The following is a 57,671-nucleotide window of genomic DNA, read 5'->3' as shown; positions in this document are numbered from 1 at the left end:
CAGAACTATTTTACACCCACCTTTGCAACGGCAATGAAAAGATTTTTGCGGCCATCTCCTCTAAGGTAGGTAGCCAAACCATGAATACCAAAGGTGGCGGCTATATCTATCGCAGTTCGAAGGCTGCGCTAAACTCAGTGGTAAAAAGCTTGTCTAATGATTTACTGAGCGAGGGGATCCGCACAGTTGCTATCCACCCCGGCTGGGTCCAAACCGAAATGGGTGGCCCCAATGCGTTAATTACTTCAGATGAGTCTGCAAATGGGATCTATTCTGTATTATCTCACTTTGTGGATGCACAAAGCGGTGGCTTTTACGACTATCGCGGTGACGCTATTCCTTGGTAATAAACTGACAACTAATCTGCGCTTACACGAGAATTAAAAAATTTGGTTACTTAATGAGGAAGATGCGTTGAGTAGCGTCTACATAGTAGTAAAGGAATGTGCATACAGTGGTAGAAGTTCAAAATTTAGTCTTCACGCGCCGTGATGGTGAGGTGAATCGAGCTGTATTAGATAAGCTTAATCTCTGTATTGCTGCTAAAGAACAAGTCGCTATTGTTGGTGATAGTGGGTCGGGTAAAACCACATTGATCCATCTGATCGGTGGTTTGTTAAGGCCCGATAGCGGCAGTATTATTATTGATGGCCAGGATATTACTCAGTTTAATGATACCGAACAGGCACTATATCGCCGCAAATTAGGGATGATATTTCAACACTATCAATTGCTTGCACCTTTATCTGTCTACGATAATATTGTCTTTCAAGCACAGCTCAATCAATTGAACCCAAAGCGAAACGATGTCAATGCGCTGGCTGAACGTTTGGGGATTTTGCATAAGTTAACAGCCTTGCCTCAGCAATTGTCAGGTGGCGAGCAGCAGCGAGCTGGTATCGCACGTGCCATGATCAACAAGCCTAAGTTATTACTGGCCGATGAGCCGACAGGAAACTTAGACGCTGCGAAAAGTGAAGAAGTGGTATCACTTCTGCGTGAGCTGTGTGAAGAGCAAGGCGTTAACTTGCTAATGGTTACGCACAGCCAACATCTTGCTGACAGCCTCGATAGAAAAGTCACCATTCAAAATAACCGTGCTTATGGTTAAAACGATGGAACGGCTGAGCGCGTTATCAGAAATTAGGCTGGTACTTACGGTTTTTATCCAATTCTACAAAAGGCACCTTTGGTTGTTTTTGTTATTCGTTTTTGGCTTGTCTTTGGGTAGTGCTTTGCTTGGCTCAATTCGAGGACTAAATCAAGAAGCAACGGATCGCTATCAGCAAACTAGCGCACTTATTAACAATCCAATCAGTCATTTTGTTCGGCCAAGCGTAGGCCGCGAGATGTTGACTAGCGATGTATGGACGGCGCTTCGAAACGCAGGAGTTGTATCTGCTGAGCCCGTTTTGGAGGGCGTGCTGACTCTGCCGAGCGGGAATAGACTTCGCATAAAAGGGGTTAATACTTTGCAATGGCTGGCTTTGCCTAAAGCGCAACCACAGGAAGATAAATCAGGCAATCAAAATGTGCCATTGCAATTCGGATTTAATACAATTTACGTATCTAACACGATGGCTCAACAGTTGTCGCTCAGTAGGCATAAAGTGAGCGAGTTCCTAGATACGGATGTACACTTTGTGGTTTTATCGGAACTGACTGGTGATGTCGCATTAGCCGATATTGCATTAGTTGACCATTTACTGAATTCATCAGGCCGAATGAGTTATATAGAAATCTCAAATGCAGTATTGGATGAGGCAAAGGTTAGACAGGTTTTAGGTGACAAAGCACAGCTACAAAGTGCACAAGCACAGTCATTCGACTCGTTGTCGAAGGCATTTTTCTTTAACCTGCAAGCACTCGCATTCCTAGGCTACGTGGTTGGTGCTTTTTTAAGTTTTAACGCTATAAAGCTTTGTCTGCACGCAAGAAAAAAACTGCATCAGCAACTCACACTACTCGGTTGTATTCAAGAAAATGTAATCGCAGCGGTAGTCATTGAGGTGCTCGTCTTAAGCTTGATTGCTGCACTAGTGGGCGCAGGTGTGGCTTCCTTGGGGGCGAACTTATTGGTGAGCGAGATCTCTATGGCGTTAGAGAGCTTGTTCGCGTTAGATAGGCGTTTACCGGTTAATTTCAGTTGGTTAGTCGTGCTGCAAGCATTTGTGTTAAACCTTTTGGTACTTACCAGTGTGGCCTATTGCCAAGTAAAACCTCTTACTTTTTATAAATCTTGGCAGAGTAAAATAGTGAGTGGAAGTCTACTGGCTGTGGCCGCTGGGTATTTTTATCTTGGTAGCGAAGCGCCATTTCATGCGCTTGGGTTATGCGTTTGCCTTCTATTACTCTTTTTTATGATAACACCAGTGGTACTGCGAGCCGCGTTTAAAGGTATTCCAACTCGGGATCCAATGGTTAAATGGATGAAAGCAGACAGTGGCGAGCAGATCACAGTACTTACGATCAGTGTTTATGCCGTATTGCTTGCGGTTGGCACTTCCGTAGGGTTGCAAGTTATGGTGAGTAGTTTTAGTTCAGCTTTGCAGATCCATTTAGATGGTCGCCTTAGCGCAGATCTATATGTGAGGCCTGGCGAAGTATCTGATACACAATATCATTGGCTCTTAAGCCAAAAGGATATTGAAAAGGTTGGTGTATTCTGGCGTGCAGAGATAAGTTATGACCTGAGCTCACATCAAAAAAGTACTCAATCAGCGAGCTTAATTAGCTTCGGCCGATCTGGCGAACATCACTATAATCTTACGCTACTTTCGGGCGCCGCCGTTAATAACCAGGTGCTTTACTATGATGCGAATAAGAATGTGAGTGGGTGTCTTGCTAATGAGCCAAGCAAATTATTGTATGGCGTTAAGTTTGGCCAGCATATTCGGTTGCAGCAAGGCAAAAAGCATATTAACTGTGAGATAACGGGTTTTTATTATGATTATGGCGAACAGCGCGCGGTGTTCGTCGCTGTTAGTGATGCAATTGAAAACGCCGGGCTTAACTATGAAGCATATGGTTTTTCAGTTGTTCTAAAGCCAGATATTGATACCGCTTCATTTAAGCAAAAGGTCATACAGCAATTTCATTTAAACGACTCTCAAGTGGTTCAAAATCAGCGTTTTAAACAATACGCTACGCGTTTGTTTGAACATACATTTTACGCAACACACGCGTTAAATTTAATGATAGTTGCTATCGCGCTATTTGGGCTGTGGGTATCATTACTGACACTCGGCGCTAAGCAAATTCAACCTTTGGCCATCTTAAAAACATTAGGCGTTACCACTTGGCAAGCGTTTGCCATTAAATTAGCGCAGAGCGCCATTATTTTGCTGGTGAGTTTAGTGTTGGCGACGATACTCGGGGGAATGCTCGGCTGGATCTTGCTTAAATTTGTGATGCCAATTGGCTTCGGTTGGACGATCCCTTTTCTATTACCTTATCTTGATATCGCGGTCTTTATCACCCTCATTTTTGCTTTAGCTTTGCTGGTTAGTGTACTACCTCTACTCAAACTGAGTCGTTACGATACTGCGGATCTGTTGTATGAAGACTAATTATTTTATCGTTTTATTACTGCTAATTGTGGGAGTTGGCTGCACACCGGAATTATCAGAAGCCCCTAATTCAAAAAATGATTTTTTCAATCTTGAATTAGGTGAGCCGGTTTCTCCGTCATACCAATTGAGTTTTCCACTTGATCACGGCAGCCATCCTGATCAAGGCATTGAATGGTGGTATGTTACTGCAAACTTAAAAAGTGACTCAGGGCAGGAATTTGGTGTTCAATGGACGCTATTTAGAACCTCTGTTGCCAGTGTTCAATATGCCAGTCCATGGTGGGATGGTGAGTTATATTTTGCGCATTTTGCAATTCAAGACAATACTAAGCATCAAGCTTTCGAACGGTACGGCAGAGCAGGTCAAGTAAAAATTCAAGCTGACCCATTTATCACGCAATTAGATAATTGGTATTTGCGCAGCGAGATGGAAACATTTTTTCCGTTAACGCTCCATGCTGAGGAAGGAAAAAATCGTGTTAATTTAACACTGAAAAAAAGTCCGATAGTGTTTCATGGGAAGAATGGCTACAGTGAAAAAACGTCCGATGGCCATGCCTCCATTTACTATAGCTATCCTTTTTTAAGCGTCACGGGTGAGCTTACTTTTCAAGGTGCAACCCATCAAGTTAGCGGTAACGCGTGGCTCGATAGAGAATGGTCTTCCTCGTTTATCAGCAAAGCACAGCGCGGCTGGGACTGGTTTAGTATTCGGGGTCAAGACAGGTCGAATGGTGCACTAATGGTATTTTGCATTCGTGATAGCCAACAAATCTACAAAGATTGCCGGGGTACTGAAATTACAGCAGAGGGTAGAGCGACAGAAATAGCCCATAAGGATATTCAATTGAGTGTTTTGGAGCAGGTTTCGTTAGATGGAGTAAGTTATCCACTTAAATGGCAACTACGGCTAAAGCATAGACCTGTTATTCTGATAGAAAGTATAAATCGTGATGCGAGAAACCAGTTGACTATCCCGTATTGGGAAGGAAGAGTAAGGGTGTCCGGCGGCTATACAGGTGAAGGGTACGCTGAGCTAGTCGGATACGAATAGCCTGCAATGGCTACACCGAATATTTGTCCCTATAATGTCTTTACATTGCCTAATGAGACAGTACTAGCCCACAATAAACGTGAATTTATCCTGAAATCTTGTTTTGACAGCGATTTTTTCTGTCAAACTCAGTCCTAGAAAGCTAGACTTTAAGAATATCTTACTATCCGTGTTGCTATGTTAAATACGTTTTTTGTAACCGATCCCGCACCAGAGTTGCTACTCAACGGAACTTATGACGCTACGCTTGTGGCGTTGTCCGTGCTGGTGGCTGTTATTGCCTCATTTTTTACGCTTATCCAGATCGACTTTGCTGAGCAAAATCAAAATAGTCGTATAAATCGGCTCGCAAAATTTGGCGGTGCTGTGGCCATGTCTGGTGGTATTTGGAGTATGCACTTCATTGGCATGTTGGCGTTCTCACTCTGTGTTGAAGTGGATTACGATCCTTGGCTTACTGCGGCGTCTATTTTTCCTGCTTTCTTAGGCTGTTGGGTTTCGTTCGATTTGATAACTCGACCCAACGTCACACTTGCAATAAAAGGGCTCGCCGCTGTCATTTTGGGGGCCGGTATAGGTACTATGCACTATAGCGGTATGGAAGCCATGCAGCTTGGCCCTATGTTGGGTTATGACCCCGCACTTTTTGGTTTATCAATTATTGTTGCAGTGTCTCTTGCCTTCATTGCAATTCAAGCAAGAAGTAAGCTGCGCGATTATATCAGTGATAACAATACTAGTATCGTCAGATGGTTAGGCGCTTTGGCGCTTGGTGCATCGGTATCGGGAATGCATTACACAGGCATGCAGGCGGCAAAGTTTGTATCTGACTCACCAGTTATTAGCCTAGAGATACAAGAGCAACACACACAATCGCTTGCGCTGTTTATTGCCGCCGTCAGTATGATCATTAGTGCTTTATCTGCGCTTATTCACACAGCTAGCAAGTACCGTTCGGTGGCTGCAGACAAAGCCGCGAATGAATCTAGGCTTGCAGCGATTCTTGAAACGGCGGTTGATGGGATCATCACTATCAATGGTGAAGGGATAATCAAGAGCTGTAATCCATTATTTGAACGAATTTTGGGATGGTCTGAGGGAGAGACACTTGGTCGCAATGTTGCCGTGTTTTTGCCTAAACCCAAAGAAGCGCAGACAGGTGTCGCTTTTGACATCGCTTATCTTGAGCAATTTAAAGGGGTTGGCCGTGAAATCAAGGCGCTACATAAGCAAGGGCATCTAGTACCTATTCGGCTGGGAATTGGCGAGGTTGAGTTAAAAGATCAAAGCGCGTTTTATGTTGGCTTCATTACAGATTTAACAGCGCAAAAGCAAATGGAAAAAGCGCTGATTGAGCAGGAAGCGCGTTATCGAACACTGTTAAATAATATGCCTGGTGTTGCTTTTCGCTGCAATATTGATAGCGACTGGACGCTATCTTTCGTAAGCCCCATTGTGGAGCAGCTTACAGGCTATCGGGCAGAGGAATTTATGTCTGGGCAAGTCCATTTTTCCAGCTTGATTGTTGAAGACGATATCAATTTAACTCACGATGTCGTTGAACAAGCGCTGCAAAGTGGTAAAGCGAGTTATTCCTTGGAATATAGGATATTACACAAATCTGGCCATACTAGGTGGGTACTTGATAAAGGCTCGTTTGAGTATGACCAAGCGGGTAAGGTCGAAGGAATCGCTGGCGTATTACTCGATATTAGTGAGCGTAAGCAAATGGAAGATGAGCTGCGTGCGGCGAAAAGCATCGCTGAAAGCGCTGCGGCTTCCAAGCAAGCGTTTTTGGCGAACATGAGTCATGAAATCCGCACGCCGATGAATGCCATTTTAGGATTTAGTGAAGTACTTCGAGAGTCTGCGCTGAAGCCTGATCAAAGTAAGCATGTAAATACTATTCTTACCAGTGCAAAGGCACTGTTGCACTTACTTAATGATATTTTAGACTCTGCTAAGTTAGACCAAGGCAAGCTTGATCTGATTGAAAATGATTTCTGTATTTCTGAGCTACTCGACAACGTGGTATCGACGTTTTGGTATCAAGCAAAGAAAAAAGGCTTAAAACTAGAACTCACGATGAGTCATACTTTGCATCAAACTTACCATGGAGCTTCCGATCGCTTACGGCAGGTATTAGTTAATTTATTGGGTAATGCCATTAAGTTTACTGCACAGGGCAGCGTAGAGCTTAGCGTTGAGTCCTCTCATGACGATTATGTGCTGTTTAAAATTGCGGACACAGGTATAGGGATTGCCAACGATAGACTAGATTCAATTTTCAATCCCTTTGAGCAGGCTGATGAGAGCATGAGCCGCCGCTTTGGTGGTACAGGCCTTGGGACGACCATTAGTCGCCAACTAGTCGAGTTAATGGGTGGAAAAATATGGGCTCATAGTGAGCTTGGAAAAGGGTCTACTTTCTATTTTACAGTGCCTCTTAAGAAAATAGCGGCATTTGCAGTAGCACAAGACGTTCATGTCGAACTTCCCCCGTTAAGGATCTTGGTTGCTGATGACATTCAACAAAATACCGAATTGTTGAGTTTATTACTTGAAAAGCAAGGTCATAGTATAGAGGTTGCAGGAGATGGGCTTGAGGCCATCGAAAAAGCAAAAATGCAACAATACGATCTTATTCTAATGGATATCCATATGCCGGGTTGTGATGGACTTGAGGCGACGCGCGCTATCAAAGCATATGAACAAGAAAACAGGCAACAAGAGACACCGGTAATAGCACTTACCGCGAGTGTGTTAGGCGAGGATAGAGCGGCTGCAAAAGCGGCTGGTATGGCTGCATTTGCTTCAAAACCTGTGGTGATAGAAGATTTAACTCGCACTATTGCTGAGACGCTCCATATCAGTATTGCTCATACGTCGATTGGAGTAAGGCAAACCACCAACAAACAGCTTATTAATAGAGCTAGAGCGATAAATTTGTGGGGCAGTGAAGCTCGGTTTTTAAAAGAGTTAGCGCGTTTTTGGGAAGATAAAAGAGAAGAGGTGATAGCACTATTTGCTCACGAAGGCCAGTTTACGAATGTTGTACTACAGAGTATTCATACTATCAAAGGCATTGCTGGAAACTTGGCTTTGGAGACACTATTTGCTCTGCTAGAGCAAATAGAGGGTAAAAAGGAGATTGACGAGCGCTTGAGAACTAAAATGGCGCTCATTATTGAAAAATTAGACGACGTGGTTGGCTTGAGTGATGAAGAAGTTGTGACCAACGCGCTGAGTGAGGGCGACGTTTTCTTGTTTAAGCAAAACTTACTACAAGCAAAAGAGATGATAGATGAGGCACAAGTTGAGGATGATGTGCTCGACGCTTTGTTAGAAAGTGCTCCTCTTACTTACCGAAGCCAGGTAGAGGCGTTGAAACATGCATTGGATGATTTTGAATTTGAACGTGCGGAGGAAATTCTCGCACAATTAATGAGTACTGATGTGTAATGATAAATGACCACAAACCTCTTATCCTAGCCGTTGACGATGAAGCAACAAATTTGCAAATTCTAAAGCAAACGCTGGGCAATCAATATCGTATGAAGTTTGCAAAGTCAGGAAAATTAGCGCTGGAGTTAGTAGATAAGGAACTACCTAACTTAATTTTACTCGATGTTATGATGCCAGAAATGACAGGCTTTGAAGTTTGCTCTAAATTAAAAGAGGCTCCATCTACGGCGAGGATCCCGGTGATTTTTGTTACCGCCTTGAGTGAAGAGTTTGATGAAGCTCGAGGCTTTGAGCTAGGTGGTGTTGATTACATTACAAAGCCAATCAGCCCTGCGATAACTAGAGCCAGAGTAAAAACGCACTTGTCTTTAGTGAGTGCCACTGAGCTTAAAAGTGCATACGTTGAACTGATGCAGCGACTCGGTCAGGCAGCGGAATACAAAGACAATGAAACAGGCCAACACATTGCAAGAATGAGCCGCTACTGCTTTGTGCTTGCTAAAGCTTGTGGTTTACCGGAAGCGTATGCGGAAGATTTGATGCTCGCTGCACCAATGCATGATATTGGCAAGGTCGGTATTGCCGACAGCATTTTGCTGAAACCTGGACGTTTAGATGCCGAAGAATATGAAGTGATGAAACAACATGCTGAACTGGGTGCAAACATACTCGCGGACTCTGATTCAAAACTCGTCAAGCTTGCATATTTAATGGCAATGGAGCACCACGAGAAATTTGATGGAAGCGGTTATCCAAAAGGATTAAAAGGGGAAGAAATCTCACTTGAAGGACGGATCTGTGCACTTGCGGATGTGTTTGATGCACTTACTTCAAAACGCCCATACAAAGAGGCTTGGCCTATTGAAAAGGCATTGGCCTTTATCCACTCTGAAAGCGGTAAACACTTTGACCCTAAATTAGTTGAATTACTCGATGAAAACCTACCAGAAATTCTAAAAATTAAAGCGCAGTATGACTAGGGCCTATTGACCTTCGCTGTTTGGCTTTTGTTCCCCTGAGTGTGTTTTGGTCGCGACGCTCGATTTGCCGTCTGGTAATCTAAGCAAAAGTTGAGCAACAGGGGAGCTTATCTTTGCTGGCTAAAAGAGAGAGCTCGATTAATGCTTTTGAATAAAGAAAGAGGGAGGTGGTAAGGTCTTTTTAGGCTGCTTATATTGCAAAGCATTTGCTATGCGAATAATTTGTATCTATATTGGGTTCTAATCATGGAACTATCAACAAGGATATGATTGTGAAATCAGTTTCAACTATGGCAATAAATCTTACCGCCATGTTAGCTTCATTACCTAGCATCGCCAGTTCAACAAATTTTATGGAGCTTGGATTTAGTCGGATAGCGTTCGATAGCGTCAGTGAGATTGAACCTAGAGGCTTTGTCATTACAGCAAATATAGAATTTGGTGGGCTTTACCTTGAAGGCTCCTCTGCTCTTATGGCTGATGATGTCGCGGTTACCGGAATAGTTTATGGTGCAGAAGAAGACGTATTAACTACATTAGATTTCGATGTTGACTCTAGAACTTATACCCTATTGGCCGGGAAGCAGTTTGATTTGAATGATCATAGCCTTATTGATATTTATGGCGGTTATTCTAGGCATAGATTGGAGATAGCTTATTCAGGCTTAGTCAATACGACGTACTATGATGGTTACACCAATAAAGAACTTATATTATTTCTTGATCAAGGGGAAAATGAGTCAAGTGATCATTATCATTTAGAAGCTGCTTATGACTATACACATGTAGACCTTAACTTTAGGTTAGGTGTGGGCTTTGAGCGGATCCAGGATGATGTAAGTGAGAATAATTTAGTGTATTTGGCCGAGGTTGGATATCGTTTTACCAATAATATTTCTGCAAACGTGAGCTATAGAAATGCTGAGGTCTACAATACCCTCAGCCTGAATTTGAGGTATAGCTTCTGACGACAACGCCCTGTGATGCCGTTAACCTTGGTGTGAACGGCATGACATCCACTTCTAAAATGTCTATCTAATCTTCTTCCGCTTGGTATAAGTTGAACTCGAACAAGTTAACCCTTTGATTAATAGCAACAAGCTTTGTTACAAAGTCATATTGTATTTGTTTTAGGTTCTGGTTGTATTTATATGTAGTTTCAGTAGTATGCGCCACGAATTAACTACGAGAATGATGGAGTGGATCGTGAATTCAACTTTAAAGCAAGTGGCATTAGTATCAGCACTATTTGCATCAACAGCCTGTCTAGCAAACTCAACAGACTTCGTTGAACTAGGCTACGGAAAAATCACGCTTGATGGCGTTGATGAATTCAAGCCTACGGGTATCGCAATTACGGTCAACAAGGCTTTTGACGGCTTTTATCTTCAAGGTACTTATGCGGCATTAAGTGATGACTTTAATGATACTTTAATCGAAAGCGATTATTACGCAAATATAGAGGCAACGGTTAAAGTTGAGACAGATTTAAATTATCTTACCCTTTTAGTTGGTCATCAATTTGATGTAACAGATGCAGGTTTTGTTGATGTATATGGCGGTTATTCTAGATATAAATTAGAACTGGATTATTCAGGCATCACAAATATTACATCTAACGATGGTTACCGTTATCAAGAAATCTTCTCTGATAAAGAGAGTGACACGAGTGATCATTACCATATCGAAGCTGCCTACGAGCACTCGTTTGGAGATCTGAATGCGCGCGTTGGTCTCGGTGTTGAGCGCATTCAAGACGATGAAAGCGAAACTAACTTTGTATACTTAGCCAAGCTTAGTTACCAATTTACCGACAGCATCTCAGCCAATATCAGCTATAGAAATGTAGACGAATACGATAATTTTGGTATGAACTTAAGATATAGCTTTTAAACGAGCGAGATACAGTCGCTAACCGGCGGCTGTATCTATACATCTTTTATGTTACCTTTGCGCGATATTCGACAAGTGTTTTAAAGTGTTAGATGAACGAAAAACGTTATTTTCAATTTCCCACTCATAGAACGTAAACGTAAATTTTCCAACGTTAGTTAACCCATACTTCTCATAAAATAGGTTTGCTTGATTCTCTACCCAAGTATAGAGCCAAAAACAAGGGCCGAGTTTTATAGAAGCATAGTTCATTAGCTGAGAACCTACTCCTTTCCCCTGAAAATGTCTTAACACATATAGTTTTTCAATTTCATAACCATAACCTTCGTTATTATAATCTGAGTTGTGATTGGTCAGAATGAAACCTAAAAGGTGACCGTTTTGCTCAGAAACGAAAATATTAAACTCGGGCCTTTCAATGCGTTCCAAAAAGTAAGCCGATGAAAAAGTTTCTAGCGCGAATTGAGCATACTCATGACGGATCCCTTTTTGCGCATAGGTATCAAGCCAAACTTGAATAGATATCGCGGCAAGTGTCACTGCATCAGAAGCAACAGCCGGACGAATAGTAACGTTGAGCATTACGTCACCCTGTCCATTATTTGTGCATATTGGTAATACGCGAGTTGACCTACTCTTCGTAATCGTGGCATTGGAAACTTGGGTAGTGGCTTCGTATAGATGGGTAAATTAGGGACTTTACGACCCATTAACTGCTCAGCGAGACGAATACTTGCCTGTGCACTAAACGCCACACCTGAGCCGCAATACCCAAGTACGTATCCGGTGTTATTTTCACTGTAGATATGGGGAAGATCATCAAGCGCGGCGGCAATATAACCACTCCAAAAATAATCTACTCTAGCATTGAGGTTAGGAAAGCAGTCGTTAAGTGCTGAGCGCAAGTTATGTTGATATTTTGCATTGTCCTGATCATGTCCAAACACCGCACCTCGTCCACCAAACAAAATACGGTTGTCGGGAAGGCGACGATAGTAGTATTTAAGCCGTCTGGTATCCATGACGACTTGCTCTGTGATTAAGCCCTTGGCAGCGAGTTGCTCATCACTAAGAGGTTCAGTCACGATAATACTACTTAAAATAGGCAAGTAACGCCCTTGAGTTAACGGCGAAAATTGTCGCTGAGCATAAGCATTCGCTGCGATCACTACCTTATTTGCTGAAATTTTGTGGCCGTTCACTTCTAGCTGGTGGTTGCCATTTGGGTTCTTGTGGCGGGTGACCAGACTATTTTCGTAAAGTTGTACACCAGCTTGTTGAGCTAATGCCTTATAACCGAGCAACAGCTTCAAAGGGTGAATACCAAACGCGTTGTCAAATCGCAACGCACCAAACCCTTGTTGGTTATGCATATAGGTTTCGGTCAGTTGTTGCTGAGACAGTAACTGATGGTTCTTGCTACCCATAGTTGCAGTGAGAAACTCAGACTGCGTTTTTAGTAGCGAAAATGCCTGCTGATTGTGTGCAACTTTCAAATATCCGGATGCCTGCACATTGCAATTAATGTGATTGGTGTCGATATGTTCTCGCACTAAAGCAACGGCGTTATTGTATTCTTGATATATGGCTTTACTGACATCTAAACCATACTTTTTGGCCAGTTGCGCATAGCCAAGTCGGCCCGTACTGGGTAGCACAAACCCTGCATTTCTCGCGCTCGCGCCAAAGCCAACTTGATTTGCTTCAAATAGGGCAACGCTTTGATGATGAGTGGTTGCCAAGTGGTAGGCGGTAAGTAAGCCCGTAAAGCCACCACCGATCACCGCAATATCTACTTGTAATGGTTTATCTAGTGAAGGGGTGGGCGCACCTAAAGGGCAAGTTGCAGCCCAGTAACTGTTAGCAAAAGCTTGGCCTTGGCAATGTGGCTGAGTGAGAGGATCAAAGCCTGACATTTTAAAACTCCAATACCATTTCTGCTGCTTGGCAGTGGCATTCAGTACCACAAATAGTACAAACATAGCCGTGATAGATACAGTCGTCTAGCCACTTATCATCATGGACTTTGATCAGTTTGCCACCGGCTTTGGTGAAGTACTTAACGGCACCGTTACCTGGGCTTTGTTTCCAAAGGTGAGCAACGCCAGCTCTTGCGCCTTGCTGTTTTAATGCTGTTATTGCGTGTTTTAGTAATTGGGGTCCAATACCTTGGCCTTGTGCGCTCGGTGACACCGCGATACATTTAAAATATGCCATGTCATTTTGATCGACAGGCCACAAAGGCGGTGAGCTCCACTTATCTATAGGCCATTGTCCGGCACTATATGATGTCCTAAAACCGAGCAGCTCATCTTCATCGTTTAGGGCAACAAAGGAAGCATTGATCCCGTCTTTACAGCCTTTTTGGCGCATTTGTTCAATGCCCGTGTTATCAAGATAATTATCACCATGAACGAGATTACCAAGTGCGATAACACGCTCGAAATGTTCTGGTTGTAAAGGAATAATTTTCATAGGCTCTCTGTTGTTGTTATTTACGGTGATGCCCTAGCATACCACTTTAGATTATGTACCAAAAACGCGAAGATTCAGCAATTTTAACCGGCGCTTTTTACAAGAGTGGTAAGCATTAAAAGTGAACAAAATTTGACAGCGATGTCATTTTGTTAATAATTGTTGAATCGGTGGGTTCCACTATTAACAACAACATGTAAAGGAAAAGTATGAATACTCTAAAACTAGCGACTACAGTTTCGCTTGCCATAACTGCAAGTCAAGTGATGGCCATGAGTCCGCAGCCCGATCCACAAAACCCCAATGGTTATATTGTTTCTCGAATAGAATTGAAGAATGCCGAGAGCGCGAAAACCAACAACCCTATGTATGCTATTTGGTCTAAAGCACTGGAAACAAGAGATAATGCCGTTGTAGAGGCCATTGCGCCGGGGCTTGCCAGTAATCCAGATAATGTAAAAAGAGCTGAGCGAGTATTTGGTCAAACCCAGTGGCAATTTCTTACGCAAATGGCGGCGCCTGAATACACCTATACGCGCTTTTTGCGTGCTATTGGTAAGTTTCCCGCATTTTGTGGCGACTATACTGATGGCAGAGACGCCGACGCAATCTGTAAACGCTCAATCGTGACTGCATTTGCGCATTTTGCCCAAGAAACGGGGGGGCATATTGCCAAAGACAACACTTCTGATAACCCTCTCGGGTTAGAAGAGTGGCAACAAGCATTGGTTCATGTGCGTGAAATGGGTTGGTCAGAAGGACAAGTAGGCTATACCACGGGGTGCGGACAAAATGACTGGCAGAACCGCCGCTGGCCATGTGGGACAGGACAAGGGTATTTTGGCCGAGGCGCTAAGCAGCTTTCATACCACTTCAACTATGGTGCATTCAGTGAAGTCATGTTTAATGGTGATGCCACGGTGCTATTAAACAATCCAGGTCTAGTAGCCGACTCTTGGCTAAATTTAGCGTCTGCGATTTGGTTTTTCTTAACGCCGCAAGCGCCAAAACCTGCAATGTTACACGTTATTGATAGAACTTGGACGCCATCACTGCGTGAAAGTGACGCGGGGATTGGTTATGGCTTTGGTACCACGATTAATATTATCAATGGGGGGATTGAATGCGGCGCGCAAAATAAAGACAAAGGCCAGCCCGTTAACCGTATTCGTTATTGGGAAGGACTCTCGCATTATTACAACATCACCATTGAAGCCGATGAAGAAAATACCTGTTGGCAGCAAACACCATACGGAAGCTTAAATCTTGACGGCGCAACTGATGTACTCTACACCAACTGGGAAGGTGATTGGGCTTATTATGCAGATCGCCCCGGAGGATATTCATTTGAGTGTAAACTCGTGGGATATCAAACGGCTTATTCAGCACTCGTGCCGGGGGATTACGAGAAATGCGTGACAAACTTTTATCAATCACACGCAAGCTGGCCAGAAGTTCGTGTCGTTGATGACTTACCAACCAACCCGACTGAACCGCCTGTTGACGGTGTACCCGCTTGGGATGCCGACAAGGTTTACTTAAAAGGTGATAGAGCGAGCTACAATGGTGTGATCTACGAAGCCAAATGGTGGACCAAAGGAAATATCCCAACTGCCGATGGCTCAGGCCCTTGGTTAGCAGTTAACTAATATATTAATAGCTGTGGGGCTAGCTATGTTGGCCTCACAACTTTTAAGATTCTCTGGCAAAGATCATAAACTCTAATTGATGCCCTATGGTATGCGCGCTAAAATAGTGTTTTAGCAATAATCGAGACCATATCGTGTCTGTAACTCGCTCGTTAGTTCAAACTCTGTCTGAGTGCATTGAACATGTACTAGATACTTCTCTTCATGCCGATAAAGCATTAACTCAACTGCTACAGAATAACCCTCAGTGGAACCTTGATGAAAGGCAGTATGTGGTGAGCAACTATTACCATATCTTCCGCTTTAAACGGCTACTGGCTTACCTACTTGAGCATGAAGAAATGCCGCTAGATGGCTTTGGCTACTGGTTAACTTGCCAAGTTGTTACAGCGCAGCCGCTTCCAGAGTGGGTGGATACCGAGCGATATAATCTGGAAAAGCTGCAAAGCTTAATTGAGCAGGCGCCTCAAGCCGTTCGTTTATCTTTACCTGATTGGTTAAACGAGGTTGCAAACGAGCAACTGGGTGAGCAGTGGCCTGCGGTTGCATCCGCGCTAAATCAAAGTGCTCAACAATATTTGCGAGTAAATAGCCTAAAAAGCGATATTGCGACAGTGACAGAGTCCTTAGCAAAAGAAGGGATCAAGGTCTCACAGGTTGCACTTGATTCTCATGTTGCGCTAAAAGTTGAGTCCAATAGCCATCTGTTCCGCTCTCAAGCGTTTCAGGCGGGTTGGTTTGAAATGCAAGATGCAGGTTCTCAGCAAATCGTGCCTTTTTTAGAAATACAGCCCGGCCATAAAGTGGTTGATGCCTGTGCAGGCGCTGGTGGCAAGAGCTTACATATAGCGGCGCTAATGGAGAATAAAGGTCGCTTGTTGTCTATGGACATCCATGAACATAAGCTTGAAACGCTGAAACAACGAGCGAAACGTGCTGGTGTGCATGTTGCTGAAACGCGCGTTATTCAAAACAATAAAACCATTAAGCGTCAAAAAGAGAAGTTTGATCGCGTGCTACTGGATGTGCCGTGCTCAGGTCTTGGTGTATTAAAGCGTAATCCAGATGCAAAGTGGCACTTGAATTCGCAAAATTTAGACACACTTATTGCTTTGCAAAGCGATATTTTGGCGCGCTACAGTCAAATGTGTAAGGTGGGCGGCAAATTGGTGTATGCAACTTGCTCTATTCTTCCTTCTGAAAATGAGCAGCAGGTTGAACGCTTTTTGGCAAATAACCCCAATTGGCAGTTAGAAGACTCACTACGTTTACTGCCAGGAGTAAATTCAGAATTTGACGGTTTTTACGCCGCACGATTAGTAAAAAATAGTTAGGAAACAAGATGAACCCAATCATTGCATTACTTAAAGAGCACAATATTTCGGATGAACAGATCCAAGCGGTATTTACCCAACTGACTGAAAATCCAATGATGGCGATGGCGACTATTCAACAACTAGGTATTCCACCTGAAAAGCTTCAACAGTTGATGGCTTTGGTAATGCAAAATCCGGCATTAATCAAAGAAGCAGTTAACGAATTAGGCCTTGATTTTGAAAAGGTTGAGGCTGCAAAAGCACAGCTAAAACAGTAGTATTAATGGCTATGCCCTAGACAAGCTCAGCCTTGTCTAGGGCATAGCTAAATAACTCACATGCAGATCAAATCTTGTGAGTAAAACCACCGTACACCCCAAATAAAAATCCGAGAATACCAGAAAATAGGGTCGATCCTATCGCGTAGGCAAGTATTGCCTTACCCCGATTTTTCCACTTTATTAGCTCATGCTCCGCCATTTTATAGTTAAGTATTATGCTGTACAAACCAGAAAATAAGAGCGAAAAAATTGCGTAAAGCTGCTCGCTGATGATACCCAGCATTAGTGGAATTGAGAATATCAGTATGCTTAGGGTTAGAATGAGTAGGTGTCCTATAGCGTACTCCAGCATTGTGTAGGGCGCAGAACGATACACTAGCTTAGAGGCTAATCCGAGTAAAAATGCCAGAATAAAGACGCGATAAACATGAGTAGCCTCATATAGTGCGATTTCAGACTGCCATTTGAGCTGCTCTTTCGATTCCAAAAGTTGACTGCTGGATATAAAGCTGATTTCAAGTAGGTGAGAGGCAAGCACGATAACGGTGAGTAGAATAAAACTAAACTTGAAGGGATTACCAAAGCGACTTCTCTGTCCATTCAAATATCCAAGAATGGTCTTAAAAGGTCGAAGTAATAATCCAAAAAGTAATTTAAAAAAAGGGGATTCGAGTTCAAGTAGTGCGCTTTGAAGCAAAATGCGTAAGTGTTTAAAGGTCAGTCTCGACGCTTTTTTTTGTCCACAACCTGAGCAGTACTCGCCAACAAGTAGAGTGTGGCAATTTAAACAGTGCGATTGATTGTCAAAATTTGAGTGATCCATAGATGTATTTATTATTTTTTCTTATCGATGAATGCTACCTTTTTTCGTTTCTAATAATCAAACAATATAGGTGTTAAGGCCCACTTTTCCAGTACCCCATCTGAACTTATCGTCGTGAGCACATTGCTATCGGAGATATGTATATCATAAACAGTGCTGCCCAGATTTAGTTGTGCAATTGGCCAACTGACAATCTCTTTTCCCGACGTTAATTCCCACAACGAAATATATTCCTTAGAAGAAGTGGTTAGCAGAAATTTGTCGTCAGCGACAAACTGTGCACTTCGAAAAAACTTGAAGCGCTGAGGATAGGATAGAGATAATACTTGTTCACCTGTGCGAGTATCAATGAATTTTTGGTCTTGCAGGGCGTCTGAAACGAACAGCCAATTTTCATTTTGTGATAATGCCAAACTGGTAATACGATGAGGCAACTCATAATCTACGATGACTTCTTTACTCTGTAACTCAAGCCTTTTAGCGTGACCGTCTAAAGAAGCAGAGTAGAGCGAGGTCAAGTTACGATTAAAAATCAAATGCGTAATGCTGCTTTCATGAAGCTTTATTCTGGTGATGATCCGCTTGTCTAAACTCAAAAGTAGTATGCTGCCGTCATTGTAGCCAAGGACGATAAACTGCTCGTCGCTGGACCACAGGGCCTTGGTAACGCGAATAAATGAGTCAAACTTTGGTAATGAATAACTGACAACTTCGTTTGAGTGCAATTGCCAGATGTTGAGTTGGGTGTCTGAAATACTCAGAATACTGCGTTTGCTCGGCGCTATTAAAGCGTCATGAAAAGTAAGTTGGTATTTACTTCCCTCAATTTGTTTAATGAGCTGTTGGCTTTGGTTATCCCAAACTTGTACTAAGTGATCGTCAATGAGTAGTATGGTTAGCGCCGCGTCACTTGAAAGTTGGGCGAGGCTAACCGGCAACTGAGTCAATTGTATTTGCTCTGTTGGCGCTAAAGTTTGCCTTTTGCTGCACCCGGCGAAGAGAAGCAAAGCGACTATCATTGTGTAAAAAGCGAGTCTCATTTTGTACCTTAAGTCTTAGCCTTTCCCTCTTTCTTAAAGAAAGTTAATCACATTCTAATGACAGTACCAAAAATGGCTTGTGCTGTATTTATATATCGGCGTAAGGTAAAGCTCCATTAATATTAACCTTGGAGTATGGAGTGAAAGGGTTTCTTGGTTTGGTGTTACTTGCTGCAATTTGGGGTGGTTCATTTTTATTTATGAAGGTGGCTGCAGGTGTTCTTGGTCCTGCTGTACTCATTGAATTTCGAGTCTTATTTGGTGCGCTAACGCTTGCCGCGGTTGCCTTACTATTAAAGCGCAATTTACATTTTTGGCAGTACAAAAAGCACTTTTTAATCCTCGGACTGTTTAACTCAGCGTTACCTTTTATGTTATTCGCTTATGCTGTGCAAACGCTTGATGCTTCTATGCTCTCAATTTTAAATTCAACCGCACCATTTTGGGGTGTGTTAATCAGTGTGTTTTGGCTAAAAGTGCCGCCCCAAAAGTCGGTGTGGCTAGGTTGTGGATTTGGGATTACAGGTGTTATCACGCTAGTTGGATTGGATAGCACAGTATTGGATGAGGGCGCATGGCTGTCTATTATTGCAACCCTGTGTGCGACTCTGAGCTATGCAGTGGCCTCTCATTACACCAAAACGGCACCAAAAATGAGCGCATTTAATCATGCCCATGGTAACTTATGGGGCTCTGCGCTATTAGTATTGCCTTTTATTTGGTTTATGCCAATGAGAGAAATGCCTGACACTACAGAGATAAGTGCGGTAGTCGGACTTGGCGTATTATGCACAGGCGTTGCCTATATTCTCTATTTTAAGTTAGTTGAAGATCTCGGCGCTGCGTCTGCTTTATCCGTTACCTTTTTAATTCCTGTGTTTGGGATTTTATGGGGACATCTATTTTTGCAAGAGCAAATCGGTGCGAACACAATCCTTGGCAGTATTTTAGTCTTGCTCGGAGTGAGTCTAGTGACTGGACTACAAGAAAGGGTATTCCCGCCAAAAGCAATAAAGGAGCTATAGATGAGAGGTGTTGGTCTTAGCTAAGGTCAAAAAAGCATTTCCCAGAAACGATAAAAGGGCCTAAAAGGCCCTTTGGTGAAGTATCGTTCAAGTTAGTGTGGTCACTTTAACCCCTTAAAGCAACCAACCAATTGTTTTGCAACTGCGGCTTATCTCAATAAGTTTCTAAGCTAGCGAGAGGAAGAAACCTGCAATTGCTGCACTCATGAGGTTAGCCATAGACCCTGCTAACACTGCTCTGAGCCCTAGGCGAGCGATATCCTTTCTACGACTTGGGGCCATACCACCAAGTCCGCCTAGTAAGATGGCAATCGACGATAAGTTAGCAAATCCACATAAAGCAAATGTGACAATCGCTTGAGTGTGTGTGCTCAACGTATCGCGATAATTCATATAATCTAGGTAGGCAACAAACTCGTTAACTACCAGTTTTTGGCCGATAAAACTACCTGCCGTCACGGCTTCCGACCAAGGAACCCCAAGTAGCCAAGCAACAGGGGCAAAGACGTAGCCTAAAATTTCTTGTAGCGTCAGTGTTGGGTAATCAAAAATTCCACCAATACTGCCTAGTAAACCGTTTAGTAGTGCAATAAGTGCCACAAACGCAAGTAGCATTGCACCTACGTTCAGTGCTAAGTGCATACCGCTTGATGCACCAGATGCTGCCGCATCAATTACATTTACTGGTTTATCATCACCACTATCTACATCAGATAGGTTTTCGTGTGGCTTCTCGGTTTCTGGCACAATCATTTTTGCCATTAAAAAACCACCAGGAGCTGCCATAAAGCTTGCGGCAATTAGATATTTAAGCTCAACACCAATCGCCACATAGCCCGCCATAACGGAGCCTGCCACCGTCGCCAAACCGCCCACCATAACTGCAAACAACTCTGATTGCGTCATTTTTGGAATAAACGGCTTTACGATCAAAGGGGCTTCCGTTTGACCGACAAAAATATTTGCCGTAGCTGAAAGCGACTCTGGTCGCGACGTTTGCAGCAGCTTTTGTAAGCCACCACCCAAAATTTTAATGATCCAGTTCATAATACCAAGGTGATACAACACAGCAACGAGTGCTGAGAAGAACACGATCACTGGTAACACCTGAATCGCAAAGATAAACCCTAGCGAGTCTTGTTTGGCTAATGGCCCGAACAAGAAACCGATACCGTCATTAGCATAGCTAATGACCTTGGCAACTGCGCTAGACATTGAAGCTAGTACATTTTTACCTGCTTCAATAAAGAGTACAAAGCCACCAATAAGGACTTGCAGTAAAAATGCAACGCCTACGGTGCGCTTATTAATAGCACTGCGATTTGTAGAACACGCAAATGCTACGCCTAGGAGCATCATCATGCCCACTAAGCTCATAATTGTTGTCATGCCAATTTCCCGTTATTCTTGTAGCAAATATTTTATTTTACTTTTAATAATATCAATCGCAACGCGATTCATACCGCCACGGGTCACAACCAAGTCGGCATTATGCTTGGATGGCTCGATAAACTGATAAAACATCGGTCTTACCGTCGCCTGATATTGTTCTACCACAGATGACAGACTTCTTCCTCTGTGCTCTATATCTCTTTGCATGCGACGCAGCAAACAAATATCCAAAGGTGTATCAATGAACACCTTGATATCAAACTCTTCACTTAATGCAGGATCGCTCAGTAGTAATATACCCTCGACGATTAGTATCTTAGCAGGGTTTACTATTCGAGTTTTATCACTACGTGTATGCTGTCCGTAATCGTAGGTAGGAACCTCTACGGATTCACCTAGGCGAAGCTTAGTTAAATGCTCGCGTAACAACTCGTGTTCAAACGCATCAGGATGATCATAATTCGTTTGAGTACGATGCTCTATAGGTAAATGCGATTGATCTTTATAATAGGCGTCCTCTTCGATTACCGCGATAGTGCCTGAGGCAAGCTCATTCACTAATTCGTTGTAGATCGTTTGACTAAAAAGAGACTTACCAGACGCAGACGCGCCAGCTATGGCTATAATAGTTCGTGTCACTAAAGTTCACACCCAGCAGTTGTTTATGTTGGAAGATCACAATAGCAAAAAAGACACGATTAATCTCTTTTGCCTCGCTTAATGAGCAAATTTAACGGGTTTGGCGTACTCAAAACAGGACTTATGTCCGCTTGAGGGCGACAGAGCTAAATTAGCAAGATCGCAGCTTTTCGTGAATTTTGTGACTATTTTATTACAGCGGACTTATGTCCTGTACGATTTTTTTAACCAAACATAAAGTAACCAACGCTTAAGGTAACCATGTATTTAAGAATAAATAACAGCCTAAGCAGTATAGAGAGGTATCTATGGCAAGAGCAATCATTTTAATGGCAGATAGCCTAGGTATTGGCGCAGCACCAGACGCAGAAAAGTTTGGTGACGTAGGCGCGAATACTCTCGCTCATTTATTGCAGGCGTATAAAGAAGAAAAAGGACAAGCGTTAGACTTACCGAATCTTTCTAAGCTAGGCCTTATTGCAGCGTGTGAAGCTGCAGGTAAAGAAACCTGCGCCGTGGCGCAAACCATAGAACCAAGTGCTGCTTGGGGATATGCAAAAGAATTATCGAGTGGTAAAGACACGCCGTCTGGCCACTGGGAAATGGCAGGGGTGCCGGTATTGTTTGATTGGGGTTATTTCCCAAATACTAACCCATGTTTCCCACAAGAATTTATAGATGAATTGTGCAAACGTGCAGACATACCTGGTATTTTGGGTAACTGTTACGCGTCGGGCACAACGATTTTAGAACAGCTGGGTGAAGAACACATGCAAAGTGGTAAGCCGATTTGCTACACCTCAGTTGATAGCGTCTTTCAAATAGCCGCTCATGAACAATCGTTCGGACTTGACAAGCTTTATCAAGTATGTGAAATCGCACGGGCACTGCTTGATGAAATGAACATAGGACGAGTGATTGCGCGGCCATTTATAGGCACTTCAAGTGCCGACTTTATTCGTACCGGTAACCGCCGAGACTATTCGGTATTACCGCCTTCGCCGACTGTGCTAGATAAGCTAGCCAATGACGGTGGCGAAGTAATTAGTATTGGTAAAATCGCAGATATCTATGCGCATCAAGGGATCACACAAAAGCACAAAGCGCCGGGTCTTTTGAATTTGCTAGCGAAGACAAGCGACGTGATGGACACAGCGCCAGACCATAGCCTTATCTTCACCAACTTAGTCGACTTCGACGAAAAGTTTGGTCACCGCAGAAATGCAGTGGGATATGCAGAAGCACTTGCTGAGTTTGACGCATTTTTACCGGAAATTATTGCCAAACTAAAAGCTGATGATTTGCTTTTAGTGACTGCCGACCACGGTTGCGACCCAACTGCTGAAGGCACAGATCATACGCGAGAGTACGTGCCTGTATTGGCATATACACCGGGTATGAACAATACTCCGTTAGGAGAAAGACAAAGTTTTGCTGACATAGGTCAAACGCTTGCCCAGTGGTTTGATTTAGACGCAACGCAGTACGGTGAAGGCTTTAAGGCCGAGATAAAAGCCTAACTAAAGGAAACAATATGAGCACTCCACACATTAGCGCAAAGCCAGGTGATTTTGCAGAAACGGTATTAATGCCGGGCGATCCACTAAGAGCAAAATACATTGCAGAAAACTTTTTGGAAGATGCTCGTCAGGTAACTGACGTTCGCAACATGTTTGGTTTCACTGGTACTTACAATGGTAAGCCAGTTAGCATCATGGGCTCAGGCATGGGCATTCCATCTATGTCTATTTATGCTCGTGAGCTTATTGTTAGCTTTGGTGTTAAGAACCTGATCCGCATCGGTACATGCGGTGGTATTAGTCAAGACATCAAGATCCGTGATGTGATCTTTGCGCAAGGTGCAAGCACAGACTCAAATGTGAATCGTGCTCGTGTACGTGGCTATGACTTCGCTGCGATTGCTGATTTTGGTTTATTAGAAAACGGCGTAAACGCTGCTCGCCGTTTAGGTATTGAAGCAAAAGTTGGTAATGTTTTCACCACAGATACTTTCTATCAAGCCGATGGCGAATTTTATAAAGAATTAGACAAGCTAGGTGTAATGGCTGTTGATATGGAAACAGCCGGTTTATATGGTGTAGCGGCTGAGTATGGTGCAAAAGCGATGGCATTGTTCACGGTAAGTGACCATGTTATTACTGGTGAAGCAACGCCACCAGAAGAGCGTCAAAGCACGTTCAATGAAATGGTTAAAATTGCACTAGAGTCCATTTAATACAATTTGAAAAGTTCCTTGGTAACGTAATCGCAGAGTTTTGGAGACACGCCTAAAACAACGCGAATCACACCCAAAAAAGCCGCTTTAAGCGGCTTTTTTTTTGATCTTTGTCCATCCGAAATTCCCATATCTAGTTTAAACTACATAAAGGTGGTAGAGTTTTTCTAATGATAAGGTATTGGTGTTGGGTGATGACGATTCATGTTCTGGGCTTTTTCGCTTTAATGGCGAATACCGAAGTTGACTTGGGTGCGTTTGAGTCTCTGGTCAAAAATGCGCCTGATGACGCGCTTAAAGTATACCAAATTGCGATTGCTCGGGAGGATCTTCCAGTTCAAGATTTATATCAACTTCATTATCAAGCAATAAGAGCAAGTGCGAGCACATTCAATAATGTTATTTTGATTGAGGCGATAGATAGTCTTAAAACACCACCTTTTAAGGCTTTGGCGGATGAAGATAGGGCGAAGATTCTGACTAATATTGGTGTTGGGTATCGTCGTCGTAACCAGAATGAACAAGCTATTTGGCATTATCGGTGTGCAATGAATGCCACGGCCAGTTTACAGCAAAAGTCTGCACTCAAAGTAAATATTGCGATTGCGTACACACGCCTTGAACAACCCGCTATCGGTTACCGCCTTTTAAAAAGTGTGGATAGAGAAATGTTACCAAGCTTTATGCAAGCAGGACTGCTAACTGCACTTGGCAATGCAACATTTGCACTGGGTGAAGTGGATAAGGCACTTAGTTATTTCATTGAAGCGGCGACCCATTATGCACAAGATGAAAACTATAGAGCTGTGAAGCAAGTATCAATCAATAGTCTTGGCATATATGTACTCCACTCAGACTTCTCCAGCTATCATAAGGTGCTTGCTGATATAGCATCGGAACCGTCCCTAATAGAAGATAATCAGCATTACCTTGGTTGGTTGCGAGAACTGGTACAACAGCTAGAGCAAAACAAACAAGGCTTAACCGAGTCGACAACAATGAAAGCCTATTCGCTCGGCGCTGCTAATAAAGGATATGCAGCTATGGTGAATGCGCATATCGACAAGTTTAATCTGTCGCTACCGAAGGTCACTTCACAGCTTACTGTCAGAGATCCGCTTCCTGTTGAATTGGGGAAAGCCTGGTGTCCGAGCCATTGACAAAGCCAATTTTTTTGCCATGGTTATGTTATCGTTAAATAAATACGGTTTGTGAGTTTTGGAGAAATAATGTCGCAATGGGTAAAAGGAGAAATCGTCGAAATCACGCATTGGACGCCAACGTTATTTAGTATCAAGTTTACAGCAGACATTGCACCGTTTAAAGCGGGTCAATATACTAAATTGAGTTTGCAACAAGGGGATAAGCGTATTGCACGAGCATATTCCTTTGTAAACTCGCCATCAGAGTCAATTCACGAAGTTTTGTTAGTCGAAGTGCCAAACGGCAATCTTTCTGTGCCTTTACATCAGCTACAAATTGGTGATGAGCTCGATGTAACTTACCAAGCAAACGGCTTTTTTATACTAGATGAACTACCACCTTGCGATACGCTTTGGATGATAAGTACAGGCACGGCGGTCGGCCCATTTTTGTCGATGCTTAGAGAAGGTGAAGTGTGGCAGAAGGTTAAGCAGGTGATCCTTATTCATGGTGTGCGCCGAAATGCAGACCTGTGTTATCGTGAACAGCTCGAGCAGTTGCAACAACAAAGAAACGGCTTTACTTATGTGCCGCTCGTTACGCGGGAAAAGCCAGAGCTCGGTTGCCAAGGGCGCGTCACTGAACTGATAGAAAATAAGCAATTATTAACTTATCTAGGCTATAAGCAGTTTCCTGATAATAGCCATTTTATGCTTTGTGGTAACCCCGAAATGGTGAAACAACTAAGTGCTCTATTGCAGAGTATGGGATATGAACGCCACAGGCGGGCTAAACCCGGGCATATCACCGTTGAACAATATTGGTGATCCTATGCAGGTTCGTGTTATTCATCTCTTGTGCATATTACTGCTGGTAACCGCGAACACTGTGCCTGCAGAGCCAAAGGTAATTAGGGTTGTGGACGCAGCTGAAGAAAATGGCACACCGCAGAACCAATATTTTTTGTCAGTCTTGCGGCTAGCTTTAGATAAATCACGAGAGCAATATGGCGAGTACTGGATAGAGCCTATCGATTTACCAATTAATCAGTCACGACAATTTAAGGAGTTGCTAAAGCACAATGTCGATGTCTTCTGGACGGTATCAACAGCCGCTAGAGACACTCAGGCAAAGCCTGTGGCCATTCCCATAGCGTTTGGCAGCTTTGGTATAAGAGCACTGGTAATGAACGTGGCCGACAGCGGCAAGCTGAATGTGTATTTATCGTTATCAGAGCTACAAAAGTTCAACGTAGTTTTGGGGCGGGATTGGCCTGATGTTCACATTTTTGAAAAGGCAGGTTTTACGGTAGAAAAATATGTTGATGGGTTGGCAGTTTACAGAGTGCTTGCAAATAGTGCCGGTAAGATTTTTCCACGAGGTATCATTGAAGTAGTACCCGAGCTCAAGTCGTTCGATAACAAGCAACTGACTCATGGCGAGAAAAACCTGTTTCTCTATCCCTCAATGGTGTATTTCTATGTCCGCAAAGAAGATATTAAACTTTATAAACGCCTAGAGTATGGTCTAACACAAGCGCTTGAGGATGGCTCTTTGGCTGCGCTTTTTTACGACAGTACTATGATGGCTGAGTTGAAGAAGCACTTTAATTTACAAGGTGCCGCCATCCATCAAATTGAAAATCCGCTGATTATTTCTAAAAAGCAGCTCGACTCGATTTCTCAATTACAAATCGAGCTGCTAAAACAACTTAACTATTCACCAGCTCGTTAAAGCTTTGGTTATCTGCAAGGCTCGCAAACGCTGGCTCGTGTTGTAACTCGTTCTTTAAGTTAGGTGCATATTCCAAAGCCATACGGATGTCGGCCATCGCATCTGCGTGCTTGTAAAGCATCGAGTAAGCACATGCTCGTTGCCAATAGGCATAGCCATAATCACTGTCAATTTCTAATGCTTGATTACACAAAGCAATTGCCGTGTTGGTTTGACCAAGCTCTAACAAAGCATCAGCTTTGTAGGCAATCGCCTCGACATCTTCAGGTTTGCGATTTAGGATTTCATCGTAAATCTCAATTTTAGAGTTCATATCACTCTCAAGGTTTGCCCGCATCCACAGAGAGTGTACTTCATTCGTTATGGATATCTTCTTCTGGTTATTGAGGATTTCTTCAGAGCGTTCGCGTAATTTCTCTTCAATAACCTGAAGGCGCTTTTCATATTCATCGGTGATCGTGCCAACGCGCAGGCTAACGATATCTTCTACTTTACTCTTAATATCTCTAAAAGAAGTCCAGCCAACGACCACTAAGATGGACGCGGCTGCTGTGATCAAAAAGAGCACATTATTGATGGTATCTGTGGTATAGGTAATTGCGCGATCTGCAGTATCTAGCTGAGAGTGACTGATTTTCTTCTCAATATCAGCTCTTAAGCGCATTTGATCTTCTCTGACTGCTCTTAATTCATCAAGAATATAACGCTCAATTAGGGGTCTATACATCGGCTCTTGTAATTGTGACAAAGCCTGTTGTTGTTGGTTTTCTGTCGGCTTATTTGACGTTGTTTGTTCATTCGCCATGCTAGTAAAACTACAAGCGACGAGTAGGATAAATAGTACTATGCTTTTCATATTGGTGTTCTAGAAACTTTATATTTTTAGTATGGTGCATGAGTTAAGATAGAATTGCAAAAAGCGGAGAAGAAATATTGGCTTATGTAATGAAATTAGCGATTTATAGCCTGATTATGCTCTCTTTAACGAGTTTAAGTGCCTCTGCAAAAGAGCTACTGGTGGTGACCGAAGAGTGGAAGCCATATAACTTCACCAATGACAAAGGAGAGGTTGTCGGGAGAGCAACAAAAAAGGTAAGGGAGGTGCTTGCTGCAGCTGAGATTGACTACGAGATAAAAGTTTACCCTTGGGTACGGGCAATGAAAATTGCCAAAGAGCGCCCAAATACAATGATTTACTCGATTTATCGTACTGCTGAGCGTGAAGCTGACTACGAATGGGCATGTCCTTTGATCCGCCCAGTGGGAGTATATTTCTTTAAACTTAAAACACGTAAAGATATTCAAGTTGCTTCATTGGAAGATGCCAAGCAATACACCTCCGCAGTAGTTAAAGGCAATATTTATTATGACTTTTTGATTCAACAGGGTTTCACTCAAGGAGAGCATTTGATGGTCGCCGCCGACTCCAAAAGTTTTTATAAACTCTTTTTAAAAGGGCGGATAGACCTTGTAATGTCAACAGAATATATCATGAGTGAGGAACTTAAGGCGGCTGGGCTCAATTATGATGAGGTTGTACCTCTGATAGAAGTAACCAAAGCGACTCAGCAGCGTGGCTGTATGGCATTTAGCAAGGAGACGGATCCTATACTTATAGACCGAATAAGACGCGCACTGGCGAAGCATAATCAAGAATTTGTTGGACCATAATGGGCAATCCTTAGAAAAAGATTGCCCGTAGTGCTAGAGTACTAGTCAGTATTAGTAGCTAAGTTCAATTTGACCAATTGACACACTACCTTTGTCCCAGGTTGTTCTGCACTTGAGGTCCAAAACAGCACTGCTTTCGTAGTTGTTGTCTAACGTTGTGGTATAGCTAACAAACTGCTCTTCTGCTACGTTTGGAACTGATATATCTGTCCAATCAAAGCCTTTACCTGTTTCTCTAAACTTGAACCATTTATCTATACCACCATCGCTCACTTTACGAATTTTTGAAACCAAACAAAATGCATTAGTGCCAGTTAAGCCCTGTGTCTTGCCATGAACGGTTAAAGTAAATTGACCAATATTGGCATTTAACGGCACGCTACAATTAAAATAACGTTCTGTTCTTAGATAGGATGGATTAAAAATAAAGTAGCCACTTCCCGTGGCACCCACTTGTTCGCTGTGTTTTTGTGCTAACGCCTCTGAGTTACCAACCGCATTTGCATGTTTAGTGAAAGCAGCTGCCTCTAATTTAGTGTCCAAAGCACAGTTATTTGCACCTGAGTACAACTCTACAGTAGCGTATGCCGAGTTCGCAGCGAATAATGAAGCGATAATCGCAAGTTTGGTTTTCATACTAATTCCTTGTTTTAGGTAATAAAGTAGGTACGTTAGCAGTTAATATTATTTTGGTAAACAAATTGTTTTTGAAGTTTTTCGTAAATGATTATGTAATTTCTTTTAGTGGAGCTAGCTGTATAAAGAAAGGAGAAGATGGTTCTAACTATGTAAAAATTAATTTAGATAACGCATGGTCTAGTACTGTTCTACAGAACGGTAGTATGTAGCCCACAGCTAATTTTAGTTAGAAAAGCTCAATGCGTGGATTAACAATGCATTGAGCTTGATTTTATGCTCTAAAATTTATAACTGACTGATAACTCAACTCTTCTAGGTGTTAAATAGTTTGAAGCGTTTAAGTAATTTGGGTTTGCTTCAGGCGCTGATGCAGAGCCAATTTCACTTGTCTCCGTATATTCTGTAACTTCTTGAGAGTTAAATGCATTTTTAATATTTGCGCGTAACGTTAGGTTTTCAGCCCACTCAGGTTTATATGTAACACCTAAATCTAGAGTTTTAACCCAAGGTGTTCTTCCTTCATTACCGCGACTGCCTAGCTTGCCTTGGCAAAAGAATGAAGATGCGCTGTAACCTGCAAGACCGCTATAATCAACACCTAATTCATCTTTGTATTGTTCCAATGGTAGATATCCATAGCAGCTTACCGGTCTACCAGACTGAACCAAAATATTTGCGGACACTGCGATTTCTTCTGTGAGGTTATATCCACCAAACAGTTTCAATGTATGACGTCTATCATTCGGTAAGTAGCCATCAGCACCTTTCTGAAATAATGCATGATCCACATCTTGTGTGGCTCCTGCATCATCCTGCTCTAATGTCGAATTCACATAACCTTCCGCATTTCCCTTACTCTTCGCATAACTGTACGAGCCTTTTAAATACCAATTGTCTTCAAATGCTCGTTCCCAAAAGAACTCTACAGCGGTATAGGTACGTTTATATTTATCTAGGTCAAAGTAGCTGGCGGGAATTGAAACGGCTTGATAGTTTCCATCGTTTTCAAGATCCATAGCAATTTCAACATTATTGCCCGGGTTCATCATCATACAATTTGCCATGCTATTGTAGTCGAAGTTATTGTAGCCATTATCGGTTGCATAGTTTATAAATGCTTGGTGACCACAGTAGTCATCCATACCATCTTTTATTTCACGATAAATTGCTTTAACACCAACTGTCCAAGTATCAAACTCTTGCTGATAGCCTAAGATGAATTCATCTTGATGCATTGGTTCAAGATTAATAGCGGCAATGGAACCTGGGTGAGGAGGATTTTCATCACCGTTGTATGATGTTTCACCTAATTTAGCACCTAACTTGGTTGGTGCACCTGTCGTTGGATCTTCATCAGCACTATCTACAAGGAAGTATTCTTCTGTGGAAAATTCTATACCAGAGCCACGAATGTTAGTATTGGCCGAAATAGGAATATAATAGCGTCCAGCTGTGGCAAATAGCTTTTTATCACCTTCCCCAAAGACATCCCAAGAGAACCCCAACCGAGGCGCATATTTAGTGTCACCTTTCACAAAGGATTCACCCTTTGAGTTAAAGTTTTCGAACCCTTCAGCACGAATACCTAGTCGAAGAATTATGTCGTCTGTGACTTGCCACTCATCAGTTAGATAAAATGCGGTATTCTCCACGAGATACTTACCCGAAGCTTCTGTGAGAGTACGATGGCGAACATAGTCTTGTCCTTCGGGTACAACCACACCTCTTACTTCACTTCCTGTGCCTCTATGCCAGCGCCAGTAATCACCACCAGAGAACTCCCGTCCGAGCTTAGTTGATTCAAACTCTTCTTTGTCATAGCCAAAAGAAATACTGTGTGCGCCAATGTCGTAGCGTAATCCCAGTCGAATCGAATCACGAGTATCAGATTCTGTTTCTCCTTCAGGATCGTAGCGATAATATTGGTTTGAATCTTTACCCCAACAACCGATCCGTTGTGAAGAGGTTGGAGTCTCGCGACGATCATAAACTAATGGGCATTCAGCTCCAGGTCCTTCAAGTGGATTTCTAACACTAGAGTCAAATTCCATACGCCCAAGAAGTGCGTTTACAGTTAGGTTATCCGTGATATATCCCGTGTAGCTAAGGATATGAATATCACCACTGTCACTTATTGAATATGGATCTGCTGGCGTGCCATGCTTACCTGTGTAATATTCATCTTCAGGGTTGGTGTATGGATGAACCGTGTACTCATCGTCATTAAGAATATAGGTATATTCTAACACCTGACTATCGGTAATATTCCAGTCTAACTTAAATAAGCCTAACGGCGACTCATCGGTGTTCCGTGTACTTCTGTCGACATTAAAATCGTTCCATTCATCGTCGCGCCATTGATACATTGCAAAGAAAAATAGTTTGTCTTCAATAATTGGACCTGAACCGTAAACGTTATATTTCAAGTAATCATACGTATTGTCAGAATTATATACATGATACTTTTCGCTCGGAGAAGGGTCGGTTTGCTTGCTTAAGTTATCGGTTCGATCTTCACGCAAGCCTTTTGGTGTCCAATATGCTGAGCCTCCAAATTCCCAATCATTGGAACCGCGTTTTGTTACTATATTAACTACACCACCGAGCGAACGTCCATACTCAGCACCATAACCACCAGTTTTAACCTGTTGTTGTGATACGCCATCGTAAGGAAGATTGGCAAAAGAAGTAAATTTCCGAATGTTTGTAACATCAAAGCCATTGATATAATAACCATTTTCAGCAACAGATGCGCCACCGAATGATGCTAGATTTCCAAAGCCTGAATCACCTTTGGTTGTACCTGGAGCAAGTAATGCAACACTCGTTAAGTCCTTTGTAATTGGTAGTCGATCTATATCTTCCGCGGTAAAGACGGTTGCTGATTCCACTGAAGTTAAATCTAGGGGGGAAACTCGAGAGCCAACGACACTAAGAACTTCAACTTTTTCTGTAAAATCGATAGAGCGCGTACCACCGACAGTCACAACTATATCGAAACTTTGCTCACCATTAGAAACGGTATAATTACCGGTGGGTAATTGTCTAAAGTGAAACTTCTCATTCGTTGGTACGGAAAACGTTCTTGAAAGGCCTGTATCTTTATTTTTGATTGTTACAACAGAACCTTGGTTGGCAACGCCTGAAATTGAGCCCGTTGAGTTATCTGCGAACGCAGGAGTAGCTGAAGAGAGAGCAAGTACCACGCTTAATGTAACTAAGTTTATTTTCATTATTATTCCTTTATATTTTGCAAAGATGCACATATTTTGTAACAAAGCCTATATAGATTTACAAATGTAAATTTTAAAATTTTATTATAAGTATAATAAACAAATAGTTAGCGTGTTTTGTTCTTTGATTTGTAAAGAACTAACATGTTTTGTCTCAATTTGACTATTTCTTCCAAAAAAGTTGAGAAAAATTGAATTAATAATATAACTTTGTTGTTTTTGATGAAGAGTTTATTCATTGATGAACAAGGAGAAACTAGTTTGATGGTTGCTTAGTTGGTTTAAAGTTTTGCAGCTTGCTGCACTACGATAGCGTGACGTTTTGCCAGCCTCTGATGGTCTTTATCGTATCCGCCACCAATGACGGTCGCGACGGGGACACCATGCTTTTGGCATAACGTCAGCACCAGTGCATCTCGTTTCGCAATGCCAAGCCATGAGATATCTAATTTACCTAAGTTATCACCTTGCCAAACATCGACACCAGCATCGTACAGCACGATACCTGGATTTAGGCCAATCAATAATGACTCAAGCGTATGTGCAACAATTTCGAGGTAGTGTGTGTCACTGATCCCTATTTCTAAGCCAATATCTAAATCGCTAGCATGTTTACGGAATGGGAAGTTTTTCTCACAGTGGATTGAGCAGGTATAAACATACGGGTTGTGTTTTAGCATGGCGGCGGTGCCGTCACCTTGATGAACATCTAAATCAAAGATCAGGGCATTAGTGATCCGATGACTGTCGAGCAAACGCGAGGCTGTAAAGGCGAGATCATTCACCATACAAAAACCAGAGCCAAAGTCATAATGAGCGTGGTGCGTACCACCGGCTAAATGGCATGCAATACCGTGCTTAAGTGCAAGCTCCGCAGTTTTTAGTGTTCCTAGAGGTGCAGTAAAAGTACGTGCCATAAGCTGCTCTGACCAAGGTAGACCTATACGGCGCATCATTTTAGCGTCGAGTTGATTACGCCATAAGTCCCAAATATATTGCTCGCAGTGCACGCTTTCAAGTGGCGACGGGTTGCCGGGCTCCGGGCTATAAACATTGTTGTTAATGAGCCCTAATGCATCTACTTCTTGGTATAGGCGTGCAAATTTACTCATCACGAAGCGGTGCTTTGGGTCAAAATTGAATGAGTAATTAGCGTGATAAACTAGTGGTAAATTTGGGTTGTTCAAAAACGGCTCCAAAAATGGCGATATGGCAGTGTAGCAATATCAATCCCCGAAGCCGAGCGCTTTAGCTTTTAGCGTTGCTTGTGTTCTGTCTCGTACTTGTAGTTTTGCGAGCAAGCAAGAAACCGAGTTACGGATGGTACCTTCCGCTTTATATAAAGTATTGGCGATTTCCTTATTGGAATATCCTTTCGCGATTAGTTTTAAAATATCCTTTTCTCGTGTGGAGAGCTTATCTAAAGTGGGGTCAGGGTTTAGTAAGGTCTCAGCAAGCTCGTCTTGGATGATGAGTTCACCTCGATGGACTTGTTGAACAGCATCAATTAACTCCTCTAAGTCAACGTCCTTAAGAAGGCAGCCTTTTGCGCCAAGTTCTAGGGCTAATTTTAGCTTTGCAGTATCGTTGAAGGTAGTGAGGATAATAACTTTAAAGTTTATTGCCAAAGGCAAAAGCTTGGTGAGCACATCGACACCATCTAGCTCAGGCATTCGCATATCTAAAAGTACAATGTCAGCTGTAATCTGGTTTAATTGCACTTGTTGGATGAACTCACTGCCGCTGCCACAACTTCCGGAACAAATAATGTCATCACTTAGCGAAAGGAGTGCCTGCATACCCTGACGCACAAGCGCCTGATCATCGACTAGGTAAACTGAGATTTTAGCCATTTGTTGCCCCGAAATGGATAGTTAATGTTACGCCTTGATGCGTTGACACATCAAGACTGCCGCCGAGTTCTTGGATCCGTTCCTGCATACCAGCCAGGCCATTTCCAAATCGAATACTATTTAAGGTAATGCCGTTGTCGCTTATTTGTACACTTAGCCCTTGTTGACAATACACTCGTACTTGCATTTTATCCGCTTTAGCATGCTTCAAGGTATTGGTGATAGCCTCTTGGCAGCATTTTAAAATGCAATTGGCATAACTTAGTTTTTCGAGTAACGGGTGATGTTCATAGTCGAGTTCAATGTTAAGACGAGGGATAGATTCAGTAAGCCTCAGCAATGCATCATGGAGATCGATATGCTCGTTGCTACGTTTGTCGCTGACTAAATCGCGAATACATTTTAGCGTGTCTTTAGCTTGCAAATAGCAGCTATCTAATAGCTCGGTTAATGGTGCCGCTGCAGTTCGTCTTGCGACATCTAAATTTACAATCAGACTGGTTATTTGATGTCCAACATCGTCATGTAACTCTCGTGCTAACTGAAGTCGTTCTTGTTTAGCAATACTTTGGCTTAAAAGAGACTGCGTTGCAGATAGCTGGCTGTGGGCGAGTTGTAGCGCTTCTTTGGCTTCTTGTTCTTTTTGCATTCTTTTACACACCACATACGCAAATAACTGAAAACAGGCAAATAACACCGCATTGAGATATTCAAGGCCATGTCCCCAAAAAAAGTATTGCGACGCAACATATAAGCAGGAAGTAACTAGGATATACCCAAGCGCAAAACTTAAAGGAACATAAAAAGCAAGGATCCCAACCAGTTTTACGTTATAAATGAGATGAATTGCGGCGGGGGAGGTAAGGTTAATTGACTGGATCAAAAGCGCCAATCCAAACAGCATTGAATATCTAGCCTTGTAGCCATAGTATTTTTCGGATTCATTGATACATAAAAGTACGAGGATCAAAACACCGATATGCTGTACCCAAGGTAGCCATTGTGCTTTTTGCTGAGCATAAATCAAACTTGGTATTGCAACGGCTAACCAAGTGAAAATGGTTGTTACCAACCAAGCCGTCGGATAGCGAAAAAACGCCGACATCTACTTACTCCGCTAAAAACCTGCTCCGCAGGTATTATTCCTTTATTCTCTTGCGAACCTATCCTAGCAGATATTTGTGACTCTGTGATGATGACGAATGTCATAATTTTACATTGTAAGTCAAAGTGCAATAACGGTTTTTTACCCTTGATTCTGCATTGATTTGTGGCACCACTATTCCTGTTCTATCTTTATGTAACAATCTTTTCATAATTAGGGATACTCAGAATGAAAAGTGTTAAGGCAAAACTTATTTCTGCGGTAACAGCGGGTTTAGTGGTAATGCTTATCGGTGCGATGATCACTGTTTTGGTGATGAAACGCGTCGCGGAGCAGTATGACAGCATGATAGACAATGAATTGACTGCTCGAGAGCAAATCAACATAGTACTTGATGACTTTAAAACTCAAGTACAAGAGTGGAAAAATGTGCTTATTAGAGGGAGAGATCCTGCTCAGTTAAATAAATATTGGTCGAGATTTGAAACCAAAGAAGCTGAGGTACAAAAACAACTCAGCTCAATCGTATCAGCACACTCGCTACCATCCACCTTAGAAAACAAGTTGCGTGAATATCAAAAAGAACACCTCACCTTAGGACAAAAATATCGTGAAGCGCTGGAACTATTCAAAAGTTCAGGCTTTGATATTAACCTTGCTGATGCGTCAGTGAGTGGAATAGACCGCCAAGCAAGTGTTTACTTACTTGAAATTAATGAGCAAATTAACGCGTTAGTAGACACGAGAACGAGTGAAATTGTCGCGACAAAAAACCAACTTATCTTCTTTAGTACCCTAGGACTCATCATTGTTGCGCTTGTGACTTTAGGATTACTGACTTGGTATATGCAGCATTTAATCACTCGTCCAATCCGCCGTGCATCTGATGTGGCAAAGGCAATTGCGAGTGGTCGATTAGACAACAAAGTCGTTGTACACAGTGATGATGAAATAGGTAACTTACTGACAAATCTACGGCAAATGCAAACTAGTTTACTTGATGCGACTCAAAAGCTAGAGCTACAAGCAAAAGAAAACTTACGGGTCCGTTATGCGCTAAATAACGTGGCCGCGCCCGTGCTTTTATGTGATGACAGTAATCAAGTGATCTACGTAAATGCACAATGTGATTCTTTATTTGATCGTTACCGCGCTGCGTTAAGTGTGCCGACTGAAGCCGTTAATCATCCAATTCCCGAAGCTTTACTTCACAGCTCTAAAGCACTGCACCAGGCTGCGGGTCAATTAGTACGTCAGTTAGAGTGGGAGTGGTGCGTAGGTGACATAATTATTGCGGTAACCGCCAACCCAGTTTCCGATCAAAATGGTAGGGTGTTAGGTACGGTATTTGAATTTAAGGATTTAAGCCAGGCAAGACGTGCAGAGCGACAGGTTGAGCAGCTCATTAAGTCAGCTTCCGATGGCAAACTAAGTGAACGTATAAACCTTGAGGGATACGTTGGCTCTATGAAATTAATAGCCAGCGGACTTAACAAACTACTTGATGCTGTTGAGCAACCTATTAGTCAAACAAAACAATATCTTACTTCGCTTTCAAAAGGAGAAATTCCCGAGCAGATTAACGGTGAGTTTAAGGGCGAATTTGCGCAAATACATATGGCCTTACAGCGCGCCACCTCATCACTATCGTTACTTATTGAAGATACTTACAGCTTAGTTGCCGCCGCAGGAGAAGGGAAGCTCTCTACTCGCGCAGATGAAGCCAAGCATCAGGGGGAATTTCGGAAAATCATTCGCGGTGTTAATGAAACGCTTGATGCGGTCTCTAAACCCGTAGCCCTTACTAGCGGGTATCTAGAAAGTATCGCAAAAGGAGAGTTACCCGCCTTAACGAATGATGGTTATAAAGGAGAGTTTGATAGCATCTATCAAAGCCTCTTTGCTTGTGTTTGTGCGATAAAATTGATGTTAACCGATGCCGAAAAGCTTGCTGAAGCGGCCAGCGAAGGAGACTTGCATCATAGAGCAGACGCCAGTAAACACCATGGCGCATACGCCAGCATAATTACAGCCATGAATGAAACGCTGGACTCGATTGAAGCGCCTCTTACGGAGTGCATGAATGTGATGGACGGGTTGTCTCAGGGAAATTTAACTCGCCAAGTTGAAAAAAGTTATGCGGGCGATTTTGCGCTGTTGAAGCAATCAGTGAATACCAGTGTTGGCAACTTAGCTAATATGATGCAAAAGCTATTAGCCATGGGAGAATCTATCACGGTTTCGGTACAGCAGATCACCACAGGTATCGAAGAGTTGAGTGAACGTTCCTCCTCTCAAGCCGCATCTATTGAAGAAACACGAGTATCAGTCGGCGAAATCACCGAAACCGTGCACTCAAACGCCAGTAACGCGCAATCGGCTAATCAGTTGGCAATTGAAGTGAACCAGCAAGCACAGCAAGGTGGCAAGGTAGTTGAGTCAACGATTGAGGCAATGACCGAAATTAGTAAGAGCGCTAAAGAAATACTTACTGTCATTGAAGTTATTGATTCTATTGCGTTTCAAACTAATTTATTAGCGCTGAATGCTTCCGTCGAAGCTGCAAGAGCGGGAGAAAAAGGAAAAGGTTTTGCGGTCGTTGCCTCAGAAGTGAGAAATTTAGCACTGCGCAGTGCAAGCGCCTCAAAAGACATTTCTGAGTTGTTGGGAAGCAGTAACATCAAAGTGAAGCAAGGATCTAAGCTGGCGTCAGAATCCGGTGAGACGTTAAAAACCATCGTGGAAAGTGTGTATGGACTTGCATCGCAAGTGCAAACTATCGCTGAGGCTTGCAATACGCAATCAAGTGGTATTGAGCAAATTAATCTAGCGATTAAACAAATTGATGGTATCACACAACAAAACAATACTTTGGTTGAGATGACGAATGCATCGGGGCTGTCACTGTTGAGTAAAGCCAATGAATTGCGAGAGATGGTTGAACAGTTTGATATCGGCAAGACTAAAGCGGAGTTGATGAAAGTGGTGAGCTAAAGATCAGCAAAATCGAGTATATACGGCTGCTAACTTTATTGTTTTTAGGAACGTCACGTGACATGATTGGACTAATTCGGTGGCTTTTTAGCCGCTAACAATGTTTAGGGATAAAGCATAAACCATGGTTACACCTATCATCATTATACTGTTACTTTGCAGCCCGTTATTACTTGGTATCATCTATTCAAAGATGAAAGGCGTACAGGTAGACACAACAACGCTTGCCTGTTGGGGTCTTGGTATCGCATTTATGTTCTTTTTTATTGGCCATATCGTAAAAGCGCAGGGAATGGTAGAAATGTTACCTAGTTGGGTGCCGTATAGGCTTCCTTTGGTATACTTCACTGGTGTCATCGAACTCGTCGTAGCGATTATGTTATTTGTACCTAAATATCAATTGCCTACAGCAAAAGCGGCTATTGCCATTTTTATCCTGTTTTTCCCTGCAAATGTGTATGCCGCGCTCAACAGCGTTGGCTTGGGAGGACATCAGTGGGGACCAGTTTATTTGCTAATTAGAGCACCACTGCAAATCATATTGATTGCTTGGGCCTATTTTATGTGTGTAAAACCGCTATCAATGCCTGTGGCTGAAATTAAATGAAGCTCAGCTCAAATAGAACATATAAACAAAAAGAGGAGTGAGATTTACCCGCTCCTCTTTCAGCATTTTTCAACTATTGGCCTTTTACTTTCTCATTCTCTAGGCAAGGTTTACCAGCTAAATGACCAGCCAAAATTTGTGCTATTTTTTCTGTTAGCCAGCTCGGACCGTCGTCAGTCATGTCGTTGTGTTTTGCATTCGCTATTGTGACAACACAATCCTGATATTTTTGCTTTTCTGCACGACTTGGCAACACACCTTTGTCCGCTGGAAAGTCACTTGCTCGTATCGATAATACCTTTACATCAAGGCTTCTCGGTAATGGCACTCTGCGATGGTCTAGTGTAATGATATGATTCGCAAATTTAGCGCCGTGATTGATTAGCCATGCTGAAATGTCACCGCCGTTAGAATGGCCAATTAAAAGGATGTGCTCAAAATCAAAGGTGGTGAACTTTGGCTTAAAGTAATCGCGAATAAACACTAGCGTATCAGCGCCACGCTGCCAGTTTTCTGCGCGTGTTTCGTATAAGTTCCCCTCGACGGAGAGAGGAGGATCAGTTGCAAGCTCATGGCCTACAGTAATAACCAAATATCCTGCTTGGTTTAGCGTCTTGACCAAGAATTGATATTCAGTATGAGAGACACCATAGCCGGCGCTTAGCAGTGCAACGGGACAAAGCGCTGTAGTTGAGCAGTTATCGGTATTGGGTGGCTGATGAGTTTCTACAGGAATTACTCTATCACGAGCGGGATCCATCACGGTTTCAGCGGCCAAAGTGAATGGTAGACATAGCAATAATAAAAATGAACGTAACATATTTATCCTAGAAAATAGTGGCGCTCGGCAAAGGCCAAAAGCGCCACAACTGGTTGGAGTCTTTTAGAGGTTATTCAAAAATTGGTTTACTGAAGCTAGCTCTCTTTGCTTTTGCATAATGCATGTATTTGTCGCCAGTTCCAGCTGCTTGAGTGATTTACTTAAGCCTTCTACTTCTTTTTGCATCGGTTCAAAAAACTGCTGAGCTTGTTTTAATGCATCCGCATCACAATACGTAAATAGGTAAAAAGGTAGCTGTGGCTTTGCAAAAGGTGGGAAACGCTCCTTTAAGCTATCAAAGTGCTGATAAAACCACTTTTGATAAAGCGCTTTTCGTTCATCGCCTTTACTATTCCCACTTAATATGTAATTAAAGTCAGAGGCTGTTACATGCTCGCTTAGCGCATAATCAAGTACTTGTTGTTGCAATTCCTTTGGACCAAAATAACCCATTGCAAGTAATAGATTAGTACGTTGAGTTGGGTTATTGGTAGTTTCAAATACTCTTTTGTATGACTTCAACAGCTCGGCATCACCGTAGTAAGCAGCAATTTGTAGGAAACTTCTCGCCAAATAGGGGTCAATTTTATCAGGTGACGTTAAATATAAATTCGCCTGTTTTTTTGCATGCGTAATAATGGTTTGATGTTTTGTCTCGAAAGCCAGTGCTCTAATCAATGCTGCACGTATTTCCGATGTGGCAGCTGGTTCATTTGCATTTGCCTCAAGTCCATATCGAGAAAACGCAGGCTCAACATAAGTGGTAAAAAGTTTCTTCCAAAGTAACTTATTTGAGTCGTCTTTATACTGTTTATGTTGTGATAGTAATTGAGTAAGAGCGGCCTTTGCTACCTTGGGGTGAGTGTCGTTAATAAACTCACTGAGTGTTAACATCAACGCATTGGCATTTATTTTTCCAGATTCCATCAGCGCGTCAACATTGCTTAGTAAGTCTAATCTCTCCCGCTCGTTTAGTTTGTTTGGGGCATGTGATATTAGGCTTGCGAGTTGAGACTCAGAAAGATCCCAGCGGTAATAACCTGTCGCATTGTCGTTTGGTAAGATCCACTCAGGCTCAAAGTCTAATTTAATCCGTTGTGTTTTGGAGTCTAGAAGTATTGTCCTAGTGGCCGTTTTGTCACCTTTACCATAGCGCAGTGTAACGGGGATATGCCAAGCTTGTGCAGCCGCTTCTTGTCCTTTTATTACAAAGCGTTGTTGGGATACTGTGGCATTCTGACCATCTAATTTAATCGTCAAAAGTGGAAAAGAAGCTTGTGATACAAATGAATCTAGCACTGTTGCCACATCTTGATTAGACACTTTACCCAGCTCATTCCACAGATCTTTGGCTTCTGCATTTTTATAAGCAAATTTACGGATATAATTGCGCATGCCTTGCTTGAATACCTCTTCCCCCAGCCACTGCTCAACCATGTAAAGCACCGCGCTACCCTTGCTGTACGCAAGTCCCAGGCCGTCTGTTACATCAGACTCTGTAATAACTGGTTTGCGGATCGGGGAGGTAGTTGCTTGAGCGTCATAGGGCATTGCATTGTGTTGAGATAAGGATAAATGTGTCTCTAGTTCAGGAAACAGCTGCAGTGTGATCTTTGCAGCCATCCAAGTGGCAAATGCCTCGTTTAACCACAGATCATTCCACCATTTCATCGTAACTAAATTACCATACCATTGGTGTGCAAGTTCATGAGCAATAACGTTCACATGCGAAGTTTGGGCTTGTCTTGTCGACGTTGCAGGATCGATAAGTAATATATCTTCTCGATAAGTGACAAGGCCTGCATTCTCCATTGCTCCGAACGGAAATTCAGGGACTGCGACTTGGTCTAGTTTTTTATAGACATAGGGTAAGTCAAAATAGTCTTCAAGTGCTTTGAGTATCTTTGGCGTGTTTTCGATGGAATAAGCGGCAAGATTTGATTTCTTTTGTGGGGTAATAATGTTACCTGGAACCGACATCCCTTTAACATCAAGTACTTCGAATGGGCCAACGGACAAGGCAACTAAGTAAGAAGGAAGGGGCGGCGTCTTGTCGAAGTAGTGGGTGGTCATGCCATTTGACTTTTTGGTCTTTAAAACAGGCGTATTAGCAAATACTTTTTGATCGTCAGGGGCGGTAATAGTGAGTTGGAATGGAATTTTATACTCGGGTTCATCGAACGTTGGTATTGCCCTTCTTGCATCACTCATCTGAAACTGAGTAAATAAGTAAGGCACGCCATTGTCTATGGTTTTATAAAGACCGACGCTATTACGATTGTAAGGGGCGGTATAGTCAATAGTAAGCGTGTAGCGACCCGGTTGCAGTGTTTTTTCGCAACTCAATCTCACTTTACCGGTTTCGAGCATTTTATCTCTGAGCGCACACGATGCTTTTCCGACTAGCTCAGCAGTGTTGATTGCATAGTCTAATCCGTTGAGCTCAATAAACTGAGTGGCTTTGAGCACCTCAAGTTTTATAATCGTATGCCCTGAAAAGCGCTCTTTAGAAGGATCTAAGTTAAATGTGACTGCTTGTTCTATCGGTTTAGCCACGGTGGCTAAACGATGAAGTTCAGCATTAGGTTGAGCATAAACAGAAGCGCTAGTAGCTAGTAAAATAGCACTGCATATCAGAGATTTCGATAGCATAAAAATCCTTTATCCATATTTGTTATTGTTGTAATCAATGTGCTGTATGTTGTCACTAGGTGTGAACAACATACAATGAGCATAATGCTCCATTTACTTTAACAAAACTTGCTGTAAAAAGAGCGGAGGAAAAGGTTCACTATCCAGTAATAATTAAAAATATTTAATTATTTCAATGAGCTGTTTTGTATTAGTGGTCGACTTTTTGTGTAACAAAAATTGTAATAGACTCCACCGTACTTGCTCATGTTGCCAGATATTGACACTACTTATATTTCACTATGTGTTCTAACTTCAGATAGGCTCCGATTATGGTTAACCAGTGTAATAACCATGACTTCGGCTTTGGTTTGCAATAATTCATTGTTGTTCCTGTTGTAATAGTGAGTAACCTGAGTTTAGGTTAAGTAATTTATGACTGTATCTTGGGTCAAAATATGGCAGGATACCAACGATAGTTAATTACAATTAATATAAGTTGAGCTTATGGATAAGAGGTTAAGGCACTTAAGTGCACTACGCTGTTTTGAGAGTGCAGCTCGGCTCCAAAGTTACACTCAAGCTGCGCTCGAATTGAATATTACGCAAGCGGCAGTAAGTCAACAAATGCGGCAACTGGAAAATGCACTTGCAGTTAAGCTTTTTGTAAGAAAAGGCCGCAACATGCATTTAACTGAAGCCGGCGGAGTGTTGTTAATGTCTACTCAAAGTGCGTTTAAGCGCATTATTGGGGGATTAAATCAAATTCAAACGCAAGAATTGGCTGGTAGCTTGACCATAACGTCAACCCAGTCTTTTTGCTCTTTATGGCTAATGCCTAACCTAAGCTCGTTTTACGAAGCTCATGACGACATCCAAATTCGGGTGCTTGGCTCTAATCGCTTTGAAGATATTCGTTTAAATCATATTGATATCGCGATCCGGTTTTCTACTAAGCGAGAGTTAGCGTGTCCCGCCGGACTTGAGCAGTTATATCTGGGGGAAGATAGCAACTATCCTGTTTGTTCACCAAGCTACAAAGAAGCGCTGCAAATTAAGTCTCCGAGTGATTTAGCAAGGTGCAACCTTATTCACCACGACGATGACAAAGTAAGCTGGGAGCAGTGGTTTGAGTCTCAGGGGATATGCGGTTCAAGTATTTGTGCCAAAGGCCCACACACTCGAGTCTCTTCTAATGACATGGCATTGAGTGCGGCGCTTAAAGGCCAAGGTGTTGCAATCGTCTCCAAAGAGCTATTTTTAGACTTTCAACAAGCTGGACTTATTGTGCAGCTTTTTGATATCCCTCACCCTGTGGTATGGCAACGCTATGTGTTATTCGATCCCTATTCACCAAAAAGCGCTCGGATCCAAGTATTTGTTGATTGGCTTATTAACCACTTGCCATAAGGTCTAGTTATGACTCTTTAATTGAGCTTCTTTCGTATTATTTCATCGATGCAGAAGTAAATGTGAACTTGAAATAAATATTAAACTAAAATTTAACATTGCCGAATTAGACTCCGTTCCCGCAAGGAAAACTAGCAAGGATGCCAACATTCAAATACCGAGGAAACGATGAAAACTTACACTCTCACGCCAGCCGTGTTGATGCTCATGAGCAGCGTCGCCAATGCAGAACCTGAAGTTCACTACGAGTCTTGTAAATCCACTTTTAACTATCTAGCCGCACAGTATCAAGGGACGACGGATAAAAATAATTCAGGTTCGCAGTGGTGCTATTTAAAACAAAGCATTGAAGGCGCAACATGGGGTCATGTCAGAACAGAAACCATCCCAGAATTCAAAACAGTAACCGGAAAAGCGTGTAAAACGCCATCTGAGTATCAGGGTGAAAAATTTTATGGCTGTACAACCCGAAATCACACCGCACCTTGGTGCTATGTTGAAGAAGGCGGCTGGGAAGAATGCCAACCAGAAGCGCCGCCAGCGCTTTTAGCTCACACTCAGCCCCTACAAAGTAAGCGATTAGATAGAGTTGCGCTTGGCTCATGTTTCAAAACCAAAGGAGATATGCCCGAAGCGCTCGCTAAACTAATTGGTCAACAACCGGACCTATTTCTTTGGTTAGGGGACAATATCTACGCAGATACCACCGATATGGCAGTGATGCGCCAGAAGTACGATGATAAAAAGAACAATAGTGAATATCGCAAGTTTTTAGAGGCTAAGATCCCAGTGATGGCGACTTGGGATGACCACGATTTTGGTTGGAACAATGAAGGCAAACATTATCCACAGAGAGTAAACGCACAGAAAGAATACTTACGTCACTTTGATGTTGATAAGGCTGACCCAAGACTAAGCGGTCAGGCTGGTATTTACGAAGCCAAAATGCTGGGTGGCTCGGGCGAAACCACACATGTGATCACATTGGATGCCCGTTACTTCCGCTCTCCAACCTTCTCAAGTTACGGAACGTGTGAAGGTGAAAGTAGCACCATATTGGGAGAGGCGCAGTGGCAATGGCTTGAGCAAGAGTTACAAAAGCCATCAGAAATTAAGCTCATTGCAAGCGGCATTCAAGTACTGCCTCCGCTGCATCAAGGCAGAAGTAAAACTAACTACTGTGCTTATGGAGACGGCAAAACCTTTAATGCTGCCATCGCGTCGTTAGAAGAAACAAATATGTCTGGTACTAGTTATGAGTCTTGGGCTGAAATGCCAGCGCAAAGAGAGCGTTTGCTTAGGTTGGTACAGAAATCAGTGAACGAAGGTAAGACAAAGGCCGTTGTGTTTTTGTCTGGCGACCAACATTGGGGAGAGCTTTTGCAAAAGACTATTCCAGCAAGCAGCACATATGGTCAAGCGGTTAACGTCTACGAAGTGACGGCATCAGGATTTGGTCAAAACTGGCCTTATCATATCGAAAACCCATTAAGGTTACCGATTTACGCAGATGACAAAGGGGATGGCAATTTTGCCAAAGCATGTCAGTTACCGTTCAAATATGCAGGTGTAACCTATCAAGGTTGTATCACGCGAGACAACGATAAGCCTTGGTGTTATACCCAAGTGGATGATAACCAAAAAGGTATTGAGGGTGAATGGGGCAACTGTGCGCCAGCAGGTGCCAGTATTCCAACCGGACGAGTTGGTGCATTAAGCAAAGACATCGCAAAGTTGACAACATCTAACCGCCATTTGATTAATAAATCCGGAAGTAACTACGGCTTGATAGACATTGATTGGCAAAATCGTGAACTGAAAATGTCTATTGAAACGGCAAGCGAGGAAGCAGTTTCAACTATTATCAAGTTTTGATGTTCCGTTATCAGCTGAGTCTAGCGCTCAGTTGATAAGATAGTAACCCTTTGTAAACTATCGAAATAAAATGTATATTGCGTGCAATCTAGAAAGAAAGCAGGTAAACTGCACTTCGGATGGTACCTCAGGCAAATTAAAAGGACATTAATTTGAAATTTGTTATTTCACTTTTACCCGCACTTTTTTTGACTAAATTAGTATTTTACCTTACTGATTTTGAATATTTTTTATTCAAAGATCCCTTTGATTTCGGTAAATTGCTAATTGACATCAGTGTGTTCGGGTTTTTCTATTTTACTTCTGTTATCGTTTACGAATACTTCTTTGGTGAAAAATTAGAGCTCAAGCGTCAAGTATCGAGCAAAAGAACGAAAGGTTCAACGTAAGTCTATTGCGAACTCGAAGGCTTTTTATAAGGTTCTAGTAAGCGAAATACCAAAAACCCGACCGCGCTTAATACAATTGCGATTTCATATCGTTGATATGCGCTTGAGATCCCTATTGCCCCGGTTAACCAAATACCTGCAGCGGTTGCTGTGCCATGCGTAGAATTATCATTTTTCACAATCGAGCCGCCACCAATAAAGCCAATTCCAGTAATAACACCGTACATTACTCTTGCTTGCGCTTCGTGTGACTCATAAACATCCATACTTGTTAAGATAAATGCACAACAGGAAATAGCGACTAATGGGAATGTTCTAAGCCCCGCGCTATCAGAGCGACTTTCTCTATTAATAGCCAAAGGTAATGTAAGTAAAAACGCAAAAATAATTTGGTAAAAGTGATACCAAATGAGTGCTAAGTCAAGATTAATCCAATCTGGCATTTTTTATCTCCTATACTGTTGTTGGGTTAATGCAAAAGGCATTCCTTTGAGTTGGCATAACCCATGCAACATGAAAGCGTCTATAACTTTTAGGAGAGAACAATGGATTTATTGAGGATCATAATTGCAATATTGCTTCCACCGCTCGGTGTATTCTTACAAGTCGGTCTTGGCGGGGCTTTTTGGTTAAATATTTTGCTGACTTTGTTGGGTTATATACCAGGAATTGTGCATGCTGTGTGGGTGATCGCCCGTCGGTAAAAAACGGACAACAAGTAATAATAACACGGTAATCTTTGCAGGGAATTATCCTGCAAAGATCTCCAGCACGATGGGCATTACTGAGAGTACAAGTAATGCAGCCATCACAACATTAAACCACCTAAGGCTTTGCTCATTTTTTAACACGTACTTGAGTGATGAGCCAAACACCAACCAGATCCCAACACAAGGAAATGACACCAATAAAAAGACAGTGGTGATCATCAAGTTTTGGCTCATAAAATCTGCGCCAGTGGAGGTATAAGTTGAAATAGCACCTATTGCCACAATCCACGCTTTTGCGTTTACCCACTGAAATAGTGCGCCTTTTAAAAACGAAAAAGGTTGAGAGCTTGCGTCTGCATCAGTTGTAGGTGAAGACATCGCGACAAGGTAGGCAAGATATAGAAGATAAATGACGCCAATGCACTTTAAAATAAAGTGCAAATTAGGAAATAACTCAAAAAGCTGCGCAAAACCTAAGCCGACTAACAAAAGCATAATCGAAAATCCTACACAAATACCGCTTAGCAGTGGAATGCTTCTCCTTAAGCCAAAATTAACACCAGACGTCATTACCATAATATTGTTTGGGCCGGGCGTTACGGAAGATGCAATTGCAAATAAGGTAATGGCAACCAAATAGTCCATTAAACAGTCCTTTTTACCTACTGATAGCTTTGTCGTTGTCGAATTATTAGTTCACTATTGGGGTTGCGTGTTAAATAGTCAATAGAAGGATAGCTGGGATGTTGTTTTTATATTTGTGATAAGATAACATATTTAAAGTTATGGTATAACATAAATATAAATAGGATCTCTCTCATGGTATTAAAAGGTAAACTTTTGGCAGTTGCCATTTCCGCAATTCTTCTTTCCGCTTGTGGTGGTACTGAACATACAATCGTAAAAGTAGACCCGCCAACACAAGACAATGGTAACGATAACGATGGTCATGATGATCACGATCATGGAGATGCGATCACAGACGCAAATGGTCGCCTGATAGTCACTAGTGCAGATAGTAACGTTGTGAATGTGTACTCAACGGCGGATAAATCACTTATTGACTCAATTGGTGTTACCCACTATCCAAAATATGTATATAGCTCTGAAAATCACCGCTTTGCTGTGTTGGTACAACGAGACCAAGGTTTAGTGGAATTTATTGATGGTGGTTTATATGAGGAAGAACATGGCGACCATCACCATACTCATGAAGAAGCGCCTGCACTTACTTCGTTCCATTTAGAATCAGTGAAGCCAACACATGTTACAGTGGGTGAGTCGGGTATTGCTGTGTTCTCTGATGGCGACAAAGACAGCCAACAAAATGCCAGTGCCGCGATGTTCACTGAGGCGCATATTAGCGGCGATCAAAGCGAAGTCGCTGCGCTACATTATGACACTTACATGCACGGTGCAGCGCAAGCTCGAGGCGAATTTCTAATTAGTACGATCAGAGACCCTCAAACTGAAACTTCTCTACCCTCGCAAATTGGTTTGTATCATGCGCATGGTGACCATTTCCATCAAGAGCAAGTATTTAACGTAAGCTGTCCAGCACTTCACGGCAGCGCACAAAATGAAGAAGCAGTGGCATTTGGTTGCGGTGACGGTGTTGCGGTTATCACTCAGCAAGGCGAAAGCTTCAGTGCAGTAAAACTCGCCAATCCAGATTACTTTGCTGACGGGCAGCGAGTTCGTACCCTTAAAGGTCACCATGATGCAGAGCAATTTATCGCATTAGCAGGTAATGATGTGCTGATGGTTGACCCAGAGCATGGCCATATCGAAAAGCTTGAATGGCAAGTAAGTGATAACTATCGCATCGCGAGCTTTGGATTTAGCTTTGCGGGTGAGCATGTTGTAGTGATGGATACAGCAGGTAAGCTCAGCATTTTTGCCGGTCATGATCATGATGGTGAGCACCATTTTGAAGCAGCAGGTGAAGTACAAGTTAGCGATGCCGATTTAACTACGATGCCAGAAGGTCACGGTTTCCAAATTACATTCTCTCATTCAGAGCAAGCGGTATATGTGAGCGACCCAATTGCAAAACAAATCAAAAAGTTTGATTTAGAAGAAGCCAAATTAGTAGACACGTTTGAACTAGATTACGTACCAGAAAAACTAGTATGGCTTGGTATTGCAGCAGAGGAGTCTCACGACCATTAATACTTAGCTAACTCATGTAGTCCCTGACAATTTTTAACACTGTAGATAGTGGCTTTGCCACCTTAGTTAAGCTAAGGTGGCTTTTTTTAAGGAAAAATATGAAAATTAGAGCAGCCACCATCAACGACTTAACCACACTTCTAGACTTAGAACAGCAAGTGATTGAAGCGGAGCGTCCGTATAACGCAGCAATTAAATTACAAGACGCTAAATACTATGATCTTGAGAAATTACTCACTTGTTCGAATACGTTAGTGGTTGTTGGAGAAGTGTCAGAGCAAATAGTGGCAACAGGGTATGTGCAGATCAGAGCATCGAAACAGCAGCTACAACATACGCAGCATGGTTATCTTGGTTTTATGTATGTAACACCTGAGCATCGTGGTAAAGGTTTGAATCAAGAGATCATGGAGCACTTAATCGCTTGGTGTAAAACCCAAAACGTCAACGACTTTTACCTTGATGTATACTGTAGTAACGCCGCAGCAGTTCGCGCTTATGAAAAAGCGGGATTTACACCTTGCCTGCTGGAAATGAAGCTACACCTCTAGGTCAAAGCCAACCTTTGTGTTTAAAGAATAGATAAGGCGCAAAACCAGACAGCAGCATAATAGCAATGGCAAAAGGGTAGCCCCAGGCCCAGTTTAGCTCTGGCATATTATTAAAATTCATTCCATACACACTGGCAACCACAGTGGGTGGCAAAAATACGACAGAGGCAATGGAAAAGGTTTTAATAATTTGGTTTTGTTCGATATTGATAAATCCCTGCGTAGAGTCCATCAAAAAATTCACTTTATCGAAGAGAAAGGCGCAGTGCGACATTAGCGTTTCGATATCTCGTGTGACTTCCCGTAGCGTTTCTCGCTCCTCAGATTGCACCCCCACATGACGCATTAAAAACGAGATATTGCGCTGCGTATCCATCAAACATAAGCGCACTTTACCGTTGGCATCTTCTAGCCTTGAAATACGACTAACGGCTTCTTCAAGATCTGAGTCTTCTTCCTCAAGCACATAGGCACTGAGCTTTTCAAGCTGGTGGTGCATATCCTCAAGCATATCCGCGTGGTTTTCGACTTTTTGGTCGAACAAAGTCACTAACAGCTGTTTTGGGTTATCGCACGCCACTTGCCCTTTACGCGCACGCAGTCGCAGCAACCTAAAATCCGCAAGTTCGTCATCACGAATGGTTAATAAGCAGTTTTTTTGTAATAAGCAGGCCACGGTCACCGTATTAAAACGCCCGTCATTGGGAGACATAAACAAAGCGTGTACATGCAGACCTTCGCTGTCGATAAAACAGCGCGAAGAGGCTTCGATTTCCTCTACATCATCCGCACCAGGAAGGGTAATATTTAGCGTGTTTGCCAGGGCAACTCGCTCCTCCTCAGTGGGATTAATAGTATCTATCCAATGGGCGTTTTTGATTGCTATTTCAATCGGGGTGTCGGTGCTTGGTTCCATTTCGGAAATTACACCGTGTTCAATCGAAAAAAACCTCAGCATCTCATTACTCTACACGACGACTCTTTGGCAAAGTATAAGAGTGAATGTATTAATCAACAATGACAATCCAGGGATTATCCGCAGATTATTCAGCTTGATAGGTGTAGATATTACGTGCCGCAACCGAGTTATTCATGATTGTTGTGTAATTAGCAACCAATTTAAAACCATGGCGCTGAAATAAATGATTCACTGCTAAGGCATCTACTCGACAACGAGTGTGGATAGGTTGGCAAGTAGCGACTAAGGTGTCTTGCAGTAATTGCTTGCCAATTCCTTTGCCGCGAATATTTGCATCAACCATAAAGTTCGAAATATATAGGCCTGATGTAAGATCAAAGCGCGTCTTATCTTTAAAATGGGCGATTGGCACTAGCGACAAACTGCCTATAAGTTGCTTTGTTGAGCCATCAAAAATAACGCGTACTTCGCCTTCTTCGATTTCCTTTTCCATAAGCAAGCGAATGGCTGCTTGGTCTATTTCCTCATTGCGTGGCGGCGCTGAAAAAGTCGCGATGTATAGCTCAGTAAGCTGCTCAACAATATCAGGGGTTGGGGTAGAGATTATTTCAATCATGCAGATACGCTCCGTGTTTTTGGCTCAGCTTGATAACTTTCAAGTAAGTGCTCAATATTACGTTTAAACAACTCGCTGGCATGTTCTGTTAGTACCGTATTTTTCGCTATCGCATGGCCTAGATATAAATTGTATAGCTCGTACGCCGCGCACTGTGCATCAAGCTCAGGATGAAAAATACCGCTTTCTATCCCTTGCACGATTTTATGCTTAATATAGCTAAATAATCGGTTATGTTGCTCGGTAACTTTGGTATGAATAGGGCTGTCTGTATGGCAATTAAACTCAACCAACGCTTTGATAAACGGACAAGTTGAGTGTGGCTCATTAAATAGTTCACGAGTCCAGTCTGCCCATATAGAAAAGAGCATTTTGAGTTGCACAAGAGGATCTTGGTGTCGTGCCGGTGCGACGACATGCAGCATAAATTGATCTTCACAGTAATCGAGGATCGCCAACTGCATATCTTCTTTACTGTCAAAATGCGAGATAAGCCCGCTGCGAGACAAGCCACAAAGCTTTGCCATAGAACCAATAGTGACTTCTATCAAGCCATATTGGCTACTAAAGCGCATACCTTGCTCTAAAATGGTTTGTCTCGTTCTCTCGCCTTTATTCATCACTTATGCAGTTATTCTTTGAGTAATACGTTGAATAACGCCAGTATCGCCTAAAATGCGGCGATGTCCAAGGCCTGAGGTTTGGATTAAACGCTCAGGAGCGGCTGCGATAAGCGACTCTACGTGTTCAAATGGCGCAAATCGGTCCTCGGTATCGTGAATAAATGTCGGCTTAAACTTAAGTACACCGTCGTGGAATTTATCTCGGATCAAGTGCCAATGCGTGCCATATCTTGTGGTGATAGCGCCTAACACTTGGTGCAGCATTTTTTCAGAAATGCCCGCTCGCGCGACGCGCTCAAACATCAGCTCAAAAAACTGCACGGGAGTTGCAACATTAATAACCACGCGATTTTCTAGGCGATAATCCGGTAAGTTCATCAGCGCCACAGCGCCCATAGAATGGCCCACCAAAGCCACAATATCATGGCGATCGGCTTCTAGCTTTTCAATCAGGGTATCCAGCGCTTCAACAAAAGCCAGCAAATGGGCTTGCTTACCATGAGATTGCCCATGGCCAACATGATCAATCGCCACCACGCAAAACCCTGCCGCAACGAGTTCTGGGATCAAGGTATCAAAGCAACTGCTGTTATCGGCCCAACCATGACTTAATACAACGGTCTTCGGACCAAGGCCAAACACGTTTACATGAACGCGACCAAGCGAGGTCAGAATATTGAACTCACCATTGGGTTTTTTATTTTTAAACTGATATTGACGCTTACCATGCGGGCTCATCAGTAATACCTGACCTAACCTCGAAGTAATAGGTGGCGCAAGCGTGCACATAAGCCCTGTGACACCCCGGCTTATCTTGGTAATAAGCGACCCGTCTTTGTCGTTAAAGTAGCTGAATTTCATCCTGACCTCTAAAAAAGAACACTTGTACTTTTATTAAAATAGAACACTTGTACTTTTTTGTAAAGCATAACAATCACCTTTTAATATTGCAGCTGGTTTACTCTGCGATACACCCCCATGTAGGAGCTGGTTCACCCAGCGATCTTTATAAGGCACCAACCGCTGCCAAAGCACCTTATACTGACTCCACACCTCCTCGTAGGAGCTGGTTCACCCAGCGATCTTTTTAAAACGCCAGCTGCGGATTACTCACGGTTATGAGGGGTGTACCCTTAATAAGGTTTGTCTTTAAAGAACGGTTAAGCGTGAAAAACGATAAAAATGTTTCAAATTACGTAAAGTTGGCGGAGTATTGAGTGTTTTATTGTTTTTTCATTGCAATTTATCGAGAGAAGCTTGTCTTTATATTTAACTAAATGTAATGTTTGGGTTAATTTCAAGGGAGCTAACGTAAAACAATGGTGGACAGATGCAAACGCCAGAGGAATATGAGGTAAGCCAGCGGATAGGTAGGTTAATACTTGGGTTAAAGCGTACCAGAGGTATGACCCGAGAAGATGTCTGTAAACGTTTAGGTATAGGCTCGCGCACGTTAGACAATTACTTAAACGGAGTGAGCTCATTTAAACTTGGGACATTGTTAAAATTTGCGGATCTTTGCAAGGTAAAGCTGGCTGATATTTTGGATGATACCGAGGCGCTGAAGCGCTTGTACCCTGAGAATATTAAAGACAAAGGCAATATCTTTTTGCTATTTACGGGCTATTTTGTCGGCGTTTTGGTCCTTGAATTTACCTTATTTGCTTTTCTTATTTTGTTATTGTTTTATGCGCGTAATGACAAGAATAGCCAAAGCATTGTTGCAATTTTTATATTTGCTTTTTCGTTAGAAATCGCTGTTGTTTACTGGCTTAAATTTGTATTGATCCCAGCTATTGAAAGCTATTACATTGAAAATATCTATGCTTTTGCAACTCAACTTTTACTGAGTTTACTGCTGGCGTTAATGATCAAATACAGAATGCTTTTAGGTGCGTGGTTTACCAAAGGGAATTCAGCCAGCATTTTTGAGAAGAACCAAGTAGATGCGCCGCTTTATGCACTCGCATGTACGTTAGCTTTGATTGATTTTGCCGCATTGATGGAAAACTTTATCCGTAACCTAGAGCACTTAGGTATAGATGAAGAAGTTGCCAAACCATTTTGGGAGCTGACCTTTATGTTTGATTACTTTGCTTATATTAAGGCAGTGCCTTATCTGCTCTGTATGTTTGTTTTATACGCAGGAATAACAGCGCGCCGTAAGCAGGTTTTAAACAAAGCAAATGCCGCGCCTACACAATAATGTGAAGATTTTCACATAAAAATAGAGAAATCTGTGTGTTTTTAATTATTGATTTTAATGGTCTGCAAAATAACAAATAAGCAGGTTTAGAAAGAGTTGCTTAAATCAATTGATACCAAAAATTCAAATATAATGATAAGTTTGTTTCTGTTTTGGGTTGTTTTACGAGTATGCACCTAAAAATAGTACTGTCATCTACTTGTCTTTATATTTAACTGGATGTAAACTTTTGGTTAACTTGGTTGGGGTGATTGAGAGATATGGTGGGGCGATGCAGACGCCAGAAGAATATGAGGTAAGCCAACGTATCGGCCGACTGATACGGGGGCTAAAGCGCAAAAAAGGGATGACCCGAGAAGAGGTTAGCCGGCGTTTAGGTGTGGGTGACAGGACCCTTGATAACTATTTAAATGGCTCTAGCTCCTTTAAGCTTGGGACATTGCTTCGGTTTGCTGAAATCTGTAAAGTAAAGTTATCAGATATTTTAGAAGATACAGATAAGCTCTCTGGCTTGTACGGAGAAAAAAGTGAGGAAAAGAACAATGAAGGCTGCACAGAAAAAGCCGATAAAAATAGCCCTTAGCCGTTCATTGTGTAAATTGGTTTCTGGAGGTGTTGGAACTTCTAAAGATGGAGGTCCAAGAGTTGCCAATGCAGAAACAAAGCAAGAGCCGGTAAATTAGGAGGGAAGTATGAAAAGTTTATTTAAATTAGCTTTTTCGACCAGTGTAGTTGCTGCTGTATTGGTAACAATGGCTAGTGCGCCAATCGTTGAAATCATAATGTCTTTATCTTTGGTTTTATTGGTGTTTTTATCAAAAAATGATGCTAACAGTCAACTGTTAACACTGTGCTTTGCAGTCGTTTTTATTCTTTCCTCAGTTGCTATGTTTGTACTCGAAACTTTAATATATCCGGCTGTTGATGATTATTTTATAGGTAATACTTTTGCTTTTTCTGTATGTTTATTACTTAGTTTGCTGCTACTTTTTTTGCTCAGGCACAGAATGACAGTCGCAGTCTTGCTTACTCGCGGAAAATCAGCCTCAGTCTTTGAGAAAAACTATGCTGAGGGACCCCTATATTTCTTAGTAATAATCTTGGCATCGGTAGACTTTCTAGCATTAATGGAAAACTTTCTGCGTAATTTGGACAGAATGGGGATAAATGAAGAAACCGCTAAGACGTTTTGGGAAGTAACTTTCTTTTACGATTACTTTGAGTATCTTAAGGGTGTTCCCATGTTGCTGTGTATTACCTTATTGTACGTTGGGCTAGTGGTTAGAACTAAAAGACAGCCAATCCAAAATTAATTGAAAACCCTAAAACACAGTATCTTTCCGACACTGTGTTTTTATCTTATGTTCTTGTAATAATTAAAGCGAACATAGGCGCTTGACTCTCCTAGTTATGTGTTAATTACAATGTTATGTAGTTTATGCCCATTTAGATCCTATACCACTTTTACATCAATCAACCTGAACATGTACTTGTTTTTATATTAAACAAAATGTAATGTTTGGGTTAATTTTGTGGTTTGGTTAAAGGGAAATGTGGGGCGATGCAAACGCCAGAAGAGTACGAAGTAAGCCAGCGTATAGGACTACTAATAAAGGGCCTTAAGCATAAACGGGGAATGTCGCGAGAAGATATATGCCGCCACCTCGGAATTGGCATGCGAACGCTAGACAACTATCTTAATGGCGTTAGTTCCTTCAAGCTTGGTACGTTAATGAAGTTTGCTGACCTCTGTAGAGTCAAGCTTGCCGATATTTTAGATGATACCGAAGCGCTCTCACGACTATATCCAGACAATATGAAGGACAAAGGCAGTATTCTTACATTGCTTTTCGGCTCTCTTGCAACGGCAATGCTTTTTGAGTCAATCACTTTGTTTTTGTTAATTATGTTGCTTTGCTATTCATACAAAGACAAAAACAATCAATGTATGGTCGCAATTTTTGTAGTGATTTATGCATTAAGTAATGCATTTGGTTACTGGCTTAAATACGTTGTTTTCCCCGCAGCTGCTAATAGCTTCATTCAAAATGTATACGCTTTTTCAATAAACTTGGCACTAAGTTTATTTTTGCTCTTTTTAATTAAATATAGAATGAAATTTGCGGTGCTTATCACGCGAGGAAGATCTTCCGAAGTATTTGAGAAGAGCCTTGTTGAAGCTCCACTTTACTTCCTTGCTCTGATCCTAGCAGTTGTTGATTTTTGTGCGCTAATAGAGAATTTTATTCGCAATTTAGATCGATTAGGTATGGATGAAGAGAAGGTAAAAATATTTTGGGAGTTGACCTTGTTCTATGATTATTATGAATACCTTAAAGCCCCGCTGATGTTGCTTAGTATAGCACTTCTCTATGCAGGGGTACTTGCACGGAAAAGAAATATGCAGCAGCCCCAAAGCGCGTAGTAATAAGTCGATAAGTAAATCATGGAAATAGAAGGGTAGCGAGGCGATGCAAACGCCAGAAGAGTACGAAGTAAGCCAGCGCATAGGGCTGCTAATAAAAGGTCTAAAGCATAAACGCGGGATGTCTCGAGAAGATATATGTCGCCACCTCGGGATTGGCATGCGAACACTAGACAACTACCTTAATGGCGTTAGTTCCTTCAAGCTTGGTACGTTAATGAAGTTTGCTGATCTCTGTAGAGTCAAGCTTGCCGATATTTTAGATGATACCGAAGCGCTCTCACGACTGTATCCAGACAATATGAAGGACAAGGGCAGTATTCTAACATTGCTTTTAGGTTCTCTTGCTTCCGTTATGCTCTTTGAATCCGTTTTCTTAGTTTTACTAATTTTACTGCTTTGCTACTCATACAAAGATAAAAACAATCAATGCATAGTTGCTATTTTTGTTGTGGTCTACGTGCTAACTAATATTGGTGGCTACTGGCTAAACTATGTCGCTTTTCCAGCAGCTGAAAACTATTATATGCAGAACGTATACGCATATTCGCTACACCTATCATTAAGTCTGTTACTATTCTTTCTGCTCAAGTACAGGTTGATGTTCTCGGTATTGGTTACTCGCGGAAAATCGGCAGCTGTTTTCGAAAAAAGCCTTATTGAAGCTCCTCTCTACTTTTTGTCTACGCTGCTAGTCACTATAGACTTTTTGGCGTTAATGGAGAACTTTATTCGTAATCTGGAACGATTAGGAATCGACGAGGAGAAAGCTAAAATATTCTGGGAGTTAACCTTTTTTTACGATTACTTTAGGTATCTTAAGGCCGTACCATTATTACTCAGTTTAGTACTCCTCTATGCAGGAATACTCGCACGGAAAAGAAATACGCAGCAGCCCCAAAGCGCGTAATAATAAGTCGATAAGTAAATCACGGAATAAGGAGATGGCGGGCGATGCAAACGCCAGAAGAGTACGAAGTAAGCCAGCGTATAGGACTATTAATAAAGGGTCTTAAGCATAAACGCGGGATGTCTCGAGAAGATATATGTCGCCACCTCGGGATTGGCATGCGAACGCTAGACAACTACCTTAATGGCGTTAGCTCCTTCAAGCTTGGTACGTTAATGAAGTTTGCCGATCTCTGCAGAGTCAAGCTTGCCGATATTTTAGATGATACCGAAGCGCTCTCACGACTATACCCAGACAATATGAAGGACAAGGGCAGTATTCTTACGCTTATCTTGGGATCGGCTTTTGTCGTCATTATTTTTGAATCTACTTTATTTATCTTATTGTTAGTTTTGTTCTTTTACGCTTACAAAGACAAAAATAGTCAGCTGTTGACGCTTTGCTTTGTAGTAGTATTTTTGTGTTCAACGGTAGCTGTTTATGCGCTGGTAAATGTTATTTTCCCAATTCTTGATAGTGGATATCATAAGAATATCTGTGCGTTCACCATTCAATTTTCGCTCAGCCTTTTATTTGTAGTGGTCAACTAATTTTG

The 57,671-nt window shown here is 42.3% G+C and carries 50 protein-coding genes and 3 pseudogenes (1 of these 53 running past the window's edge); 31 read left to right on the top strand and 22 right to left on the bottom strand.

Annotated features, from left to right (window positions below):
* The 8 genes from CWC03_RS12695 to CWC03_RS12660 form a co-directional block, all read left to right on the top strand.
* On the top strand, positions 1-347 hold the 3' portion of the coding sequence (locus tag CWC03_RS12695; RefSeq protein WP_138582222.1) for an SDR family oxidoreductase. The gene continues 346 nt to the left of window position 1, outside the view; 347 of the gene's 693 nt are visible here — the last part of the coding sequence; its start codon lies beyond the left edge, outside the window; its stop codon occupies positions 345-347.
* A gap of 107 nt (positions 348-454) precedes the next feature.
* The gene (locus CWC03_RS12690) at positions 455-1,111 is read left to right on the top strand and encodes an ABC transporter ATP-binding protein (RefSeq protein ID WP_138582221.1); all 657 of its coding nucleotides are present in this window, start codon (positions 455-457) and stop codon (positions 1,109-1,111) included.
* 4 nt (positions 1,112-1,115) lie between these two features.
* Positions 1,116-3,569 carry an ABC transporter permease gene (locus CWC03_RS12685; protein ID WP_249314029.1) on the top strand — a complete coding sequence of 818 codons (2,454 nt, stop codon included), beginning with the start codon at positions 1,116-1,118 and terminating at the stop codon, positions 3,567-3,569.
* Positions 3,559-4,626 carry a lipocalin-like domain-containing protein gene (locus CWC03_RS12680; RefSeq protein ID WP_138582219.1) on the top strand — a complete coding sequence of 356 codons (1,068 nt, stop codon included), beginning with the start codon at positions 3,559-3,561 and terminating at the stop codon, positions 4,624-4,626. The genes CWC03_RS12685 and CWC03_RS12680 overlap by 11 nt, the downstream gene beginning before the upstream one ends.
* A gap of 177 nt (positions 4,627-4,803) precedes the next feature.
* Positions 4,804-8,088 (top strand): MHYT domain-containing protein, encoded by a 3,285-nt coding sequence (locus tag CWC03_RS12675; protein ID WP_138582218.1) that lies wholly within the window; start codon positions 4,804-4,806, stop codon positions 8,086-8,088.
* On the top strand, positions 8,088-9,071 hold the full coding sequence (locus CWC03_RS12670; RefSeq protein WP_138582217.1) for an HD domain-containing phosphohydrolase: 984 nt from the start codon (positions 8,088-8,090) through the stop codon (positions 9,069-9,071). Before CWC03_RS12675 ends, CWC03_RS12670 begins: the two co-directional genes overlap by 1 nt.
* 272 nt (positions 9,072-9,343) lie before the next feature.
* Complete coding sequence (locus CWC03_RS12665; protein ID WP_249314027.1) at positions 9,344-10,039, top strand: hypothetical protein; 696 nt, start codon at positions 9,344-9,346, stop codon at positions 10,037-10,039.
* A gap of 238 nt (positions 10,040-10,277) precedes the next feature.
* Complete coding sequence (locus tag CWC03_RS12660) at positions 10,278-10,964, top strand: putative outer membrane beta-barrel protein (protein WP_138582216.1); 687 nt, start codon at positions 10,278-10,280, stop codon at positions 10,962-10,964.
* A gap of 51 nt (positions 10,965-11,015) precedes the next feature.
* Here CWC03_RS12660 and CWC03_RS12655 read toward each other — a convergent pair whose 3' ends face one another.
* The 3 genes from CWC03_RS12655 to CWC03_RS12645 are packed head-to-tail and all read right to left on the bottom strand — an operon-like array spanning position 11,016 to position 13,439.
* Complete coding sequence (locus CWC03_RS12655) at positions 11,016-11,546, bottom strand: GNAT family N-acetyltransferase (RefSeq protein WP_138582215.1); 531 nt, start codon at positions 11,544-11,546, stop codon at positions 11,016-11,018.
* On the bottom strand, positions 11,546-12,880 hold the full coding sequence (locus CWC03_RS12650; protein WP_138582214.1) for an NAD(P)/FAD-dependent oxidoreductase: 1,335 nt from the start codon (positions 12,878-12,880) through the stop codon (positions 11,546-11,548). Before CWC03_RS12650 ends, CWC03_RS12655 begins: the two co-directional genes overlap by 1 nt.
* 1 nt (position 12,881) lies before the next feature.
* Positions 12,882-13,439: a GNAT family N-acetyltransferase gene (locus CWC03_RS12645; protein WP_138582213.1), complete on the bottom strand. Its 558-nt coding sequence runs from the start codon at positions 13,437-13,439 to the stop codon at positions 12,882-12,884.
* Between the two features lie 209 nt (positions 13,440-13,648).
* Here CWC03_RS12645 and CWC03_RS12640 point away from each other — a divergent pair, with 209 nt between their 5' ends.
* The 3 genes from CWC03_RS12640 (at position 13,649) to CWC03_RS12630 (ending at position 16,682) form a co-directional block, all read left to right on the top strand.
* Positions 13,649-15,088 (top strand): chitinase, encoded by a 1,440-nt coding sequence (locus CWC03_RS12640; protein ID WP_138582212.1) that lies wholly within the window; start codon positions 13,649-13,651, stop codon positions 15,086-15,088.
* Positions 15,089-15,222: 134 nt separating this feature from the next.
* Positions 15,223-16,422, top strand: coding sequence for an RsmB/NOP family class I SAM-dependent RNA methyltransferase (locus tag CWC03_RS12635; protein WP_138582211.1), 1,200 nt, complete (start codon positions 15,223-15,225; stop codon positions 16,420-16,422).
* Positions 16,423-16,430: 8 nt separating this feature from the next.
* The gene (locus CWC03_RS12630; RefSeq protein WP_039496508.1) at positions 16,431-16,682 is read left to right on the top strand and encodes a DUF2999 family protein; all 252 of its coding nucleotides are present in this window, start codon (positions 16,431-16,433) and stop codon (positions 16,680-16,682) included.
* Positions 16,683-16,749: 67 nt separating this feature from the next.
* On the opposite strand, the gene CWC03_RS12625 is transcribed toward CWC03_RS12630, so the two are convergent.
* The 3 genes and pseudogenes from CWC03_RS12625 to CWC03_RS12620 form a co-directional block, all read right to left on the bottom strand.
* Positions 16,750-17,172 (bottom strand): hypothetical protein, encoded by a 423-nt coding sequence (locus CWC03_RS12625; RefSeq protein WP_249314032.1) that lies wholly within the window; start codon positions 17,170-17,172, stop codon positions 16,750-16,752.
* 66 nt (positions 17,173-17,238) lie between these two features.
* Positions 17,239-17,508 (bottom strand): annotated as a pseudogene (locus CWC03_RS23975) (DUF3667 domain-containing protein); the annotation flags it as partial.
* A 50-nt stretch (positions 17,509-17,558) separates the two neighbouring features.
* Positions 17,559-18,548: a WD40 repeat domain-containing protein gene (locus CWC03_RS12620; RefSeq protein WP_138582210.1), complete on the bottom strand. Its 990-nt coding sequence runs from the start codon at positions 18,546-18,548 to the stop codon at positions 17,559-17,561.
* Between the two features lie 140 nt (positions 18,549-18,688).
* On the opposite strand from CWC03_RS12620, the gene CWC03_RS12615 reads away from it, so the two are divergent.
* On the top strand, positions 18,689-19,573 hold the full coding sequence (locus tag CWC03_RS12615; protein WP_138582209.1) for a DMT family transporter: 885 nt from the start codon (positions 18,689-18,691) through the stop codon (positions 19,571-19,573).
* Positions 19,574-19,738: 165 nt separating this feature from the next.
* Here CWC03_RS12615 and CWC03_RS12610 read toward each other — a convergent pair whose 3' ends face one another.
* On the bottom strand, positions 19,739-20,962 hold the full coding sequence (locus CWC03_RS12610) for a NupC/NupG family nucleoside CNT transporter (RefSeq protein WP_010369948.1): 1,224 nt from the start codon (positions 20,960-20,962) through the stop codon (positions 19,739-19,741).
* A 12-nt stretch (positions 20,963-20,974) separates the two neighbouring features.
* Positions 20,975-21,604: a uridine kinase gene (gene udk, locus CWC03_RS12605; protein WP_010603723.1), complete on the bottom strand. Its 630-nt coding sequence runs from the start codon at positions 21,602-21,604 to the stop codon at positions 20,975-20,977.
* 308 nt (positions 21,605-21,912) lie between these two features.
* On the opposite strand from udk, the gene CWC03_RS12600 reads away from it, so the two are divergent.
* From CWC03_RS12600 to CWC03_RS12580, 5 genes are all read left to right on the top strand, one after another.
* Positions 21,913-23,124, top strand: coding sequence for a phosphopentomutase (locus tag CWC03_RS12600; protein ID WP_138582208.1), 1,212 nt, complete (start codon positions 21,913-21,915; stop codon positions 23,122-23,124).
* A gap of 14 nt (positions 23,125-23,138) precedes the next feature.
* Positions 23,139-23,840 (top strand): purine-nucleoside phosphorylase, encoded by a 702-nt coding sequence (deoD, locus tag CWC03_RS12595; RefSeq protein ID WP_010369942.1) that lies wholly within the window; start codon positions 23,139-23,141, stop codon positions 23,838-23,840.
* A gap of 194 nt (positions 23,841-24,034) precedes the next feature.
* A complete protein-coding gene (locus CWC03_RS12590) occupies positions 24,035-25,000 on the top strand; it encodes a hypothetical protein (RefSeq protein ID WP_138582207.1) in 966 nt (321 codons plus the stop codon).
* Positions 25,001-25,069: 69 nt separating this feature from the next.
* Positions 25,070-25,810, top strand: a complete 741-nt coding sequence (locus CWC03_RS12585; RefSeq protein WP_138582206.1) for a ferredoxin--NADP reductase — start codon at positions 25,070-25,072, stop codon at positions 25,808-25,810.
* Complete coding sequence (locus CWC03_RS12580) at positions 25,755-26,717, top strand: hypothetical protein (protein ID WP_249314026.1); 963 nt, start codon at positions 25,755-25,757, stop codon at positions 26,715-26,717. Before CWC03_RS12585 ends, CWC03_RS12580 begins: the two co-directional genes overlap by 56 nt.
* On the opposite strand, the gene CWC03_RS12575 is transcribed toward CWC03_RS12580, so the two are convergent.
* A complete protein-coding gene (locus tag CWC03_RS12575) occupies positions 26,695-27,522 on the bottom strand; it encodes a TPR end-of-group domain-containing protein (RefSeq protein WP_249314031.1) in 828 nt (275 codons plus the stop codon). The genes CWC03_RS12580 and CWC03_RS12575 overlap by 23 nt on opposite strands.
* 140 nt (positions 27,523-27,662) lie before the next feature.
* On the opposite strand from CWC03_RS12575, the gene CWC03_RS12570 reads away from it, so the two are divergent.
* Entirely contained in the window at positions 27,663-28,388 is a 726-nt protein-coding gene (locus CWC03_RS12570; protein ID WP_138582204.1) for a substrate-binding periplasmic protein, read from the top strand.
* A 51-nt stretch (positions 28,389-28,439) separates the two neighbouring features.
* Here CWC03_RS12570 and CWC03_RS12565 read toward each other — a convergent pair whose 3' ends face one another.
* The 5 genes from CWC03_RS12565 to CWC03_RS12545 form a co-directional block, all read right to left on the bottom strand.
* The gene (locus CWC03_RS12565) at positions 28,440-29,024 is read right to left on the bottom strand and encodes a hypothetical protein (protein ID WP_138582203.1); all 585 of its coding nucleotides are present in this window, start codon (positions 29,022-29,024) and stop codon (positions 28,440-28,442) included.
* Positions 29,025-29,305: 281 nt separating this feature from the next.
* On the bottom strand, positions 29,306-32,260 hold the full coding sequence (locus tag CWC03_RS12560; protein ID WP_171040249.1) for a TonB-dependent receptor: 2,955 nt from the start codon (positions 32,258-32,260) through the stop codon (positions 29,306-29,308).
* Between the two features lie 281 nt (positions 32,261-32,541).
* Entirely contained in the window at positions 32,542-33,447 is a 906-nt protein-coding gene (locus CWC03_RS12555) for a histone deacetylase family protein (protein ID WP_138582201.1), read from the bottom strand.
* Between the two features lie 39 nt (positions 33,448-33,486).
* Complete coding sequence (locus tag CWC03_RS12550; RefSeq protein WP_138582200.1) at positions 33,487-34,113, bottom strand: response regulator; 627 nt, start codon at positions 34,111-34,113, stop codon at positions 33,487-33,489.
* Positions 34,106-35,218: a sensor histidine kinase gene (locus CWC03_RS12545; protein ID WP_138582199.1), complete on the bottom strand. Its 1,113-nt coding sequence runs from the start codon at positions 35,216-35,218 to the stop codon at positions 34,106-34,108. Before CWC03_RS12545 ends, CWC03_RS12550 begins: the two co-directional genes overlap by 8 nt.
* Before the next feature lie 228 nt (positions 35,219-35,446).
* On the opposite strand from CWC03_RS12545, the gene CWC03_RS12540 reads away from it, so the two are divergent.
* Both CWC03_RS12540 and CWC03_RS12535 read left to right on the top strand, forming a co-directional pair.
* The gene (locus CWC03_RS12540; protein ID WP_138582198.1) at positions 35,447-38,212 is read left to right on the top strand and encodes a methyl-accepting chemotaxis protein; all 2,766 of its coding nucleotides are present in this window, start codon (positions 35,447-35,449) and stop codon (positions 38,210-38,212) included.
* Positions 38,213-38,336: 124 nt separating this feature from the next.
* On the top strand, positions 38,337-38,819 hold the full coding sequence (locus CWC03_RS12535) for a DoxX family protein (RefSeq protein ID WP_138582197.1): 483 nt from the start codon (positions 38,337-38,339) through the stop codon (positions 38,817-38,819).
* Positions 38,820-38,892: 73 nt separating this feature from the next.
* Here the strand turns inward: CWC03_RS12535 and CWC03_RS12530 are convergent, their stop codons facing one another.
* The gene (locus CWC03_RS12530; protein ID WP_138582196.1) at positions 38,893-39,639 is read right to left on the bottom strand and encodes an alpha/beta hydrolase; all 747 of its coding nucleotides are present in this window, start codon (positions 39,637-39,639) and stop codon (positions 38,893-38,895) included.
* A 63-nt stretch (positions 39,640-39,702) separates the two neighbouring features.
* The gene (locus CWC03_RS12525) at positions 39,703-42,291 is read right to left on the bottom strand and encodes a M1 family metallopeptidase (RefSeq protein WP_138582195.1); all 2,589 of its coding nucleotides are present in this window, start codon (positions 42,289-42,291) and stop codon (positions 39,703-39,705) included.
* 486 nt (positions 42,292-42,777) lie between these two features.
* On the opposite strand from CWC03_RS12525, the gene CWC03_RS12515 reads away from it, so the two are divergent.
* Positions 42,778-43,680 (top strand): LysR substrate-binding domain-containing protein, encoded by a 903-nt coding sequence (locus CWC03_RS12515; RefSeq protein ID WP_138582193.1) that lies wholly within the window; start codon positions 42,778-42,780, stop codon positions 43,678-43,680.
* Between the two features lie 168 nt (positions 43,681-43,848).
* Positions 43,849-45,555: an alkaline phosphatase D family protein gene (locus tag CWC03_RS12510; protein WP_138582192.1), complete on the top strand. Its 1,707-nt coding sequence runs from the start codon at positions 43,849-43,851 to the stop codon at positions 45,553-45,555.
* Positions 45,556-45,946: 391 nt separating this feature from the next.
* On the opposite strand, the gene CWC03_RS12500 is transcribed toward CWC03_RS12510, so the two are convergent.
* Complete coding sequence (locus tag CWC03_RS12500; RefSeq protein ID WP_128727444.1) at positions 45,947-46,387, bottom strand: MgtC/SapB family protein; 441 nt, start codon at positions 46,385-46,387, stop codon at positions 45,947-45,949.
* A 102-nt stretch (positions 46,388-46,489) separates the two neighbouring features.
* Here CWC03_RS12500 and CWC03_RS12495 point away from each other — a divergent pair, with 102 nt between their 5' ends.
* A complete protein-coding gene (locus CWC03_RS12495; protein WP_010369885.1) occupies positions 46,490-46,648 on the top strand; it encodes a YqaE/Pmp3 family membrane protein in 159 nt (52 codons plus the stop codon).
* Positions 46,649-46,693: 45 nt separating this feature from the next.
* Here CWC03_RS12495 and CWC03_RS12490 read toward each other — a convergent pair whose 3' ends face one another.
* The gene (locus CWC03_RS12490; RefSeq protein ID WP_138582190.1) at positions 46,694-47,299 is read right to left on the bottom strand and encodes a LysE family translocator; all 606 of its coding nucleotides are present in this window, start codon (positions 47,297-47,299) and stop codon (positions 46,694-46,696) included.
* Positions 47,300-47,473: 174 nt separating this feature from the next.
* On the opposite strand from CWC03_RS12490, the gene CWC03_RS12485 reads away from it, so the two are divergent.
* Both CWC03_RS12485 and CWC03_RS12480 read left to right on the top strand, forming a co-directional pair.
* Entirely contained in the window at positions 47,474-48,826 is a 1,353-nt protein-coding gene (locus CWC03_RS12485; RefSeq protein WP_138582189.1) for a YncE family protein, read from the top strand.
* Positions 48,827-48,924: 98 nt separating this feature from the next.
* A complete protein-coding gene (locus tag CWC03_RS12480) occupies positions 48,925-49,377 on the top strand; it encodes a GNAT family N-acetyltransferase (protein WP_138582188.1) in 453 nt (150 codons plus the stop codon).
* 1 nt (position 49,378) lies between these two features.
* Here the strand turns inward: CWC03_RS12480 and corA are convergent, their stop codons facing one another.
* The 4 genes from corA to CWC03_RS12460 all read right to left on the bottom strand — a co-directional run bounded on the left by corA (position 49,379) and on the right by CWC03_RS12460 (position 52,396).
* Positions 49,379-50,335, bottom strand: a complete 957-nt coding sequence (gene corA / locus CWC03_RS12475) for a magnesium/cobalt transporter CorA (protein ID WP_045988330.1) — start codon at positions 50,333-50,335, stop codon at positions 49,379-49,381.
* 85 nt (positions 50,336-50,420) lie between these two features.
* Complete coding sequence (locus CWC03_RS12470; protein WP_130127647.1) at positions 50,421-50,912, bottom strand: GNAT family N-acetyltransferase; 492 nt, start codon at positions 50,910-50,912, stop codon at positions 50,421-50,423.
* Positions 50,909-51,532 carry a TetR/AcrR family transcriptional regulator gene (locus CWC03_RS12465; RefSeq protein WP_138582187.1) on the bottom strand — a complete coding sequence of 208 codons (624 nt, stop codon included), beginning with the start codon at positions 51,530-51,532 and terminating at the stop codon, positions 50,909-50,911. Before CWC03_RS12465 ends, CWC03_RS12470 begins: the two co-directional genes overlap by 4 nt.
* Positions 51,533-51,535: 3 nt before the next feature.
* The gene (locus CWC03_RS12460) at positions 51,536-52,396 is read right to left on the bottom strand and encodes an alpha/beta fold hydrolase (RefSeq protein WP_045988333.1); all 861 of its coding nucleotides are present in this window, start codon (positions 52,394-52,396) and stop codon (positions 51,536-51,538) included.
* Positions 52,397-52,865: 469 nt separating this feature from the next.
* On the opposite strand from CWC03_RS12460, the gene CWC03_RS12455 reads away from it, so the two are divergent.
* The 6 genes and pseudogenes from CWC03_RS12455 to CWC03_RS12430 all read left to right on the top strand — a co-directional run.
* Positions 52,866-53,741 (top strand): helix-turn-helix domain-containing protein, encoded by an 876-nt coding sequence (locus CWC03_RS12455; RefSeq protein ID WP_138582186.1) that lies wholly within the window; start codon positions 52,866-52,868, stop codon positions 53,739-53,741.
* A gap of 271 nt (positions 53,742-54,012) precedes the next feature.
* Positions 54,013-54,285, top strand: a pseudogene (locus CWC03_RS12450) (helix-turn-helix domain-containing protein); the annotation flags it as partial.
* A 148-nt stretch (positions 54,286-54,433) separates the two neighbouring features.
* Positions 54,434-55,054, top strand: a complete 621-nt coding sequence (locus tag CWC03_RS12445; protein WP_138582185.1) for a hypothetical protein — start codon at positions 54,434-54,436, stop codon at positions 55,052-55,054.
* Between the two features lie 248 nt (positions 55,055-55,302).
* Positions 55,303-56,166 carry a helix-turn-helix domain-containing protein gene (locus CWC03_RS12440; protein ID WP_138582184.1) on the top strand — a complete coding sequence of 288 codons (864 nt, stop codon included), beginning with the start codon at positions 55,303-55,305 and terminating at the stop codon, positions 56,164-56,166.
* Between the two features lie 46 nt (positions 56,167-56,212).
* Positions 56,213-57,076 carry a helix-turn-helix domain-containing protein gene (locus CWC03_RS12435; RefSeq protein WP_138582183.1) on the top strand — a complete coding sequence of 288 codons (864 nt, stop codon included), beginning with the start codon at positions 56,213-56,215 and terminating at the stop codon, positions 57,074-57,076.
* Positions 57,077-57,120: 44 nt separating this feature from the next.
* Positions 57,121-57,654 (top strand): annotated as a pseudogene (locus tag CWC03_RS12430) (helix-turn-helix domain-containing protein); the annotation flags it as partial.
* Positions 57,655-57,671 lie beyond the last annotated feature (17 nt).

The organism is Pseudoalteromonas sp. S2755, from assembly GCF_005886535.1.
Classification (GTDB): Bacteria; Pseudomonadota; Gammaproteobacteria; order Enterobacterales; family Alteromonadaceae; genus Pseudoalteromonas.
Note: the sequence above shows the minus strand (reverse complement) of the source record. Positions and strands in the feature narration are given on the sequence as shown.

Excerpts from the sequence above, each read along its gene's own strand:
- CWC03_RS12455 (WP_138582186.1), top strand. The coding sequence starts at position 52,866 with ATGCAAACGCCAGAGGAATATGAGGTAAGCCAGCGGATAGGTAGGTTA.
- CWC03_RS12460 (WP_045988333.1), bottom strand. The coding sequence starts at position 52,396 with ATGAAATTCAGCTACTTTAACGACAAAGACGGGTCGCTTATTACCAAG.
- CWC03_RS12630 (WP_039496508.1), top strand. The coding sequence starts at position 16,431 with ATGAACCCAATCATTGCATTACTTAAAGAGCACAATATTTCGGATGAA.
- CWC03_RS12435 (WP_138582183.1), top strand. The coding sequence starts at position 56,213 with ATGCAAACGCCAGAAGAGTACGAAGTAAGCCAGCGCATAGGGCTGCTA.
- CWC03_RS12680 (WP_138582219.1), top strand. The coding sequence starts at position 3,559 with ATGAAGACTAATTATTTTATCGTTTTATTACTGCTAATTGTGGGAGTT.
- CWC03_RS12610 (WP_010369948.1), bottom strand. The coding sequence starts at position 20,962 with ATGACAACAATTATGAGCTTAGTGGGCATGATGATGCTCCTAGGCGTA.
- CWC03_RS12535 (WP_138582197.1), top strand. The coding sequence starts at position 38,337 with ATGGTTACACCTATCATCATTATACTGTTACTTTGCAGCCCGTTATTA.
- CWC03_RS12620 (WP_138582210.1), bottom strand. The coding sequence starts at position 18,548 with ATGAGACTCGCTTTTTACACAATGATAGTCGCTTTGCTTCTCTTCGCC.
- CWC03_RS12540 (WP_138582198.1), top strand. The coding sequence starts at position 35,447 with ATGAAAAGTGTTAAGGCAAAACTTATTTCTGCGGTAACAGCGGGTTTA.
- CWC03_RS12570 (WP_138582204.1), top strand. The coding sequence starts at position 27,663 with ATGAAATTAGCGATTTATAGCCTGATTATGCTCTCTTTAACGAGTTTA.
- CWC03_RS12510 (WP_138582192.1), top strand. The coding sequence starts at position 43,849 with ATGAAAACTTACACTCTCACGCCAGCCGTGTTGATGCTCATGAGCAGC.
- CWC03_RS12655 (WP_138582215.1), bottom strand. The coding sequence starts at position 11,546 with ATGCTCAACGTTACTATTCGTCCGGCTGTTGCTTCTGATGCAGTGACA.
- CWC03_RS12470 (WP_130127647.1), bottom strand. The coding sequence starts at position 50,912 with ATGATTGAAATAATCTCTACCCCAACCCCTGATATTGTTGAGCAGCTT.
- corA (WP_045988330.1), bottom strand. The coding sequence starts at position 50,335 with ATGCTGAGGTTTTTTTCGATTGAACACGGTGTAATTTCCGAAATGGAA.
- CWC03_RS12600 (WP_138582208.1), top strand. The coding sequence starts at position 21,913 with ATGGCAAGAGCAATCATTTTAATGGCAGATAGCCTAGGTATTGGCGCA.
- CWC03_RS12585 (WP_138582206.1), top strand. The coding sequence starts at position 25,070 with ATGTCGCAATGGGTAAAAGGAGAAATCGTCGAAATCACGCATTGGACG.
- CWC03_RS12465 (WP_138582187.1), bottom strand. The coding sequence starts at position 51,532 with ATGAATAAAGGCGAGAGAACGAGACAAACCATTTTAGAGCAAGGTATG.
- CWC03_RS12575 (WP_249314031.1), bottom strand. The coding sequence starts at position 27,522 with ATGGCGAATGAACAAACAACGTCAAATAAGCCGACAGAAAACCAACAA.
- CWC03_RS12525 (WP_138582195.1), bottom strand. The coding sequence starts at position 42,291 with ATGCTATCGAAATCTCTGATATGCAGTGCTATTTTACTAGCTACTAGC.
- CWC03_RS12670 (WP_138582217.1), top strand. The coding sequence starts at position 8,088 with ATGATAAATGACCACAAACCTCTTATCCTAGCCGTTGACGATGAAGCA.
- CWC03_RS12565 (WP_138582203.1), bottom strand. The coding sequence starts at position 29,024 with ATGAAAACCAAACTTGCGATTATCGCTTCATTATTCGCTGCGAACTCG.
- CWC03_RS12480 (WP_138582188.1), top strand. The coding sequence starts at position 48,925 with ATGAAAATTAGAGCAGCCACCATCAACGACTTAACCACACTTCTAGAC.
- CWC03_RS12485 (WP_138582189.1), top strand. The coding sequence starts at position 47,474 with ATGGTATTAAAAGGTAAACTTTTGGCAGTTGCCATTTCCGCAATTCTT.
- CWC03_RS12495 (WP_010369885.1), top strand. The coding sequence starts at position 46,490 with ATGGATTTATTGAGGATCATAATTGCAATATTGCTTCCACCGCTCGGT.
- CWC03_RS12490 (WP_138582190.1), bottom strand. The coding sequence starts at position 47,299 with ATGGACTATTTGGTTGCCATTACCTTATTTGCAATTGCATCTTCCGTA.
- CWC03_RS12650 (WP_138582214.1), bottom strand. The coding sequence starts at position 12,880 with ATGTCAGGCTTTGATCCTCTCACTCAGCCACATTGCCAAGGCCAAGCT.
- CWC03_RS12560 (WP_171040249.1), bottom strand. The coding sequence starts at position 32,260 with ATGAAAATAAACTTAGTTACATTAAGCGTGGTACTTGCTCTCTCTTCA.
- CWC03_RS12645 (WP_138582213.1), bottom strand. The coding sequence starts at position 13,439 with ATGAAAATTATTCCTTTACAACCAGAACATTTCGAGCGTGTTATCGCA.
- CWC03_RS12550 (WP_138582200.1), bottom strand. The coding sequence starts at position 34,113 with ATGGCTAAAATCTCAGTTTACCTAGTCGATGATCAGGCGCTTGTGCGT.
- CWC03_RS12440 (WP_138582184.1), top strand. The coding sequence starts at position 55,303 with ATGCAAACGCCAGAAGAGTACGAAGTAAGCCAGCGTATAGGACTACTA.
- CWC03_RS12500 (WP_128727444.1), bottom strand. The coding sequence starts at position 46,387 with ATGCCAGATTGGATTAATCTTGACTTAGCACTCATTTGGTATCACTTT.
- CWC03_RS12445 (WP_138582185.1), top strand. The coding sequence starts at position 54,434 with ATGAAAAGTTTATTTAAATTAGCTTTTTCGACCAGTGTAGTTGCTGCT.
- deoD (WP_010369942.1), top strand. The coding sequence starts at position 23,139 with ATGAGCACTCCACACATTAGCGCAAAGCCAGGTGATTTTGCAGAAACG.
- CWC03_RS12530 (WP_138582196.1), bottom strand. The coding sequence starts at position 39,639 with ATGTTACGTTCATTTTTATTATTGCTATGTCTACCATTCACTTTGGCC.
- CWC03_RS12685 (WP_249314029.1), top strand. The coding sequence starts at position 1,116 with ATGGAACGGCTGAGCGCGTTATCAGAAATTAGGCTGGTACTTACGGTT.
- CWC03_RS12515 (WP_138582193.1), top strand. The coding sequence starts at position 42,778 with ATGGATAAGAGGTTAAGGCACTTAAGTGCACTACGCTGTTTTGAGAGT.
- CWC03_RS12675 (WP_138582218.1), top strand. The coding sequence starts at position 4,804 with ATGTTAAATACGTTTTTTGTAACCGATCCCGCACCAGAGTTGCTACTC.
- CWC03_RS12545 (WP_138582199.1), bottom strand. The coding sequence starts at position 35,218 with ATGTCGGCGTTTTTTCGCTATCCGACGGCTTGGTTGGTAACAACCATT.
- CWC03_RS12640 (WP_138582212.1), top strand. The coding sequence starts at position 13,649 with ATGAATACTCTAAAACTAGCGACTACAGTTTCGCTTGCCATAACTGCA.
- CWC03_RS12590 (WP_138582207.1), top strand. The coding sequence starts at position 24,035 with ATGACGATTCATGTTCTGGGCTTTTTCGCTTTAATGGCGAATACCGAA.
- CWC03_RS12580 (WP_249314026.1), top strand. The coding sequence starts at position 25,755 with ATGAACGCCACAGGCGGGCTAAACCCGGGCATATCACCGTTGAACAAT.